Origin of the sequence: Rathayibacter sp. AY1D5 (assembly GCF_002932515.1) — a bacterium.
GTDB lineage: Bacteria > Actinomycetota > Actinomycetes > Actinomycetales > Microbacteriaceae > Rathayibacter.
Genome location: NZ_PSVU01000005.1, coordinates 1 through 55,672 on the forward strand (window position 1 = coordinate 1; position 55,672 = coordinate 55,672).

Sequence of the window (55,672 nt, forward strand, 5' to 3'; positions counted from 1 at the left end):
GTCCTCGGCGGCGTGCTCGGCGCACTCCTCGCCGGTCGGGCCGCGGACGCCGAGGCGGCCGGGGCGACTCTGACGGCGGAGGACCTCGCCCCCGTGGCCGCCGCGGCCGCCGTCCTGCACGCGGAGGCCGGACGGAGCGCCTCCGCCGGCGGCCCGATCGCCGCGCTCGACATCGCGGAGCACCTGCCCGGAGTGGTCGCCGCACTCCTGCGCTGACACGCCCGTCGGACGAGCGCTGAACCGAACCGGGACCGCCGCCGTTGTCCTGGAGGAAGCGACGCCCGCGGCCCGGCTCACCGGCTCCGCACCGCCGCCTCATCGGGTGCTCGAAGCGAGCACCTCTACCGTCGGATCCGCCGCGTCCGCCTTGACCAGGAGAACAGACATGACCGCGAAGACCACGACTCCCGCCCGCTACGCCCTGACCCTCCTCGCCGGCGCCGGCACCCTCGCCGCGCTCGCCGCCTGCTCCAGCACCACCACGACCGGGAGCGACGCCGCCGACGCGGCGATCACCACCGCTCCGAGCACCGCCACCAGCTCCGCCCCCGAGGCCACCGGCGCCGCGTCCTCCGCCGCGAGCGGCAGCAGCTACGCCGACGGCACCTACGAGGCCGAGGGCGCCTACACCTCGCCCGGAGGGAACGAGAAGGTGGGCGTCTCGCTGACCCTCGCCGACGGCGTCGTCACCGACGTGACCGTGACCCCGGAGTCGGAGAACCCCACCGGCCAGCAGTACCAGTCGCGCTTCGCGGGCGGCATCGCGGGCGAGGTCGTCGGCAAGCAGCTCGACGAGCTGAAGGTCTCCAAGGTGTCGGGGTCCTCCCTCACCTCCGGCGGCTTCAACGACGCCGTCGAGACCATCAAGGCCGATGCCACGGCCTGACGCCCCGACGGTCCTCGGCCACGCGTGGCGGTTCGACGCGATCGGCACCGGCTGGCAGATCGACACCGCCGAGCCGCTCGGGCCCTCCCACCGCTCGCGGGTCGAGGCGCGCATCGCGGAGTACGACCGCACCTGGTCGCGGTTCCGTGACGACTCCGCCGTCTCGCAGCTGCGGGCCGGAGGCGAGCACGTCTTCCCCGACGAGGCGGTCGACCTCTTCGCACTGTACGACGTGCTCGACGAGCTGACCGGCGGGGCGGTCACCCCCTTCGTCGGCGGCTCTCTCGAGCAGCTCGGCTACGACTCCGCGTACACCCTCGTCCCGCGCGGACCCGCCGTCCCCGCTCCCTCCTGGGCCGCCGCCCGACGCGGGGCGGCGGGACTGCGGGTCGAGCCCGGGACCGTCGTCGACGTCGGCGCCGCGGGCAAGGGCCAGCTCGTCGACCTCGTCCTCGAGGAGCTCGACGGAGTCGGGCCCGCCGTCGTCGACGCGAGCGGCGACCTCCGGGGCATCGGAGCCGGACCCGTCCGGGTCGGCCTCGAGCACCCGTGGGACCCGAGCAGCGCACTGGGAGTGGCGGTGCCCGGCGACCGCGCGCTCTGCGGCTCGGCGAGCAACCGCCGCGCCTGGGGCAGCGGCCTCCACCACGTCCTCGACGGGCGGACCGGAGCTCCGGTCGAGAGCATCGTCGCCGCCTGGGCGGTGGCCGACACGGCCCTCGTCGCCGACGGGCTCGCGACCGCGCTGTTCGTCTGTCCGTCCGAGGCCCTCGCCGAGCGCTTCGACTTCGAGTTCGTCCGCGTCCGCAGCGACGGCACCCTCCACTACTCGCCTTCCTTCCCCGGAGAGGTCTTCCGATGATCGGCACCTTCGACCGCGCCCTCGGCCGCGTCACCACCTACCGGCTGGTCTGGATGACGCTCGCCGCGCTCCTGCTCGTCGCCGTCGGCTACGCCGCAGCCGGCCTGATCTTCTCGACGCCGCTCGAGATCCTCGGCACGACGCTCGTCGCCGTCGCCTCGACGGCCCTGGTCAGCGCGGTCCTCGCGCGGCTGTTCCGCAGCCGCGCGCACCTGGAGTCCTCGCTCGTCACCGGTCTGCTGATCGCCTGCCTGCTCTTCCCGACGGCCGATCCCCGCGGGCTCGCCGTGATCGCGCTCGTCGGCGCGATCGCCGCCGCGTCCAAGTACGTCCTGGCCTGGCGGGGCCGCCACCTCTTCAACCCGGCCGCGGTCGCCGTACTGATCATCGGCTTCACCGGGCTCAACGCCGGAGCCTGGTGGATCGCCAGTGGCGCGATCTGGCCGTTCGTCGTCGTGGGTTCCCTCCTGATCGTCGCGCGGGTCCGCCGCTGGGCCGTCTTCGCCGTCTTCGTCGTCGTCGCCGGCGGGGTGTCCGTGCAGCAGGCGGTGCAGAACGGCCAGGACCTCGGCGCCGCGGCGGCTCTGGTCCTCACGGCCTACCCCTTCGTCTTCGCCGGCGCCTTCATGCTGACGGAGCCGCTCACGCTCGCGCCGCGCCGCTCGCAGCAGCTGATCATCGCGGTCGTCGCAGCGCTCGTGGCGAGCGTCCCCTTCCACATCGGCGTCGTCTCCGCCACTCCGGAGCTGGGCCTCGTGGTCGGCAACGCCCTCGCGTTCGCCTTCGCGTTCCGCCAGCGTCGGCGGCACACGCTCGAGCTCGCCTCGACCCGCGTGCTGGCGCCGGGCATCGCGGAGTACCGCTTCCGCTCCCGCTCGCCGCTGACCTTCGAGCCGGGCCAGTGGCTCGAGCTCGACCTGCCGCACCGCGCCGACAGCCGGGGCAGCCGGCGCACCTTCTCGGTCTCCTCCGCTCCGTCCGACGGCGAGATCGCGATCGCCCTGCGGATGCCGGAGAAGGCGAGCAGCTTCAAGCGCGCCCTCGCCGCTCTGGAGCCCGGCGACTCGCTTCGGGCGACGAGCGTCGGCGGTGACTTCGTCCTGCCTGCCGATCCCGCCGTGCCGCTGCTGCTGGTGGCGGGCGGTATCGGGATCACCCCGTTCGCCAGTCAGCTCCGCTCGCTCGCGGACGGTCCGCGGCGCGACGTCGTCGTCGTGGTCGCCGCGCCGAGCCTCGCCGAGGTCGCGTACCGCGACCTGCTGCAGGAGTCGGGGGCCCGGGTCGTGCTCTGCTCGAAGGAGGCGCCGACCGACCTGCCCGCACGGTGGTCGCACGTCACAGGCCGACTGACCGCCGAGCTGCTCGCGGACGCGGTGCCGGACGCCGGCCGCCGCGTGGGCTACGTCTCCGGGTCGCCGTCGTTCGTCGACTCGGTCCGCGGCGCCCTGCGCGGTGCCGGGGCGAAGCGGATCCGCACCGACGCGTTCGCCGGCTACTGAGTTCATCGGGTCGTGACGCCGGCTGCTGACGCCCGGCGGCGACCGACGCCGCCGGGGGACCGATGCCCGGCGGGAGCGGCGCTCTCAGGCGGGCTCAGGTGCTGCCAGGGTCCCGTTCAGCGGCCCCTCTACAATGACGCGGTGCCGTCCTCCCCTCCTCGAGCGTCCTCCCGCCCCCTCGCCCGGCTGCGCGAGAACCGCGACTCCGTCGCCGTGCTCTGGGGCGCCTTCGCGCTGGTGCACGTGGTGCTCTCCCTCCTGGCGCTGTTCGCTCCGGGTCTGCCGATGGGCGACGTCAGCATCGTCTACAAGGAGTGGATGAGGACCGCCGTCGAGGGCGGCGGCATCGCCGGGATCGACACGGGCTGGGTCTACCCGATCCTCGCCTGGGGCCCGATCGCCGCCTCCTGGCTCTTCGGCTCGGCGGGCTACGACCTGATGTGGCTCGTCCTCGTCGCGCTCGCCGATGCCGCCGCCTTCGCCCTGCTGCTGCGCGGTCGGTCGGCACCGCGCCTCGCCGCGGCGCGCTGGTGGCTGCTGTTCCTCGTCCTCCTCGGGCCGATCGCGATCGGCCGCATCGACGCCTTCACTGCGCCGCCGGCCATCGCCGGGATGCTCTGGGCGGCGACCCGTCCGGGCGTCGCGGCGCTGCTGCTGACCGTGGCCACCTGGATCAAGGTGTGGCCGGCCGCGATCCTCGCCGCTGCCGTGCTGGTCCTGCGCGGACGGCTGCGGATGATCCTCGTCCCCGCGGTCGCCTCCGTGATCATCGTGCTCGCGGTCGTCCTCGTCGGCGGCGGGGACCAGGTCTTCAGCTTCGTCACCGATCAGACCGATCGGGGCCTCCAGATCGAGGCCGTCGTGAGCACTCCCTGGATGTGGCTGTCGGTCCTCCCGGGATCGGGGAGCTACGTCTACTACGCCGCCGACATCAACACCTTCGAGATGCACGGGCCCGGCACCGAGTTCGCGGCGAGCCTGATGACCCCGCTGCTGGCTCTGGCCATGCTCGGCGTGGCCCTGCTGGGTGCCCGTGCTCTCGCCCGCCGGGCGGACCCCGCCAGGCTGTTCCCGCTGCTCGCGCTGACCTTCGTGGTCGTGTTCATCGACACCAACAAGGTGCTCTCGCCGCAGTACATCGTCTGGCTCGCGCCGCCGGTGATCGCCGGGCTGATCGCGTGCCGCGACGGCGCGTTCGACCGGCCCGCGAAGCTGACCCTCGTCACTGCGGCTCTGACCCAGGTGGTCTACCCGTACCTCTACCTCTTCCTCCTCTGGTCGCACTGGTGGATGGTGCTCGTGCTGACCGTGCGGAACATCCTCCTCGTGGTGCTGCTCGGCTGGCTGCTGCGCGAGCTGTGGAGGATGGGGACGGCGCGGGTCGTCGCACCCGGCGCCACGACTTCCGCGTCGTCGCTGACCGGCGAGACCCGCCTGGCGCCCCAGGGCTCGTAGGCTCGGAGGGCGCGGGGCCGGCACGCGGTGCGCGCAGTCAAGGAGGCTCCCATGCTCGTCGCATTCTCGGTCGCACCGTCCGGGGGCGAGGCGCCCGACGCGTCCGTCCACGACGCCGTCGCCGCCGCCGTCCGCATCGTCCGCGAGAGCGGCCTGCCGTCGCGGACGACCTCGATGTTCACCGAGATCGAGGGGGAGTGGGACGAGGTCTTCGACGTCGTCAAGCGCGCGACTGAGGCCGTCGGAGCGTTCGGGACGCGCGTGTCGCTCGTCCTGAAGGCGGACATCCGCCCCGGCTACTCGGGCGAGATCGACGGCAAGATCGCCCGGCTAAACGACGCGCTGGGGGAGTAGCGGGTCCGCGCCGAGACCTCTCGTGTCCGGGCTTTCTCGAATCGATTCGACATCCGCCCGATCTTGAGTAGCCTTGACCGGTGACGCTCTCGCCCGCTCGGACCCGCCTCGCCCTGCTCGCCCTCGCGATGGGGGGCTTCGGCATCGGCTCGACCGAGTTCGTCGCCATGGGGCTCCTCCCGCAGCTCGCCGCCGACCTCCTCCCCGGGGTCTGGGCCGCGAGCCAGGAGCAGGCCGTCTCGCAGGCCGGGATGCTGATCTCGGCCTACGCACTCGGCGTCGTGGTCGGCGCCCCCACCATCGCCGCCGCAGCGGCGCGCTGGCCGCGCAAGAGGCTCCTCCTGACCCTCCTCGTCGCCTTCACCGTCGGGACGATCGGCTCGGCGCTGCTCCCGAGCTTCCCGCTCGTCCTCGCCGCGCGCTTCGTCGCCGCCCTCCCGCACGGCGCCTACTTCGGCATCGCCTCCCTGGTCGCCGCCGACCTGATGGGTCCCGGCAAGCGCGGCAAGGGAGTCGCGTTCGTGCTCTCCGGGCTCACGATCGCGAACGTCGTCGGCGTGCCCGCGATCACCTGGGTCGGGCAGATCGCCGGCTGGCGCACCGCCTACCTCGTGGTCGCGGTGCTCTTCGCGCTGACCGTCGTGGCCGTCCAGCTTCTGGTGCCCGCGCAGCCCGGGAATCCGGCGGCGACCGTCCGCAACGAGCTGCGGGCGTTCGGGCGCCTGCAGGTCTGGATGACCCTGCTCGTCGGCGCCATCGGCTTCGGCGGACTCTTCGCGATGTACAGCTACATCTCGCCGCTCGCGACCGAGGTGACGGGGCTGCCGCTCGGCGCGGTCCCGTGGATCCTGGTCGTCATCGGCCTCGGGATGACCGTCGGCAACCTCGTCGGCGGGTGGGCCGCCGACCGCGACGTGCGGCGGGCGCTGGTGGTGTTCTTCGCCGGCGTCGGCGTCTCGCTGATCGGGCTCGCGCTGTCGGCCTCGTCGGTCGTCGGGCTGGTGGTGTTCGCGTTCCTCTCGGCGGGCTTCTCGGCGGCCGCGTCGCCCGCGATCCAGACCCGGCTGATGGACGTGGCGCGCGACAGCCAGACGATCGCGGCCGCGCTCAACCACTCCGCCCTCAACATCGGCAACTCGGTGGGTGCCGCGCTCGGCGGCCTGACGATCGCCGCCGGACTGGGCTACCTGTCGCCCATCTGGGTCGGCGTGGGCCTGACCGCGGCCGGAATCGTGCTCGCCCTCGGCAGTATCGCGATCGACCGCGCCCGAGGCACGGTCTACCCGGTCCACCGCGAGCCCGCCCAGCCGGGCACCGGCGGCATCCCGGTCGACGCGCTGTAAGCAGAGCGCGGCCCGGGCCTCTGGAAGACTCTCGGCATGCGCGCCGTGAGCTACTCGTCCTTCTCCGCCCTCCCCGCGATCGTCGAGGTCCCGGAGCCCGTCTGCCCCGTCGACGGCGTCGTCGTCCGCGTCGCGGCGACCGGGGTGTGCCGGAGCGACTGGCACGCGTGGAAGGGGCACGACGACTCGGTCGTCCTGCCGCAGATCCCCGGGCACGAGTTCGCCGGGACGGTGATCGCGACGGGAGCCCAGGTGTCGCTCTTCGCGGTCGGCGACCGGGTCACGGCGCCGTTCGTGTTCGCCTGCGGCGACTGCGAGCAGTGCCGGGAGGGGGCGACGCAGGTGTGCCTCCGGCAGCAGCAGCCGGGATTCACCCTCGACGGGTCGTTCGCCGAGGCGGTGGCCGTGCCGGGTGCGGACCTGAACCTGGTGCGCCTGCCCGACTCCGTCGGCTTCGTCGAGGCGGCCGGTCTCGGCTGCCGCTTCGGGACCGCGTACCACGCCCTGCACGAGCGCGGCCGGGTCGCCCCGGGGGAGTGGGTCGCGGTGCTGGGCTGCGGCGGAGTCGGCCTCTCCGCGGTGATCGTCGCGCTCGCGGCCGGGGCCCGTGTGGTGGCGTCGGACGTCTCCGCCTCGGCGCGGGAGGCCGCAGCCGCGCTCGGGGCGGTGACCGTTCCCGGAGGGGAGGGTGCCGCCGAGGCGATCCGGGCGGCGACCGAAGGAGGTGCGCATCTGGCGGTCGACTCCGTCGGCAGCAGGGTCACCGCGGAGGCGTCGATCGCCGCCCTGCGTCCGCGCGGCCGGCACGTGCAGGTGGGTCTGCTGCTCGGGCCCGACGCCGCACCGGCGATCCCGCTCGGCCGGGTCATCGCCCAGGAGCTGGAGCTGCTGGGCAGCCACGGCATCGCCCGGAGCGGCTACACGGCCCTCCTCGACGACATCGTCGCCGGCCGTCTGCGCCCCGCCGACTCCGTCGGCCGCACCATCGCCTTCGAGGACCTGCCCGGCGCCCTCGCCGCGATGGACGCCCCCGCCGCGACGCCCGGCATGACGGTCGCCGTCCTGGCCCCCTGACGCGGGCCCGCAGGAGCACTCGCAGTCCCGGTCCGGTGGGTCTCGATGCCCAGCGTCCCGCGGCATCTCGACCAGCATCGACCCGTTGTGCGTGTCTGGCGGGTCTCGATACGCCGCGTCCCGCGGCGACTCGACCGGCACGACTCAGGCACGCCCGCCCTGCTCGACTGCAGGAGCAGGTGGCCGCCGCTCGACGAGGTAGAGCCCGCCGACAGTGATCCGCGTGCCAGCGGATCGATGCCGGGCGACGCACCTCGCTCTGCGGAACGCACCACGTCGTGAAGCCGACCGCGCCGTGGTGGGCGGGGACCGCCGCGCCCTCGCGGAGCCCGCCGACAGCGATCCGCGTGCCGGCGGATCGATGCCGGGCGACGCACCTCGCTCTGCGGAACGCACCACGTCGTGAAGCCGACCGCGCCGTGGCGGGCGGGGACCGCCGCGCCCTCGTGGAGCCCGCCGACAGCGATCCGCGTGCCGGCGGATCGATGCCGGGCGACGCACCTCGCTCCGCGGAACGCACCACGTCGTGAAGCCGACCGCGCCGCGGCGGGCGGGGACCGCCGCGCCTTTCGTGGAGCCCGTCGACAGCGATCCGCGTGCCAGCGGATCGATGCCGGGCGACGCACCCCGCTCTGCGGAACGCGCCACGTCGTGAAGCCGACCGCGCCGCGGCGGGCGGGGACCGCCGCGCCCTCGTGGAGCCCGCCGACAGCGATCCGCGTGCCAGCGGATCGATGCCGGGCGACGCACCTCGCTCCGCGGAACGCACCACGTCGTGAAGCCGACCGCGCCGTGGCGGGCAGGGACCGCCACGGAAGAGGACTCAGTCCGTCTCGATGAGGATCCCGTCGTGGATGGCGCGCTTGCGGAGCGCCACCTTCGTGCCGACGTCGATGCCGACGACGCGGTACTTCTCGCGGATCCGCTTGAGGTACGACTTCGCCGTCTCCTCCGAGATGCCCAGCTCGAACGCGACCGACTTCACCGGCTCGCCGCCGCCGTAGAGAGCCATCACGCGGCGCTCCTGCGCGCTGAGCTTCGGCGCTCCGTCGGAGTCGCCGGTGGAGAGCGCCATGTCGAGCTCGTGCGAGATGTAGGAGTGGCCGTCCTTGGCCGCGCGGATCGCCTCGACGATCATGTCCGCGTCCTCGGTCTTCACGAGGTAGCCGAGGGCTCCGGAGGCGAGTGCCTCGCGGACCACGGCGGGCTCGGAGTAGGTGCTCATCAGCACGGTCTTCACCCCGGTGGTCTTGAGGGTCGAGAGCTTCACCGAGATCGGGATGTTGTCCTTGAGGTCGAGGTCGAGGAGCACGACGTCGACGGGGAACTCGGGGTGCGTGAGCAGCTCGGGCCAGGAGGCGACCGCGGCCACCAGCTGGATGTCGGAGGCGGCTCCGCGGATCCACTCCGTGAGCGCTCCGAGGAGCATCTTGTGGTCGTCCACGACCGCGAGAGTGATCTTCGCGTCAGCGGTGGGTGTCATCGGTGTCCTTCGGTCGGCGGTCGTCGGCGGTCTCTCGGCGGCTGCTCACCGGTCGGCGGGATTCTCGACCAGGCAGTCGATCTCGATCCGGAGCTCCCCGTCGCGCGAGGTGTCGCGGAAGACGCCGACCTGAGCGATAGCCTCCCACGTCGCAGGATCGACGCCGCGCAAGGGCGCGCCTGAGGAGCGGAGCGTGATCGGCACGAGCAGTCCTCGGGCGGCCGTCCCGGCTCCGGGATCGCGGGGGCTGCCCGACTCGACGTGGAGGACCACGGCGAGCCCGGTCGCGCTGTCGGCGGTCAGCCAGATCGCCGAGAGGAGCCCGTCGCGCTGCTGGTGCCCGAGGAGCCCGGCGGTGCCGTCCGGGTCGTCGAGCTCGACGAGCGGCGCGAGCAGCTCGGACTCGAGCACGGCGTGGTGCAGCCAGGTCTCGCGCCGCCCCTCGATGAGGTGGAGGCGGAGCTGGGTGGCGAGCGAGGTCGCATGGGCGGCGCGCTGGGCGTCGAGGGGCAGGCGGACCGAGCCGTCGCCCACCTCGGCGAGGAGGCGCTCGGCGGCGAGGTCGAGCCGTGCGAGCTCTTCCGAGGCGAGCATCCCGACCGCATAGCGCGGGCCGAGCGTGGTGCTCTGCACGAGGGCGCGGTCGATCTCGAGCTGGACCATCCGGCGGAATCCGCGCATCATCACGACCACGACGACGGCCGGCGCGATCGTCACCACGAGGGCGCTGATGCGCACCGAGAGCGCGCCCGCGCCGCCCGACTCCATCGAGAGGAACGCGATCACCTCGGCGATCGCGACGAGGGCGCTCACCGCGAGGATCTCGATCCCGCGCCGGTGGACGATCAGCGCGGCGTGCGCGACGGCGCCCGCGACCGCGGCGGTGGGGACGGTGCGGGCCGCGCCGGAGTGGGTCACGGCCACCAGGTCGAGCACGACGGCGGCTCCGAGGGCGACGAGGAAGCAGAGGTAGACCGGGAGCGGCAGGCGGCGTCCGCCGAGGTGGATCGCGAGGACGGTGGATCCGAAGGCCAGGACGACGAGGACCCAGGCGATCGCCGCGGGTGCGAGGTCGCTGTAGCGGGCGGAGGTCGAGAGGAAGATCAGCAGCTCGTAGGCGAGGATCGCGGCGGCGATGCCGTTGAGGCCGCTGCCGAGGTAGTTGGTGCCGAGCCCCTCCTGCTGGCGACGGACCGAGCGGGCGGACCGGGAGGAGCGGCCGTGCGTCGCGGGCACGCGTCCCAGCAGCGGGGCCCGCGACTCCGGTGCGGGGCTCACTTCGGGACCTCCAGCACCACGGTCGTCCCCGATCCGGGGGCGCTGAACAGCCTGGTGCGGCCGCCGACGTCGCCGAGCCGGGCGATCACCGACTCCTTGAAGCCGAGCTTCGTGTCGGGGACGGTCGCGATGTCGAAGCCCGCGCCCGCGTCCGTGACCATCGCGCGGACGGTCGTCTCGTCCTCGGTGATCGTCACGTCGGCCGAGGCGACGCCGGAGTGGCGGCGCACGTTCTCGAGGCACTCCGCCAGGGCGAGGACGAAGGAGTCGAGGGCCGCGCCGGTGAGCGCCACCTGGCCGGAGCCGTGCCAGATCACGTCGAGCCCCATCCGGCCGAAGCGGTTGCGGACGGTCTCGAGGGTGTTGGCCGCGGGGGCGGAGGTGACGCTGGTCAGCTGGTAGGAGCCGGACGCGCTCGGGGTGGGGGTCCCGCCGAGCCGGAGCTGGCGCAGGAGCTGCGCGTCCTGCGCCGCCTGCTGCCGGAGCGCGTCGACCGACACTCCGCGGCCCGAGTGCGCGAGGAGCGTGAGGGTGGCCAGCACCGTGTCGTGCAGGAGCCGCGCGCCCTGCCGGCGCTGCGCCTCCGTCTCGCTGGCGAGGCGCTCCACGCGGTGGGCGTTGCCGATGCTGTCGATCCGCCGCACCACCCGCGGGACCGCTGTGCTGATCCAGAGGGCGAAGCCGCAGAGCGTGCCCCAGGGCAGCAGGCTCTGGACGACCACGGTGGGGATCATGGTGCCGCTCGAGACGAGCACCGACGGGATCAGGCTCGGGAGGAGCACCGGCAGCAGCAGGAGCAGACGGCGCGCGGACGTCGTCACGACCACGGCGATGCTCGCGGTCACGGCGTTCGCGGTGTTGACCAGGACGAACCCGGCGAAGTCGGCGCCCGGAGCGAGCCCCAGCGCGAGGCCCCAGCCCAGCAGCAGGCCGCCGACGGCGACCGCGATCACGCGGCTGCGGCGCCCCGTCCGGGCGAGCTCGACGTGGGCGGCCATCATGCCCAGGAGCAGCGCGACGGCGAACGGCACGGCGGCGGGCTGGAGCGTCCCGGGGATGAGGGCCATGCCGAGCGCCCCCGCTTCCGTGAGCAGGCCGATCCCGCAGGCGGAGTGGCGCAGCAGCCGATCGCGCTCGCGGGCGCTGCGGATCATCGGCACGCTCTGGCCCCCTCCGGTCGTGGCGCGGGGCTGGCCCCCGTCTCACGATAGCCACTGCCCGGGCCGGTCGGCGCGGTTCGGGGCGTCGAACCGCGCCGGGGTCGGGCGGGTCAGGCCGTCGCGGGATGCGCCAGCAGCCGGGCGAGGTGCGCGCCGACCGCGTCGTCCTCGATGAGGAACCCGTCGTGGCCGAACGTCGAGGTGATCACCGCGACCTCTCCGCCGTCGAGAGCGCCGGGAGCGTGCGCCGCGATGATCCGCTGGCCCTCGACCGGGAAGAGCCGGTCGCTGTCGATGCCGAGGACGAGGGTCGGGCTGGTGATCCGGGAGAGGGCGGCCGCCTCGCCGCCCCGGCCGCGGCCGACGTCGTGCGAGTTCATCGCCTCGACCAGCGTGATGTAGCTGTTCGCGTCGAAGCGGCGCGTGAACTTGTTGCCGTGGAAGTCGAGGTACGACTCCACGGCGAAGCGGCCGCCGCCGCCGAGCGGGCTGAGCCCCGACTGCCAGCTGCGCTCGAAGCGGTCGTTGAGCTCGGAGGGGCTGCGGTAGTTGAGCAGTGCCATCCGGCGGGCGAGCGCGAGGCCGTGGTACGGGCCCTGGCCGTCGCCCGCGTCGTAGTAGGAGCCGCCCGCGAAGGCCGCGTCGTTGCGGATCGCCTCGAGCTGCACGAAGTTGAGGGCGATCTGGTCGGCCGTGGCCCGCGGGGGAGCTGCGAGGACCGCGAGGCGCGCGACCCGCTCCGCGTGGTCGATCCCCCACTCCAGCGCCTGCATCCCGCCCATCGAGCCGCCGATGACGGTGTGCCAGCGCTCGACGCCGAGCAGGTCGCTGAACTGCACCTGCGCCCGCACCTGGTCGCGGATGCTCGTGTACGGGAACCGTGCGCCCCACTCGTGGCCGTCCGGGGCGAGGGACGCGGGCCCGGTGGAGCCCTGGCACCCGCCGAGCATGTTCGGGGCGACCACGAAGAAGCGGTCGGTGTCGATCACGAGGCCGGGGCCGACGAGTCCCGACCACCATCCGTCCGTCGCGTGGCCGGGATCGCCGCGGCCGAGCAGGTGGGAGTCGCCGGTCAGCGCGTGCAGGACGAGGACGGCGTTGTCGCGGCGCTCGTTCAGAGCGCCCCAGCTCTCGTAGGCGATGCGGGCGTGGGGGAGGCGGCCGCCCGCCTCGAAGTCGAACGGGCCGAGGTCGACGAAGCGGCGTCCGCCCGGGTGGTCGCCGTCGCGCCAGGCCCCGGTGGCGGGCGGCTTGCCGATGACCGAGAGGAGCTGGCGCTCGGTGACGAACGCCGACGGGACCGTGTCCTCGAGTGTCTGCTGCCAGTCCATAGCGCTGTCCATCGTGTCAGAGCGCCGCGAGGCGGAGCCGTTTGTTACGCCCTGCTCCCGCGCTCCTCCGCCCGCGCGCGGAGCGCCCCGACGTGGTCCCCGAGGACGGGGACCCCGTCAGGGCGCCGAGGGGTCTCAGGCGTTCGCGCGGGAGGCCTCGACGACGGCGCGCGCTGCGCGGAGGGCCTGGTCGAGGTCGGCGCGGAGGTCGTAGACGTTCTCGAGTCCCACCGACAGGCGCACCAGGCCCGGAGTGACGCCGGCGGTCAGCTGCTGCTCGGGCGAGAGCTGCGAGTGCGTGGTCGACGCGGGGTGGATGACGAGCGAGCGGACGTCGCCGATGTTGGCCAGGTGCGAGAACAGCTCCAGCGAGTCGACGAAGGCCCGGCCGGCGTCCACTCCGCCCTTCAGCTCGAACGAGAGCACCGCGCCCACGCCCTTCGGCGCGTAGCGGTTGGCCGCGGCGTACCAGGGCGAGGTGGGCAGGCCCGAGTAGTTCACCGAGGCGATGTCGGAGTGGTTCTCGAGGTACTCCGCGATCTCCTGCGCGTTCTGCACGTGGCGCTCGATCCGGAGCGAGAGGGTCTCGATGCCCTGGATGAGCTGCCAGGCGCTCGCCGGGGCGATCGAGGCGCCGAGGTCGCGCAGCAGCTGCACGCGGGCCTTGATGATGTAGGCGAGGGAGTCGCCGACCGCGTCGGTGTAGACGGCGCCGTGGTAGGACTCGTCCGGCGTGGTGAGGCCGGGGAAGCGCTCGGCGTTCGCGGTCCACGAGAAGCGGCCGCCGTCGACGATCGCTCCGCCGATGACCGTGCCGTGGCCGCCGAGGAACTTCGTCGCCGAGTGCACGATGATGTCCGCGCCGTGCTCGAAGGGGCGGATCAGGTAGGGCGTCGCGATGGTGTTGTCCACGATCAGGGGCACGCCGGCGTCGTGCGCGACATCGGCCACGGTGCGGATGTCGAGGATGTTGATCTTGGGGTTGCCGACGGTCTCGGCGAAGAACAGCTTCGTGTTCGGGCGGACGGCGCGGCGCCACTCCTCGCGGTCGTCCTGGTTCTCGACGAAGGTCGTCTCGATGCCGAGCTTGGCGAGGGTGTACTTGAAGAGGTTGTAGGTGCCGCCGTAGATCGAGGACGACGAGACGATGTGGTCGCCGGCCTCGGCGATGTTCAGCACGGCCGCGGTCTCGGCGGCCTGGCCCGAGGCGAGCAGCAGGGCGCCGGAGCCGCCCTCGAGGGCGGTGAGCCGCTCCTCCACGACGGCCTGCGTGGGGTTCTGGATGCGGGTGTAGATGTTCCCGAACTCGGCCAGCGCGAACAGGTTCTGGGCGTGCTCCGCGTTGTCGAAGACGTAGGAGGTGGTCTGGTAGATCGGCGTCGCGCGGGCCTTGGTCACCGGGTCCGGGGCGGCGCCCGAGTGGATCTGCTTGGTCTCGAACTGCCACTTCTCGGAGTCGGTCATGGTGCTTCCCATCGGATCGTCGGGGTCGGGGACGGGGCCGTTCTCCGTCGCGACGAGCGTACGCGGGGGGCCCGCCGGGCGGCCAGGACCGCCGACACACGGGGTAACGGCCGTCAGCGCCGCTCGGGCTGCCGGTCGCGCTTGGCGCCCGTGGGGTCGGCGCGGTCCGGGCGCCGGGGCCTCTCGTCGGCCGCCGGGGCGAAGAGCCAGGCCGCGCGGGGCTCGACCAGCCGGTGGAAGACGGTGCGGGTCCAGCCCAGTGAGAGCGCGACCGAGACCGCGATGCAGAACACGATCATCAGCACGAGGGCGAGCGTGCTCTCCGTCCGCGAGAGGATCCCGGACTCCCGCAGCGGATAGAGGACGAAGCTGTGGAGGAGGTAGACGTACATCGTCGACTGCCCCCAGGCGGTGAGCGGGGTGCGGCGGCGCGGAACCAGCGCGAAGAGCGCGAGCGAGAGCACGACCGCTCCGGCCATCAGGGCCAGCCGCACCAGCCCGGCCCACCACTGAGTCTCGCCGAGGGCGTCGTAGGGACGGTCGTAGAAGAACCAGTAGCGCAGGTCCGCCGCTCGGAACGCCTCGATGTTGACGGTCATGACGACCGCCGTGACCGCGAAGAGGACGACGGCGAGGATCCGGGCGAGGAGCACCCGCGACGGCGGCTGATCGAGCCAGCGGTCGACGGCGGAGCGGCCGCCGGGGGCGAAGCCGCGCAGGCGCCAGCCGAACACGAAGAACGGCAGGATCCCGATCGCGCGCGCGAGCGAGAAGGTCGAGTCGATGTTGTCGTAGTAGCTGACCCCGACCGCGAGCACCACGCTGATCAGCAGCGGCCAGCGCAGCAGCGCCAGGTAGGGGAGGACGAGGCGGAAGATGCCCAGCGCGAGCAGGAACCACAGCGTCCAGCTCGGCTTCGTCGGGTTGAACTCCTGCTTCCCCTCGACCAGGAACTGCACCAGGGTCCAGATCGTCTCCATGATCAGGTAGGGCAGGAGAATGTCGGTCAGCACCCGCCGCATCGCGCGCCCGCTCGGGGCGCCGCTCTTGGAGAAGTAGCCCGAGATGATCGCGAACGCCGGCATGTGGAAGGCGTAGATCGTCAGGTAGACGATGAGCGAGGTGTCGGAGTTGGCCGTCAGCCTCTGGACGCCGTGCCCGATCACGACGAGGGTCACGCAGACGAAGCGCGCGTTGTCCCAGAGGGGAACGCGGCGCTTCGGGGTGACGGCTGTCCCGGCGGTCGCGGGAACCGGGTCGGCGGTCGGCACGCGGCCAGACTAGCGTTGGGCTGCGACGACGGAGTCGAGGGTGTCCGAGGCTTGACGGAAGGGGACGGGCGTGGATCGACGCGTTGTCGTGACAGGAGCGAGTTCAGGGATCGGGGCGGCCGCGGTCCGCCTGTTCCGCGAGCACGGCTGGGAGGTCGTCGCCGTCGCGCGCCGGCGCGACCGGCTGGAGGCGCTCGCCGCCGAGACCGGCGCCGGGTACTTCGCCGCCGACCTCACCGACGCCGCCCAGGTCGACGCTCTGCGCGACCACCTCGCCTCCTCCGGGCCCGTGCACGCGCTCGTGAACAACGCGGGCGGTGCGCTCGGACTCGACTCGGTCGAGAGGTCCGACCCCGAGGACTGGCGCCGCATGTTCGAGATCAACGTGCTCTCGGTGAAGCTCGTGACCAGCGCGCTGCTCCCGCTGCTGCGCGCCGGGATCCGGGGGAGCGGCACCTCCGCGGACATCGTGACGGTCACCTCGATCGCCGGCCACGTCGCCTACGAGGGCGGAGGCGGGTACAACGCCGCCAAGCACGCCGCGCACGCGCTGGTCGCCGTGCTGCGGCTCGAGCTGGCCGGCGAGCCGATCCGCGTGATCGAGATCGCGCCGGGGATGGTGCACACGGACGAGTTCTCGCTGGTCCGCTTCGGCGGCGACCGGGAGCGCGCCGACGCGGTCTACGCCGAGGTCCCCGACCCGCTCGTCGCGGAGGACGTCGCCGCTGCGATCGTCTCCTCGGTGGAGCTCCCCGCCCACGTCAACCTCGACCTGGTGACCATCAAGCCGGTCGCGCAGGCGGCCCCGCACAAGGTCGCGAAGGGACCCCTGGCCCCGCGCGCCTGACCGATGTGACGCGGAGGCCCGCGACGGCCTAGCCTGTCCCTCATGGTTTCCGACGCCGACGACTCCGCCGCCCTCCTCGCCGCCACGGAGAAGGAGGTGCTCGGCTGGCTCGAGTTCGGCGACGCCGCTCGGCACCTGGCCGACGACGTGGTCGCGTCGGGCTATCGGCCGGAGCTGGTCGTCGCCATCGCGCGCGGCGGTCTGCTCCTCGCGGGCGCCGTGGCCTACGCGCTCGGCATCAAGAGCTGCGGGGCGCTGAACGTCGAGTTCTACACCGGCGTCGAGGCGCGACTGGCAGAGCCCGTGGTGCTGCCGCCGCTGCTCGACGAGGCGTCCGTGCGCGGCAAGCGCATCCTCCTGGTCGACGACGTCTCCGACTCCGGCCACACCCTCGCCCTCTCGGTGAAGCTCATCCGCGCGATGGGTGCCGAGGTGCGCACCGTGACCCTCTACACGAAGCCGCGCACGGTGCTCGAGCCCGATTTCTTCTGGCGCCGCACCCCGCGCTGGATCGTCTTCCCCTGGTCGGCTCTGCCCCCGGTGGACGGAGCCCTCGCCGAGGACGACGAGTGAGCGTCCACCTCATCGGCGGCGGAGGCGGCGTCGAGCACGACCAGCAGCTGTACGGGGCGTTCCTCGCGGAGGCGCGGGCCCACGCGGTCGACGCCGGCCGGATCGAGGGCCCGCGCATCGCGATCGTCGTCGTCCACGACGGGCTCGGCCCGGAGGCCTACGCCGCCTACGCGGCACTGCTCGCGACGGTCGGCCCGCTCGACGCGTTCGCCGTGATGAAGCCGGAGGGCGGCCGGATCGATCCCGCGGTCTTCGACGACGTCGACGGGATCTTCGTCGGCGGAGGGCTGACCCCGGCCTACCGCGACGCGCTCGAGGCCTGCTTCCCGCGGCTGCGCGATCTCGTCTCCTCCGGAGTGCCGTACGCCGGCTACTCGGCGGGAGCCGCCGTCGCGGCCGACCGCGCCCTCGTCGGCGGCCACCGGATCGGCGGCGTCGCCGTCGTCCCGGAGGGCGCGGCGGAGGAGCTCGACGAGGTCACGGTGCTCGAGGGCATCGGTCTCATCGACGTGACGGTCGACGTGCACGCGGCGCAGTGGGGGACCCTCGGCCGCCTGGTCGCGGCCGTCGAGGCGGGCCTGGTCGACGGCGGCGTCGCGCTCGACGAGTCCACCGTGCTGATCGTCGGCACCGGCGCGCTCCGCGTCGGCGGCGCCGGCTCGGTGTGGCGCGTCAGCGGCAGCGACGCCGGAGTCGTCGTCGCGACGCTCGCGGCGGGCTGACCCGGTGGACCTCGCTGAGCTCGCGGCCTCGGGACTGATCGACAGGGGCTGGGCGGAGGCGCTCACCCCCGTCGCCGGGGACATCGCCGCGATGGGCGACTTCCTCCGCGGCGAGGTCGCGGCCGGCCGGCCCTACCTCCCCGCGGGCCGCGACGTGCTCCGCGCCTTCGCCGCACCGCTCGCGGACGTGCGCGTCCTCATCGTCGGACAGGACCCGTACCCGACGCCCGGGCACCCGATCGGGCTGTCCTTCGCGGTCGAGCGCCACGTGCGCCCGCTGCCGAGGAGCCTGCAGAACATCCACCGCGAGCTCCGGGACGACCTCGGCGTCGAGCCGCCCGAGCACGGCGACCTCAGCGGCTGGACCTCGAGCGGCGTGATGCTGCTCAACCGGGTCCTCACCGTCGCCCCCGGCTCTCCCGCCTCGCACCGCGGGAAGGGCTGGGAGGCGGTCACCGAGCACGCGATCCGCACGCTGGCCGCCCGGGACGCGCCTCTCGTCGCGATCCTCTGGGGCCGCGACGCCGCGTCGCTCCGCCCGATGCTGGGGGAGGCCGGAGTGATCGAGAGCGCGCACCCCAGCCCGCTGTCGGCCTCGCGCGGCTTCTTCGGCTCCCGGCCGTTCAGCCGCGCCAACGCCCTCCTGGAGGAGCGCGGCGCGGAGCCGGTCGACTGGAGCGCTCTCGCGTGACCGGGCGCTCGCCCGCGGGGCGGCTACGCTGGCCCGGATCGATGGGCGGAGCCGAAGGGGAGCCGGATGCTTGAGGAAGAGTACGAGAGCCGGCGCGTCCTGCCGCCGCACCTGCGGAAGGCGCCGCCTCCCGAGCCCGGCTTCTCGTTCGAGATCCGCGACGCCCGCGACGCCGACCTGCCGGACATCCGCGAGATCTACAACCACTACGTGCGCAACACGGTGGTGACCTTCGACGAGGACGACTCGACGCTGAAGGAGTGGCGGACGAAGTTCTCCCGCAACCAGAAGCTCGGGCTGCCCTTCATCGTGGCCGTCTCGCCGTCGGGCCAGATCCTCGGCTACGCGATGGTGTCGCCGTGGTCCTCCAAGCGGGCGTACCGCTTCACCGTGGAGAACTCGATCTACCTGCGGGCGGCCTCCACGGGCAAGGGCCTCGGCCGGGCGCTGATGGCCGAGCTCCTCGAGCGCGCGAAGGCCGTGGGGATCCGTCAGATCATGGCCGTCATCGCCGACAAGGGCGCGGAGGCGTCGCTGGCGATGCACGCGCAGTTCGGATTCGTCGAGGTCGGCCGGATGGGCCGCGTCGGCTTCAAGTTCGAGCGCTGGCTCAGCACCGTCCTGCTGCAGAAGACCCTCAAGTAGGGCCGACCCGCCCCTGCGAATGCGCCTCATCGACAGGTGCCGGGGAGCGCGCCGTCCCTACACTGGACGGCATGGAATGGCTCGTCCCGCTCATCGTCGTCGTCGCGCTCGTCGTCATCCTCGGGGTCTACCTCTGGGCGACGTACAACTCGCTGGTCACCCTCAACGTCCGCGTGGACGAGGCGTGGAGCGACATCACCGTCCAGCTGAAGCGCCGCGCGGATCTGATCCCCAACGTGATCGACTCCGTGAAGGGCTACGCCTCGCACGAGCGCCAGGTCTTCGAGTCGGTGACGCAGGCTCGCGCCGAGACGCTGCAGGCCCAGGGCCCGGCGGAGGCGTCGGTCGCCGAGGACCACATGCAGAGCGCGCTGAAGTCGATCTTCGCGGTCGCGGAGGCGTACCCCCAGCTGCAGGCGAGCCAGAACTTCCTCCAGCTGCAGGGCGAGCTGGTCGACACCGAGGACAAGATCCAGTCGGCCCGGCGCTTCTACAACGGTGGCGTGCGCGAGATGAACACCAAGGTGAAGGTCTTCCCGAACACGCTCTTCTCGCGCCGGCTCGGCTTCTCGGAGCGCGAGTTCTTCGAGGTCGGCGATCTCGCCGCGATCTCGGAGCCCCCGCGCGTCCAGTTCTAGGCAGACGCCGTGTACAGCGCGATCGCCCGCAACAAGCGCAACACGGTCCTGATCCTCGTCCTGTTCCTGGTGATCATCGGCGGCCTGGGCGCCCTGGCGGCAGCGGTCTACCGCAGCACGACGATCGTCGTGGTGGTCCTCGTGATCGCCGCCGGGTACGCGTTCTTCCAGTACTTCTTCGCCGCTCGCCAGGCGGTCGCGCTCAGCGGCGGCGTGGCGGTGGAGAAGGCGGACGAGCCGAGGCTGTACCGCATCGTCGAGAACCTCTCGATCGCGACGGGCACGCCGATGCCGAAGGTGTACCTGATCGACGACCCGGCGCCGAACGCGTTCGCGACCGGCCGCGACCCCGAGCACGCCGTCGTCGCCGCGACGACCGGCCTGCTCGCGATCATGGACGACGCCGAGCTGGAGGGCGTGATGGCCCACGAGCTGGGCCACGTCCGCAACTACGACATCCGCGTCTCGATGATCGTCTTCGGTCTCGTCGTCGCGGTGGGCTTCCTCTCGGACGCCTTCCTCCGCCTGGCCTTCTTCGGGCGGGGCGGCAACGGCAACGGCGGGGGCAACCCGGCGCTCCTGATCGTCGGGCTGGTGTCGATGGTCCTCGCGCCGATCGTCGCCTCGGTCGTGCAGCTCTCGATCTCCCGCCAGCGCGAGTACCTCGCCGACGCGACCGGCGCGCTGACGACCCGCCACCCCGACGCCCTCGCCCGCGCCCTGCTCAAGCTCGAGTCCGCGGGCCGGCCGATGCAGCGGCAGAACAGCTCGATGGCGCACCTCTGGATCGCCGACCCGTCGAAGCCGGGAGTGGTCGCGCGCCTCTTCGCGACCCATCCGCCGATCGCGGACCGCGTCGCCCGCCTCTCCGAGATGGGATCGCGCTTCTAGCAGGCTGATCCGGCCGACGCCCCGTCGACGATCGCCGCCCGCCCGGATCCCGCCCCTGGCAGCGGGGCACGCGCCACCGCGCCGGACGGGACGTCATCCGGTCGGAGCCGCCAGCGGACCGCCGTCGACGGTCGTCAGGTACTCGGCGAAGACCGGCGCCGGGTCGATGCCGCTCGCGGCCGCGTCGACCAGCGCCCGCCGGACCAGGGCGAGGACGACGGTGGCCAGGACGGCCGCCCGGTGCGGGGACGTGCGGCCGAGCCCCATCCGCTCCGCGAGGAACGGCGTCAGCGCCTCCTCGCCGTCGTGCAGCGACTGCGCCCAGACCGCGCGCATCGCCGAGGTCTCGGTGAGCAGGGGGATCAGCCGGAGGGTGCGGTCGAGCTGGGGACCGGAGGCCGCCGCGGCGAAGGCGTGACCGAGCGCCGCGTTCAGCGGCTCGGCGGCCGGGCGCTCGAGGAGGGCGCGTCCCATCGCGGCGATCGCGGCGGCGAGCACCGGACGCACGCAGTCCTCCTTCCCGCCGAGGTACCGGTGGAAGGTCCGGAGGGAGACGCCGGCCGCGTGGGCGAGCTCGCCCGTGCCGACTCCGACGACGCTCCCGCGCTCGAGCAGACGGGCGACGCAGCGCTCCGACAGCGCCAGCGCCAGGACGCCGCCGGGCGCGCTCACGTGATCCTCCTCAGTGCTGCGGCGAGGGCGGCCGCGAGGTCGCCGCGACCGACGACCTCGACGGCGTCGAGGCCCTGCCAGGCCGCCGCCTCGACCAGCAGTGCGGCGAGCCGCTCCGGCGTGTCGGCCGGGGCCCCCGGCTCGAGCCAGGCGGCCTGCACGAGGAGGACCCGGCGCTTGCGCTCGCTCTTGAGGTCGACCCGGGCAGCGATCACGTCGTCGAGGAGCACGGGGAGGACGTAGTAGCCGTGGACCCGCTGCTCGGCCGGGGTGTAGATCTCGATCCGGTAGTGGAAGCCGAAGAACAGCTCGGCCCTCGGCCGGTGCCAGACCACGGGGTCGAACGGCGAGAGGAGCGCGTCCGCCCGGAGCGTGCGGGGGCGTCGGGCGTCGACGTGCCGCCAGAGCGGAACGGGCCGCCCGCCCCGCTCCCAGCCGCGCACCTCGACGCGCTCGAGCTCGCCCGCCTCGACCAGCTCGTCGATCGCGACGCGCGTGGGGGACTGGAGCAGCCGGTGGTAGTCGGCCAGGTCGCCGAGGGTGCCGATCCCGTGGGCCCGGGCCGCCCGGCGCACGAGCTCGCGGACGGCGTCGGGGAGGGGCACGTCGGCATCGAGCACCGCGCTCGGGAGGAGCCGCTCGGCGAGACCGTAGGAGCGCTCGAAGCGCGTGCGCCCCGCCGTCACCACCTCGCCCCAGCGGAACAGGACCTCGAGGCCGCGCTTGATGTCGGACCAGCCCCACCAGGGGCCCGTGCGGACGTTGGCCTCGTGCTCGATCTCGGAGGCGCGGAGGGGACCGTCGGCGAGCGCGGCGCGGAGCCAGTCGAGGGTGGCGCGGTTCTCGTGGGCCCAGCCCTCGTGCTCGGGCAGGCGGACCCGGCGGTAGTGCTCCATCCGCCAGCGGTAGAGCGGGAGGTCCTCGCGGCGGACGAGGGCGGCCTCGTGGGCCCAGTACTCGACGTAGGGGCCGTCGGGGGAGAAGGCCGCGGCGTCGAGGAGGGAGCGATCGTATGGGCCGAGCCGCGCGAGCAGCGGCAGGTAGTGGCTCCGCTCGAAGACGTTCACCGAGTCGAGCTGGAGCGGGCGGATCCGGTCCACGGCGGCGCGCACCCGGCGCGCGTCGACCCGGGAGGGACGGGGGACGCCGAACCCCTGCGCCGCCAGGGCGATGCGGCGCGCCAGCGCGGGGGAGAGCTGCTCGGTCATGGTCCGCCCACGCTAGCGAACGCCCCCGACATCGCCGTCCCCGATTCGGCCCCCGGCGTTCGCCCGGCATTCACCGCCGCGCTCCCTCGCCGTCTCGCGGCGCTCCTACCGTGCCCGAGGCCGTCCCACCGGGGCGGCCCACCCGACTCCTGGAGGACCCTTGACCATTCAGCGCCTGTCGCGCGCCGCCGCGGTCGCCGCCGCCGGCACCGCCCTCGTCTTCACACTCTCGGCCTGCTCCGGCGGCGCCACCGCCTCGTCCGACGGCAGCGGCGCGGACGCGGCGTCCGCCACGTCCGCCGCGGACCTCGGTGGGCTGGACGCCCTGGTCGAGGCCGCGAAGGCCGAGGGCGAGCTCAACGTCATCGCCCTGCCCGACACCTGGGCGAACTACGGCGAGCTGATCAGCGGCTTCGAGGACGAGTACGGCATCACCGTGAACTCCGCCGACCCCGACGTCTCCTCCGCGGAGGAGATCAGCACGGCGGAGAACCTCGCCGGGCAGGACACCGCTCCCGACGTGTTCGACCTGGGGCCGGCCGTCGCTCTGGCGAACACGGACATGTTCGCGCCGTACAAGGTCGAGTCCTGGGACGACATCCCCGAGGGGAACAAGGAGGAGTCGGGCCTCTGGGTCAACGACTACACCGGCCTGATGTCGATCGGGTTCGACGCGGCCGCGGTGCCTGCGCCCACGTCGCTCGAGGACCTCCTCGGCGCCGACTACCGCGGCTCGGTCGCGATCAACGGCGACCCGACCCAGGCGGGAGCCGCCGCGGCCGCAGTGCAGCTCGCGGCTCTCCAGTCCGGCGGCTCCGCCGACGACGTCCAGGCGGGGATCGACTTCTTCGAGAAGCTGAACGACGCCGGCAACTTCCTGCCGCTGGACCCGACCGACGCCACCATCGCCTCGGGCGAGACCCCGGTCGTCTTCGACTGGAGCTACAACAACCTCGCCGCCGGGAAGGCGAACGAGGGCGCCCGCGAGTGGACGACGACAGTCCTCCCGGGCTCCGCCGTCGGCAGCTACTACAACCAGGCGGTCAACGCCGACGCTCCGCACCCCGCGGCCGCGCGGCTCTGGCAGGAGTACCTCTACTCCGACGCCGCGCAGAACCTCTACCTCGCCGCCGGCGCCTACCCGGTGCGCCTGGCCGCGATGACCGAGGCCGGCACGGTCGACCAGGACGCGCTCGACGCCGTCGGCGCCGCTCCCTCCGACCTCGTCCAGTTCACGGAGGAGCAGACCGAGGCGGCCTCGTCGCTCCTCGCCGAGAAGTGGGCCGCGGCGATCCAGTGACCACCGCTCCCGCCGAGGCCGTCTCCGGGGCGTCTGCGCCCCGGAGACGGCGCGGCACCCCGGCCGTGCTGGGCGTCGCCCCCTTCGCGCTCTACGTCCTGCTGTTCCTGGCCGTCCCCACGGTCCTCGCCGTGGCGACCGGATTCACGGACGGAGACGGCCGCTTCACCACGGCGAACGTGCTGGCGCTCGGGGATCCCGTCGTGCTGTCCGCCTTCGGCGCGTCGCTCGGGCTCTCGGCCGTCACCGCCGTCGTCGGCGCGGTGCTGGGCGCGGTCGTGTGCCTGGCCCTGCTCGGCTCCGATCCGCGCGGGGCGCTCCGGACCGTCGTCGATGCAGCGGCGAGCGTCCTCGCGCAGTTCGGCGGCGTGATGCTCGCGTTCGCCTTCATCGCGACGATCGGCGTGCAGGGGCTGGTGACCACCCTCCTCGCGGGAGCGGGCGTCGACCTCTACGCCGACGGCGTGTGGCTCTACCAGCTGCCCGGGCTCGTCCTCCCCTACCTCTACTTCCAGGTGCCCCTGATGGTGCTCACGTTCCTGCCCGCGCTCGAGGGCCTGCGTCCGGAGTGGGCCGAGGCGAACGCGGTGCTCGGCGGGGGTCGGCTCGGCTACTGGCTGCACGTGGCACTCCCGGTGCTGGCGCCGTCGTTCCTCGGCTGCGTCCTGCTGCTGTTCGCGAACGCGTTCTCCTCCTTCGCCACCGCGGCGGCGCTCATCAGCCAGGGCGCGCAGATCGTCCCGCTGCAGATCCGCGCCGCGCTGGTCAGCGAGACGGTGCTGGGCCGCGAGAACCTCGCGGGCGCCCTCGCGCTCGGGATGCTCGCGGTGATGGTGGTCCTGATGTCCGGGTACGCGCTGCTGCAGCGCCGGGCCCGGCGGTGGCAGCGATGAGGCCCGCGCGGCTCCTGTCCGGGGCGGTGCTCGTGATCACCGGGCTGGTGTTCGCCGTCCCGATCGTCGCGATGGCGGAGTTCACGCTCCGCGGCGCCGACGGCCACGACCTCTCGCACTGGACGGCGATCCTCGACCCGGAGAACGAGCGCGCCTACCGCTCGCTGTTCCAGGGGATCGGCAACTCGCTGGTCCTCGCCGTCGTCACCGCCCTCATCGTCCTGGTCCTGCTGGTGCCGACGATGCTGCTCGTCGAGATCCGGCTCCCGCGCCTGCGCCGGGCTCTGGAGCTGGTCTGCCTGCTCCCGCTGACCGTGCCCGCCATCGTCCTCGTCGTCGGCCTCGCGCCGGTCTACTCCGTGGTCACCGAGCTCGCCGGCTCCGCGCCGTGGACGCTCGCTCTCGCCTACGGGGTGCTGGTCCTGCCCTACGCCTACCGCGCCGTGGCGGCGGACCTCGCCGGTCTCGACGCCGTGACGCTCTCGGAGGCGGCCCGCTCGCTCGGCGCGGGCCCGCTCGCGGTGCTCGGGAGGGTCCTCCTGCCGAACCTGCGCCGGGGCCTGGTCGCGGCCGCGCTGATCTCCGTCGCAGTCGTCCTCGGCGAGTACACGATCGCCTCGCTCCTCAGCCGCACCACCCTCCAGACCGGCCTGGTGCAGGTGTCGAAGTCCGACGCCTACGTCGCCGTGATCTTCTCGCTGCTCTCCCTCCTCTTCGCCTTCGCCCTCCTGATCGGGATCGGCCGCCTCGCGCGGATCGGCCTGCCGACGGGCCGGGCCCGCTCCTCGAAAGGCTCCTCGTGACCGCTCCCACCCTCCCCGGCGCCCGCGTGCGCTTCGTCGACGTGGAGCGGCACTACGGCTCCGCGCGAGCGCTCGACGGCGTCTCGTTCGACGTGGCCCCGGGCGAGTTCATCGCGCTGCTCGGCCCCTCCGGCTGCGGCAAGACCACAGCCCTGCGCGCCCTCAGCGGTCTCGAGCGGATCGACGCGGGGCGGATCCTCGTAGACGAGGAGGACGTCGCCCACGTCCCCGTCGCGAAGCGCGACATGGGCATGGTCTTCCAGTCGTACTCGCTCTTCCCGCACCTGCGGGCGCGCGAGAACGTCGAGTTCGGGCTGCGCACCCGGGGAGTCGGGGCGCGCGAGCGCCGGGCGGCCGCGGGGGAGGCGTTGGAGGTCGTGGGCCTCGGCGCCCTCGGCGACCGCTACGCGCACGAGCTCTCCGGCGGCCAGCAGCAGCGGGTGGCGCTCGCGCGCGCCCTCGTCACGCGGCCGCGGGTGCTGCTGCTGGACGAGCCCCTGTCGGCCCTGGACGCGAAGGTCCGCGTCCAGCTGCGCGACGAGATCAAGCGCCTGCAGTCCGAGATCGGCATCACCACGTTCTTCGTCACGCACGACCAGGAGGAGGCGCTCGCCGTCGCCGACCGCGTCGCGGTGATGAACGCCGGGCGGATCGAGCAGCTGGGTGCACCGGAGGACCTCTACGCGCGCCCGGCGACCGCCTTCACGGCCCGCTTCGTCGGCCTCTCGACGGTGGTCGCGGGGACGGTCTCGTCGGGATCGGTCCTCGCGCTCGGCGTGCGCCTGCCGCTCGTCGACGCGGCGGCGGCCGACGGGCCCGTGTCGGTGTTCCTCCGCCCCGAGGACCTCGCCGTCGTGGCCGACGGCGCTCCCGACTCCCTGCCCGGAGTCGTCCTCGCCTCGAGCTTCCTGGGGCCGGTGCGGCGCTCGACCGTCCGGCTGTCGACGGGCGAGGAGGTCACCGTCCAGCACGCGTCGGGGCACCGCCTCGAGCCGGGGGAGCAGGTCGGCGTGCTGCCCGCGCGGCGCCCGGTCGCGGTCGGTCCGGCACCGGAGCAGGCGGCGGTCGGCGCCGCCGCATGAGCACTCCCCGGGGATACCGCGCGGGGTATGCACCGGGGCCTAGTCTGGGCAGATGAGACTCGGCAGGTCCCGCCGCACCTCCGGCCCGCGCGCCGTCCAGCCCGCCGCGCCCGTCGCCCCGGCCGCCCCCTCCCGGCCCGCTCCCGTCGCCGATTCGGCGTTCGTGAGCGACGGGATGCGCATCGCCGGCGCCTGGGCCTGGCGCGTCCTCGTCGTGGTCGCGGCGCTCGCGGTGCTGGTGCTGCTCGTCATCGAGCTGCGGCTGATCGTCATCCCGCTCCTGCTCGCGATCGTGATCGCCGCCCTCCTGGTGCCGTTCTCGAGCTTCCTCCAGCGCCACCGCTGGCCCAAGTGGGCCGCCGTCGTCCTGGCGGAGCTGGGGATCGTCGTGGTGATCGGCGGGCTCCTCTTCCTCGTCGTCACCCAGGTCTACTCCGGCTTCGACGACCTCAGCCGGCAGACGGTGCAGTCCTACGACGACTTCAAGGCCTTCCTCCTCGAGTCGCCGCTCCACCTCACCGAGACCGACATCAACCAGTACGCGCAGCAGGCGCTCACGGCCCTGCAGCAGGACTCGGGGATGCTGGTCAGCGGCGCGCTCAGCGTCGGCTCGACCGTCGGCCACCTGCTGACGGGCGTGCTGCTCACCCTCTTCTCGACGCTGTTCATCCTCATCGACGGGCCGAACATCTGGAGCTGGGTCGTCCGCCTCTTCCCGCGCCGCGCCCGCGGAGCCGTCGACGGCGCCGGTCGCGCAGGGTGGGTGACGCTGACCAACTTCGTGAAGGTGCAGATCCTGGTCGCCTTCGTCGACGCGGTCGGCATCGGCCTCGGCTCCTTCCTCCTCGGCGTCCCGCTGGCCATCCCGATCGGCGTGCTCGTCTTCCTCGGCTCCTTCGTGCCGGTCATCGGCGCCGTGGTGACCGGGGCGCTGGCCGTCTTCATCGCGCTGGTCTACAACGGACCGCTGATCGCGCTCTTCCTGCTGATCGTCGTCCTCGCGGTGCAGCAGCTCGAGGGCCACATCCTCCAGCCGCTGATCATGGGGTCGGCGGTCAAGGTCCACCCGCTGGCCGTCGTGCTCGCGGTGGCAGGAGGCTCGATCATCGGCGGCATCGCCGGCGCCTTCTTCGCGGTGCCCGTCGTGGCCACGCTCAACGTCATGGTCAAGTACGTCGCGAGCGGAGCCTGGCGCTCGCCGACCCGAACCCCCGAGAGAGTTGCCGCAGAGCATGCAGACTAGCCGCGTCGTCGGACCCGCCCTCCACGAGTTCGAGGCGGCCCGCGCCGTCCTCGCCCCCGTCATCGCCGCCACCCCCATGGAGACGAGCACCTTCCTCGCGCAGGTCCTCGGCTCGCCCGTGTTCCTCAAGTGCGAGAACCTCCAGCGCACCGGCTCCTACAAGATCCGCGGAGCCGTGTTCCGGATGTCGCGGCTCACCCCGGAGGAGCGGGCCCGCGGAGTCGTGGCGGCCTCGGCCGGCAACCACGCGCAGGGCGTCGCCTACGCGGCGCGGGAGCTGGGGATCAAGGCCACGATCTTCATGCCGATCGGCGTCGCGCTGCCCAAGCTCGCAGCCACCCGCGACTACGGCGCGGACGTGGTGCTGAGCGGCCACATCTTCAACGAGGCGCTCGCGGCGGCGGCGGAGTTCGCCGAGCGCACGGGCGCGGTCTTCGTTCCTCCCTACGACCACCCCGACGTGATCACAGGGCAGGGCACGGTCGGCCTCGAGATCCTCGAGCAGGCCCCCGCCGTCGAGACCATCGTGGTGCCCATCGGCGGGGGCGGCCTCATCGCCGGGGTCGCCTCGGCGGCCAAGCAGAAGGCGGCCGAGGAGGGGCGCACTCTCCGCGTCATCGGCGTGCAGGCGGCCAACGCGGCACCGTATCCGCTCTCGCTCGCGAGCGGTGAGCCGACCGCGATCACGATCTCTCCGACGATCGCCGACGGCATCGCCGTGGCGAAGCCGGGGCAGCTGAACTTCGCGATCGTCCGCGAGATGGTGGACGAGGTCGTCACCGTCGAGGACGACGACATCGCCCGGGCTCTGCTGGTGCTGCTGGAGCGGGCGAAGCTCGTGGTGGAGCCCGCGGGCGCGGTGGGCATCGCGGCGATCCTGACGGGGAAGATCCGCGACGCCGGAGCGACCGCGGTCATCCTGTCGGGCGGCAACATCGATCCGCTGATGATGGAGCGGGTGATCAGCCGGGGCCTGGCCGCGTCGGAGCGCTACCTCAAGATGAGCATCGGGCTGCCGGATCGTCCGGGGCAGCTGTCGCGCATCGCGGAGCTCATCTCGGAGGCGAACGCGAACGTGGTCGAGGTGCTGCACACCCGGCACGGCCGGGGCCTGCAGATCAGCGAGGTCGAGATCGAGATCAGCGTCGAGACCCGCGGCCCCGAGCACGCCGACCGCGTCATCCAGGTCCTCACCGACGCCGGCTACGCCCCCCGCATCTCCCGCAACTGATCGCTCGAGGGCGCCGCGGTGTTCTCCGCAGAGCGGAGGACAAAGCCGGTACCGGCGATCTCGCGCCCTCGCCGTCGCCGCGAAGCCGGCGCGGCGCTCCCGTTCGGAGAGGGCTGATCGTGCGTCGCGGCGTTCTCCGCAAGGCGGAGGAGGAAGCGGTACCGGCGGTGTCGCGCCCGACGCTGTCGCCGCGAAGCCGGCGCCCCGCTCCCCTTCAGAGAGGGCTGATCGTGCGTCGCGGCGTTCTCCGCAAGGCGGAGGAGGAAGCGATACCGGCGGTATCGCGCCCGACGCTGTCGCCGCGAAGCCGGCGCCCCGCTCCCCTTCAGAGAGGGCTGATCGTGCGTCGCGGCGTTCTCCGCAAGGCGGAGGAGGAAGCGATACCGGCGGTGTCGCGCCCGACGCTGTCGCCGCGAAGCCGGCGCCCCCCGGTCTGGAGAGGGCTGATCGTGCGTCGCGGCGTTCTCCGCAAGGCGGAGGAGGAAGCGATACCGGCGGTATCGCGCCCGACGACAACGCCGCGGAGAGCGCCGCGACGTGCGATCAGTGGCCGGACCAGGTCTCGACGTTGGCGACGCGGACCTCGATCTCCCGCCCGTTGGGTGCCGTGAAGCGGGCGGTGTCGCCGACGTTCAGGCCCATGATCGCCGATCCGAGGGGGCTCTGGGGGCTGTAGACGTCGAGGTCGCTCTCGCCCGCCATCTCGCGGTTGCCGAGGAGGAAGCGGGACTCGTCGCCGGCGATCTCGGCGGTGATGATGGTGCCGGCCTCGACGACTCCGTGGCTCTCGGGGGGCGTGCCGATCTCGGCTTCGCGGAGGAGGGAGGTCAGCTGGCGGATGCGGGCCTCGATCTTGCCCTGCTCGTCCTTCGCGGCGTGGTAGCCGCCGTTCTCCTTCAGGTCGCCCTCCTCGCGGGCGACCTCGATGCGCTTGGCGATCTCCTCGCGTCCGTTGGTGGACAGCTCGGTGAGCTCCGCCTCGAGGCGGTCGTACGACTCCTGGGTCATCCAGGTCACCTGTGACTGGTCGGCCATGGTGGGCTCCTGCTCTGCGGGCCGCGCTCGCGGCGCCCGACAGCACCGTGCGGAGGTGTCCGCGTCCGGCGGTGGGGACGGCCGGCGTCAGGCGGCGGTGGGAATGGCGAGGCCCCGACGAGTCCGTCAGGGCTTCGGGCAAGCCTACGGGAGCCAGCAGGAGGAGATCAAACCTGTGTTCGCGAGCTCGATGGTGCGGACGGTCTCCGTGTAGGAGCGGAAGCGCTCCGTCGAGGCGGGGTACTCCACGACCAGCCAGCCGACCACGGCGGACTGCTCGTTGAGGGCCTGGACCGCGCAGGCGACCTCGCGGCCGACGGGCGCGGTGAGGTCGAAGGAGACGGTGACGGTGCGGTCGTCGACGACCTGGTGCGCGGTGTCCTGGACGTCCACTCCGCCGCGTGCTCCGTCGAGTCCGGCCCAGACGACCCAGGCGGCGAAGACGGCGACGAAGGCGAGCGCGACGCCGCCGAAGAGCCAGCGGTTGCCGCGGCGGGTGCGCGTCGTGCGGCCGTAGCGGGTGGCGAGGGGTCCGGCGGCGCGGACCGCGTCCGGATCGAGTGCGGGCGCGGCGGCTCCCTCGACGCTCTCGGACGTGCGGGCGGCCACGGAACTCCCTGGGTGATGCGTCTACTCTGGACGGGTGGCGCGCGTCCTTCGCGGACAGGAGCGCCGATCCCATTAAACCCCGAGGAATCGAGCGATCGTGTCCCAGGCCGTCGAGGTCTCCGTCGATTCGGAGGTGCGGGACACTCCGCGCCTCCTCGCCGTGCACGCCCATCCTGACGACGAGTCGAGCAAGGGCGCGGCGACACTGGCCGCCTACGCCTCGCGGGGCGCCGAGGTCATGGTGGTCTCCTGCACCGGAGGCGAGGCCGGCTCCGTGCTGAACGAGGGCCTCGAGGCCCGCGCGCACGCCGAGCGCGACATCGGCGGCCTCCGCCGCTACGAGATGGCGGCCGCTCGCGAGGCGCTCGGCGTCGAGCACGCCTGGCTCGGCTTCGTCGACTCCGGCATGCCCGAGGACGGGAAGGTCGACGCCGCCTCGTTCGCGGGTCTGCCGCTCGCCACGGCCGCCGCTCCGCTCGTGCGCCTGGTCCGCCGGTTCCGGCCGCACGTGATCATCAGCTACGACGAGAACGGCGGCTACCCGCACCCCGACCACATCCGCGCCCACCAGGTCGCCGTCGAGGCCTACCGCGCGGCGGGCCTCGCCGAGGAGTACCGGGACACGGGCGCTCCGTGGTCGGTCTCGAAGCTGTACTACGACCGCGTCTTCAGCGGCCAGAAGCTGCGGGCGATCGCCGAGCACCTGCGCTCGATCGACCCGGAGGACCCGCGCCTGTCGGTCTTCGAGGAGATGAAGCGCTGGAACGAGGACACCCCGTACCTCGCGACCACGCGGGTCGTGATCTCCGGCTTCCACGATCGGCGCGATGCGGCCCTGCTGGCCCACGCCAGCCAGGTCGCTCCGGACAACGCCTTCTTCTTCCTCCCGCACGAGGCGATCGACGCCGCCTGGCCGACCGACGACTTCCAGCTCGTCGAGAGCCGGGTCGACGCGCCGACGCCCGAGACGGATCTCTTCGCCGGTCTCGACCTGGCCGAGCTCGCCCCGGGCCCGACCGCGGTCGTCCCGCCGATCGCTCCCGACCCCGAGCCCTCGGGGGACGCCCCGGTGTCCCCGGAGCCCGACGGCTCCGGCGTCGTCGTCGCCGACGAGGTGCGCGCGTGATCGCCGGGCTGCTCGAGGGCGCCCAGCGCGCCGTCGTCCTCGCCTCCACGACGGTGCCGACCCCGGGTCCCGAGTTCAACGAGGACACGGTCACGCCGGGCCTCTTCGGCTTCATCACGATGCTCGTGATCGCTCTGGCCGCCGTCCTCCTCGCGCTCGACATGGTCCGGCGCGTGCGGCGCACCACCTACACCGCCCAGGTGAAGGAGCGGCTCGACGCCGAGGAGGCGGAGCGCAACGAGGGCTGAGCCCGGCCCGCAGCGGTGGGCCCGGGCCCCGCTAGGCGTTGTAGGCGGGGTGGAGCGAGACGATCAGCGCCGCCGTCCAGTGGCAGAGGAACGCCACGGCCGTGAGCGCGTGGAAGATCTCGTGGAAGCCGAAGACGCCCGGGACCGGGTTGGGCTTCTTGATCCCGTAGATCACGGCTCCGGCGGAGTAGCAGAGCCCGCCGGCGAGGACGAGCACCATCATCGTCGCGCTGGCCTCGAAGAGCGGACCGAGGTACATCACGGCCGCCCAGCCCAGCAGCAGGTAGAGCGGCACGTAGAGCCAGCGCGGCGCGCCGATCCAGAAGACGCGGAAGCCGATCCCGAGCAGCGCCCCCGCCCAGACCAGGACCAGCAGGAGCGTGCCCTGCGCGGGCGGCAGGGCGAGCACGGCCAGCGGCGTGTAGGTGCCGGCGATCAGCAGGAAGATGTTGGCGTGGTCGATCCGCTTGAGGATCATCTTCGTCCGCGGCTTCCAGTCGAAGCGGTGGTACAGAGCGGAGTTGCCGAAGAGCAGGAGCGACGTGGTCGCGAACACCGCGGCCGCCCACTTCGCCGCGGTCCCCTCCGCGACCACGATCAGCACCACTCCGGCGACGATCGCGAGCGGGAAGAGGCCGGCGTGGATCCAGCCGCGCCAGGTGGGCCGGACCTCCGCCGAGGAGTCGTGCTCGATCGCGTCCTCGACGAGGGGGAGGGCGGGCAGGTCCGGGCGGTCCGCTCCGACGGCGTCTCCGCCGCGGTCGGTGCGGGCGCGGGGATCGGACGGGGGAGGCGTCGGCCGCTGGCTCATGCCGGACAGACTACGACGCCGTCCCGGGCCGACGCCGAGCGCCGCCGGGCTTCGAGGAGCGCCCCGGGTCGACTACCGTGTCACTGTGCCGAAGCCGAGACTGCCTGTGGGAAGGGACCTCCTCTACGGCGTCTACAAGAAGCGCCTCCGCTCGAGCCTTCCTCCCGACTCCCTGCCGAACCACGTCGCGATGATCATCGACGGCAACCGGCGCTGGGCGCGGCAGCGGGCCCTCGAGACCGCCGCGCACGGCCACCGGGCCGGCGCCGCCAAGGTGCACGAGTTCCTGCAGTGGTGCGACGAGCTCGGCGTGCGCCACGTCACCCTCTACCTGCTCTCGCAGGACAACCTCGTCGGCCGCGACAGCAGCGAGCTGACCGAGCTGATCGCGATCATCGCCGACCTCGCCGAGGAGGTCTCGCAGCAGCCCGACTGGCGCGTGCAGCACGTCGGCTCCGACGAGGGCCTCCCGCCCTCGCTCGTGGCCGCGCTCGACACGGCGGAGGCGCGCACCGCCTCTCACACGGGCCTGCACGTCAATCTCGCGGTCGGCTACGGCGGGCGGCACGAGATCGCCCAGGCCGTGCGGAGCATCCTGGAGGAGCACGGCAAGCGCGGCTCCTCCATCGAGGACGTCGCGGGCCTGCTGACCCCGGAGCTCATCGGCGAGCACCTGTACACCAGCGGGCAGCCCGACCCCGATCTGGTCATCCGCACCTCGGGGGAGCAGCGCCTCTCCGACTTCATGCTCTGGCAGAGCGCGCACAGCGAGTTCTACTTCATGGAGGCGCTCGGCCCCGACATCCGCGAGGTCGACTTCCTCCGCGCGCTCCGCGACTACGCCGGACGGCACCGCCGCTTCGGCAGCTGACCTCGCGGCTCCTGCCGCACCACCGACCGGAAGGGCCGGCATGAGCTCGAACGAGGCCACCTCCACCACGACCGAGGACTACCTCGCCGGCTTCGGCGAGGAGACCGGGTACCTCGACTTCGGCCGGGTGGGCCCGCTCTCGGCGACCGTCGCCGCCGAGCAGGAGGCGGCCGTCGAGCTGCTGGTGCGCGCGCGCAGCGGCACCCTCGACGAGCTGTTCCGGCAGGACGAGCGCGTCCGGGAGGCGGCGGCGGCGCTCGTGCGCGTCCCCAGCGACCGCGTCGTCTTCCAGCCCAACACCTCGACCGGCCTCCTGCACGCGCTGTTCGGCGCCTCGGGCGCGGTGCTGCTGTCGGCCGCGGAGTTCCCGAGCCTGCCGTTCGCGGCGGTGCGCTCGGCGCAGGCTCTCGGCTCGGTGGAGCCCCGCTGGCTGCGGACCGAGCAGGGACGGGTGACGCCGGAGGCGGTCCGCGAGCAGCTCACGGACGACGTGACGACCGTCGCGGTGAGCCTGGTCGACTCCCGCACCGGCTACCTCGCGGACGTCGCGGCGATCCGCGACGTGATCGGCGACCGGATGCTCGTCCTCGACGCGATCCAGGGCTTCGGCGTCGTCGACGCGCCCTACGAGCTGGCGGACGTGGTCGTCACCGGCGGCCAGAAGTGGCTCCGCGCCGGCTGGGGGACGGGCTTCCTCGCGCTCAGCGAGCGGGCGCTGTCGCGGCTGACCCCGGTGCTCTCCGGCTGGACGGGATCGGAGCAGGCGGAGCCGTGGGACGAGGTGGCTCCGCCGCGCGGCGACGCCCGCGCCTTCAGCATCAGCAACCCGGACCCGATCGCCCAGGCCCGGCTCGCGTCGGCGCTGGAGGAGGTCGCCGCGGTCGGGCAGTCGACGATCGCCGCGCTCGTGGCGGAGCGGGTCAGCGCGATCGTCGACCTCGCGGACGAGTTCGGGCTGGCGGTCGTGGGCTCCCGCGGCGAGCACGAGCGCGCCGGCATCGTGGTCGTCGAGCCGGAGCCGGAGGAACTGGCCCCGCTGGCGGCCTCCCTCGCCGCGCACGGCGTCACCGCGCGCCTGCGTCCGAGCACCGTCCGCTTCAGCGCGCACGCCGGCACCACCGACGCGACCCTCGCGCTGCTCCGCGCCGCCCTGATCTCGTCGGCCACGAGCATCGACTACTAGGCCGGATTCCGCGCGTTCACACACTGGTTACACATTCGTAGCGGTGAGAAGCACACGGATGTCATTCGCCGGGTTAGGTTCGAGTCATCAGGTACAGCGCCTGGTCGAGACGGTCACAGAAGTACGGCTCGACATCGCGCAGACGCCGAAGGGACGCTGCGCGGTGCACGACACGCACCGATGAGGCCGGCTCGAGGACATGAGCCGGGGGCTCCGGCCCCCGGAGTGTGGAGAGTCGTCGTGACAGTTCCCCAGGGCATGGATCCGCAGACCGGGACGCAGGGCGGCGTCCACCGCCGTGTCCAGCACGGCTCCTCGGATCCGGCCGATCAGCTCCTCCGCACCTACGTCCTGGACACCTCGGTGCTGCTGTCGGATCCCTCCTCGATGTTCCGGTTCGCGGAGCACGCCGTCGTGCTGCCGATCGTCGTCATCAGCGAGCTCGAGGGGAAGCGCAACGATCCCGAGATCGGCTACTTCGCCCGGCAGGCCCTGCGCCGCCTCGACGAGCTGCGCGTGCAGCACGAGCGCCTCGACTTCCCCATCGCCGTCGGCCGGGGCGGCACGCTCCGCGTCGAGCTCAACCACTCGAACATGTCGGTGCTGCCGAGCGGGCTCCAGATGGGCGACAACGACGCGAGGATCCTCGCCGTCGCGCTCAACCTGCAGAGCGAGGGCGCCGCGGTGACCGTCGTGTCCAAGGACATGCCGATGCGCGTGAAGGCCGCCTCCATCGGCCTCGCCGCGGAGGAGTACCTGGCCGAGCAGGCCCCCGAGTCCGGCTGGACCGGCATGGACGACGTGACGCTCGGCGGCGACGCGATGAGCGAGCTCTACGACCGCGAGCGGCTCTTCACGGACGTCGTGGCCGACATCCCGGTCAACACCGGACTCGTCGTCCACTCCGACCGCGGCTCCGCTCTCGCGAGGGTCACCGGCAAGCGGCAGATCACGCTGGTCCGCGGCGACAAGGACGTGTTCGGCCTGCACGGGCGGTCGGCGGAGCAGCGGCTCGCGATCGACCTGCTGCTCGACCCGGAGGTCGGCATCGTCTCGCTCGGCGGCCGGGCCGGCACCGGCAAGTCGGCGCTGGCGCTCTGCGCGGGCCTGGAGGCGGTGCTGGAGAAGCGCCAGCACAAGAAGATCATGGTCTTCCGGCCGCTCTACGCGGTGGGCGGCCAGGACCTCGGCTTCCTGCCCGGCGACGCGGCCGAGAAGATGAACCCCTGGGCGCAGGCGGTCTTCGACACGCTCGGAGCGCTGGTGTCGCAGAACGTGCTCGACGAGGTGATCGAGCGCGGGATGCTCGAGGTGCTGCCGCTCACGCACATCCGCGGGCGCTCGCTGCACGACGCGTTCGTGATCGTCGACGAGGCGCAGTCGCTGGAGCGGAACGTCCTGCTCACGGTGCTCTCGCGGGTCGGGCAGAACTCCCGGGTGGTGCTGACCCACGACGTGGCGCAGCGCGACAACCTCCGGGTCGGCCGGCACGACGGGGTCGCCTCCGTGATCGAGACGCTGAAGGGCCACCCGCTGTTCGCGCACGTCACGCTGACCCGCTCCGAGCGCTCGGCGATCGCCGCTCTGGTCACCGAGATGCTGGAATCGAACGAGCTCGCCTGACGGGCTCGCTGTGCGTCCGGTCCGTGGGATCCGAGGATCCCGGGCCGGGCGCGTCCCTGCACGGCACCGGGGCGTAGCGTGGACGGGTGAGCATCCTCGACGACGCGCTCCTCGAGCGCTTCCGCACCCGCGCGGCCGACTACGACGAGCGCAACGCGTTCTGCGCGGACGACCTGGAGGAGCTGCGCTCGATCGGCTACCTGGCGCTGCTCGTCCCCGAGGAGCTCGGCGGTGCCGGCCTCCTCCTGGAGCAGGCGGCCGCCGAGCAGACGCGCCTCGCGACCGCCGCGCCCGCGACCGCGCTCGCCGTCAACATGCACCTGGTCTGGACCGGGATCGCGCGGCTCCTGCTCGAGCGGGGCGACGACTCCCTCCGCTCGGTCCTCGTCGACGCCGCGGCGGGTCACGTCTTCGCCTTCGGCAACAGCGAGGCGGGCAACGACCTGGTGCTCTCGGATTCGCTGACGCGGGCGGAGCCGCTCGGGGACGGCGGCTACCGCTTCACCGGCACGAAGGTCTTCACCTCCCTCGCGCCCGCCTGGACGCGGCTCGGCGTGTTCGGCCGCGACGACAGCGGGACGGAGCCGCGGCTCGTGCACGGCTTCGTGCACCGTGAGAGCCCGGAGTCTGCGGTCGCCGGGCTCGAGGTCCGCGACGACTGGGACACGCTCGGCATGCGGGCGACCCAGAGCCGCACGACGGTGCTCGACGGCGTCGTCGTCCCGGCCGGGCGGATGATCCGCTCGCTGCCCGTCGGACCGACCGCCGACCCCTTCGTCTTCGCCGTCTTCGCGGCCTTCGAGCTGCTGATCTCCTCGGTCTACCTCGGTGTCGCGCAGCGCGCGCTCGAGCTCGCCGTCGCCTCCGTCCGCCGACGGACCTCCCTCCGGGCGGGAGGGCGGCCACTGGCGGAGGACCCCGAGGTGCGGCACCGGGTGGCTGAGACCGGGATGCTGCTCGACGGGCTCGAGGCGCCCCTGCGCTCGGCGGCGGCCGACGTGGACGCGCTCGTCGACCGGGGCGCGCGCTGGTTCCCGTCGCTGGTGGGGGTGAAGATCCGCACCACGGAGGGAGCGCTCCGCGTGGTCGAGAGCGCCGTCCGGATCGCGGGCGGGTCGGCGTACCAGCGCAGGTCGGAGCTCGGCCGCCTCTACCGCGACGTGCTCGCCGGGCAGTTCCACCCCTCCGACGACGCGTCGGCTCACGGCGCCTGGGCGTCGCTCCTGCTGGGACCGCTGCCTCCGCGCGACTGAGGCCGGGGAGGGACCCGCCGCCGCCCGAGCACGCCGGCGGGCCGCCCTGTGGAGAACTCCGACGCCCCGAGGGCGGTGCCCCCTAGTCTCGGCGGATGCTCCGCGGATCTCTGCTCGACCGGGCCGCCCTGCTCCTCGGCGCCCTGGCGCTCCTCCTGATCGGGGGCCCGCACCTCGGTCGGGCGCCCGGCCTCGTCCCGGTGGCGCTCGCGAGCGTGCCGCTGGTGCTGGCGGACGTGCGCGGGCGCCGGCTCCCGAACGCGGTCACGCTCCCGCTGCTGGCGGTCGGAGCCGTCCTCGCGCCCACGGAGGGGACGCTTGTCGCCGTCCTCGCGACGGTGCTGTGCCTGGGCGTGCTGCGTGCGGCGGGCGGGCTGGGCCTCGGCGACGTGAAGCTCCAGGCGGCCCTCGCACCGCCGCTCGCGGCTCTCGGACCCGAGCAGGTCGTCGCCGCGCCCGCTGTCGGCTTCGCGGTGGCAGGGCTGTGGGTGCTCGTGCTGCGCGTCCGCGGACGGGTCGCGTTCGGACCGTTCCTGCTCGCGGGGTTCTGGCTGGTGCTCTGATGGCCCGCCTCCGCGCCGAGCGCAGGGACGGGCCGTCGGAGGGCCGGGCTCAGCCGGGGTGGGTCATCGACATGACGTCGAGGGCGCTGTCGAGCTGCTCCTCCGTCACCTCGCCGCGCTCGACGAAGCCGAGGTCGACGACCGACTCTCGGACGGTGATCCCCTTGGCGACCGAGTTCTTCGCGACCTTGGCGGCGGCCTCGTAGCCGATCACCTTGTTGAGCGGCGTGACGATCGAGGGGGAGGACTCGGCGAGGGCGCGGGCGTGCTCGACGTCGGCCTCGAGGCCGTCGACGGTCTTGTCGGCGAGCAGCACGGCGGAGTTCGCGAGCAGGCGGATCGACTCCAGCAGCGCCGTCCCCATGACGGGGATCGCGACGTTGAGCTCGAAGGCGCCCGAGGCGCCCGCCCAGGCGATGGTGGCGTCGTTGCCGATCACGCGCGCGCAGACCATGAGGACGGCCTCCGGGATCACCGGGTTCACCTTGCCGGGCATGATCGAGGATCCGGGCTGGAGGTCGGGGATCCGCAGCTCTCCGAGGCCGGTGTTGGGGCCGGAGCCCATCCAGCGGAGGTCGTTGTTGATCTTGGTCAGGCTCACCGCGAGCACGCGCAGCGCTCCGGAGGCCTCGACCAGCGAGTCCCGCGCGCCCTGGGCCTCGAAGTGGTTGCGGGCCTCGGTGACGGGCAGGCCCGTCTCCTCCGCGAGGCGCGCGATGACCTTCTGCGGGAATCCGGCGGGGGTGTTGATCCCGGTGCCGACCGCGGTGCCGCCGAGCGGGACCTCGGCGACGCGGGGGAGCGCCGACTGCACGCGCTCGATGCCGAGGCGGATCTGCGCGGCGTAGCCGCCGAACTCCTGGCCGAGCGTGACCGGGGTGGCGTCCATCAGGTGGGTGCGGCCGGCCTTGACGACCTCGGCCCACTGCTCCGCCTTGACCTCGAGCGACTCGGCGAGCTGCTCGAGCGAGGGGATCAGCGACTCGATGAGCGCGCCGGTGACGGCGACGTGGACCGAGGTGGGGAACACGTCGTTGGAGGACTGCGAGGCGTTGACGTGGTCGTTCGGGTGCACGGTGCGGCCGAGGGCCGTGGTCGCCAGCGAGCCCAGCACCTCGTTCATGTTCATGTTCGAGGACGTGCCCGAGCCGGTCTGGTAGACGTCGATCGGGAAGTGCGCGTCGTAGCCGCCCTCGACGACGAGGTCGGCCGCGTCGGCGATCGCCCTGGCGATGTCGGCGTCGAGCACGCCCAGCTCGGCGTTGGCCAGCGCCGCCGCCTTCTTGATGCGGGCGAGGGCCGCGATCTGGGCAGGCTCGAGGCCCGCACCGGAGATCGGGAAGTTCTCGACCGCCCGCTGGGTCTGCGCGGCGTAGAGGGCGTCGCGGGGGACCCGCACCTCGCCCATCGTGTCGTGCTCGATGCGGAAGTCGCCTGAGTCGTCGGTCGGGGAGTGATCCACCACGCTGTGTTCGTCCTTGTCTGATCGGTTGGTGCTGTGCTGTCCGGAGCCGCTCACGCGGGATCCGATCCCACCGCGCTCGGAGCGGCGGCGGAGGAGGCCGAGCCGGAGTCGCGCTCCAGCTCGGAGACGTAGGGGCTGAGCTCGGGCGGATCGATGCCGAGCACGACATCGGACATCACGGTGCCGTCCGAGAGCCGGTAGTTGGCGCCGACGAGGGCGAGCCGCCCGGTCGCGACAGCGTCGGCGATCAGCGGGGAGCGCTGGAGCAGCTCGGCGACCGTGTCGCGCAGGTGCTCGCGGCCGACGGCCAGCGCGTCGGTCGCCGACGGGTCGACGAGCACGCGGCCGTCCGGCTGAGCACCCACGAGGCGGCGCACCGCGGGGATGATCGGCTCGATCAGGTGCTCGATGTGCGGGGGGAGCCGCTCGGCGCCGGGCGCCTGCGACTGGATCGCTGCCCGGACCGCTCCGCACTCGTCGTGGCCGAGCACGAGCAGCACCTTCACGCCGAGAACGGCGACGCCGTACTCCAGCGAGCCGATGATGGAGTCGGCGATCACCTGGCCGGCGTTGCGGACGACGAAGAGGTCGCCGAGCCCCAGGTCGAAGATGATCTCGGCCGCGAGGCGGGAGTCGCTGCAGCCGAAGAGCGCGGCGAGCGGGGCCTGAGCGGCGGCGAGCTCGGCGCGGCGCTCGACGTCCTGGCGGGGGTGGCGGGGCTCGCCGGCGACGAAGCGCTGGTTGCCGCGGAGCATCTCCTTCCAGACCCACGCCGGCGGGCGGGACTCGCGGGGGACGGTGCTGCTGGTTCCGAGGCTCATCGGGACTCCTCCTGGCCGATCTGCGGGGTGATGGCGTCCACGACCAGGCGGATCTCGTCCGTCGGGGCCGTGCCGTAGACGAGGTAGGTGCTGGAGCCCTCCGTCGTCTCGAGTGCGTAGGGCGTGTTGCCGGTGTCGTCGCCGGAGTCGCGGTGGTCGTAGACGGTCCAGTCGCGGCCGTCGATCGTCTCGACGCCGGTCGCCGCCCGGCGGTCGAGCTGCGTCGCGACCCAGGCCGCGTCCGCGTCGAGCCCCTGGCTCAGGCCGATGTAGCCCGCCTTCGGGGTGATCAGGCCGACGTACCAGTAGTCGGTGCCGTTCTCGCGGCGGAGCTCGGCCGCGTTGGCCTTCCAGCCGTCGGGCAGGGAGGGCACGGCGAGCGTCTGCTCCTCGCCCAGCTGGACCTGTGCGGCGACGCGGGGGACGTCGACCGAGGAGAGCTCCACGGTGTCGCCGCGGGGGACGAGCAGGACGATGAGCGCTACGGCGCCGACGGTCGCGAGCAGCGAGAAGACGAGGTTGTTGACCGTCTTGCGCTGACGGTAGAGCCGGGAGTTCTCGGCCTTGCGTGCGGCCGTTTCGGCCGCCGTCTCCGGGCGCCCGAGCTCGGCGACGACCCGCGCGGGCTTCGCGCGGCTCATCCGGCGGCCGCCCCTCCGGAGCGGGCCGCGTCCAGCCGGGCGCGTGCTCCGATCAGCCACTCCTCGCAGCGGGCGGCGAGGGCCTCGCCGCGCTCCCACAGGGCGAGCGAGCGCTCGAGGGTGGAGCTGCCCTGCTCGAGCTCGGACACGACGCGGACGAGCTCGTCGCGCGCCTGCTCGTAGGAGAATCCCGAGACGTCGGAGTCGGTCGCCGAGGCGTCGGGGGAGTCGGGCATGGGTCTGATCCTATCGATCGGGGCTGAGGGGGACGGGTGGCGCGGCGGGCTCAGGACCGGCCGGCGGGATCGCCGGTGGGCCCCTCGGAGCGGGCGCCGACGGCACCCTCCGCGAGCGTGAGGACGAGTGCGCCGCCGGCCGGTGCGTCGCCGGGCGCCCGGACGACGTGCCCGGCCGCGTTCTGGACGATCGCATAGCCGCGGTCGAGGGTGTGCTGGGGGGAGAGGGCGCGCAGGTGGCCGTGCAGGCGCTCGACCTCGAGGTGCGCGCGCTCGAGGCGGCGGTCCACCAGCTCGGCGCCGCGCGCCACCCAGCGGGTCAGCTCCTCGGAGTGCCGGTCGACCAGGACGTGCGGCTGGGCGAGCACCGGCCGCGAGCGCAGCTGCGAGAGCCGGTCGATCTCGTGCGAGACGAGCCCGCTCACGCGGCCGGTCATCCGCAGCCGGGCCTGCTGCACGCGCAGCAGCTCGTCGGAGACGTCGGGCACGACCCTCTTCGCGGCGTCGGTGGGAGTGGAGGCGCGCAGGTCGGCGACGTCGTCGAGCAGCGGGCGGTCGGCCTCGTGGCCGATCGCGCTGACGACCGGAGTGGAGCAGGCGGCGACGGCGCGCACGAGCGCCTCGTCGCTGAAGCCGAGCAGGTTCTGGAAGTCACCGCCTCCGCGGGCGATCACGATCACGTCGATGCTGTCGTCGGCCTCGAGGGTCCGCAGGGCCGAGAGCACCTCCGGGACCGTCCGGTCGCCCTGCACGGCCGAGTGGACCACCCGGAAGCGCACAGCCGGCCAGCGCAGCTGCGCGTTCCGCAGCACGTCCTTCTCGGCGTCCGAGTCCTTGCCGGTGATGAGGCCCACGCCGTGCGGGAGGAACGGCAGCGGCTTCTTGCGGGAGGCGTCGAACAGCCCCTCCGACGCCAGCTGCCGGCGGAGCCGCTCGAGCTTCTCGAGCAGATCGCCCAGGCCGACGTGGCGCATCTCGAAGACCTGCATCGAGAGCGTGCCGCCCTTGACCCAGTAGTTGGGCTTCACCAGCGCAATGACCCGATCGCCCTGCTTGAGGTCGGCCGGGAGGCGGCTCCGCACCGACGACCAGACGGTGAAGCCGACCGTCGCGTCTCCGGACAGGTCCTTCAGCTTCCCGTAGACGTTGCCGCCGGACGCGCCCCACTGGGTGATCTCGCCCTCGACCCACGCGGTCCCGAGGCGCTCGATCCAGCCCTTGATCTTGCTGGCGAGCAGGCCGACCGGCCAGGGTGCGTCGGCGGTGGGTGGGGCGTCGGTCATCGCTGCCTCTGCTCGGAGGGACGGGGGGAGCGGGAGTGCCCTCCCGCGACGACAACGGTACGGGACGGGTCCGACACCGGGACGGCCCGGGCACAGGATGCACCACGTAGAATCAGGGGGTGAGCCAAGTCCCGATCAGCCTGCCCATGCCGCGCATGCCCCGCGCCACAGGGCGTCTGCGCGACGTCCCCGTCGAGGGCCGCAAGCGCGTCCTCCTCGCCGCGCCCCGCGGCTACTGCGCCGGAGTCGACCGCGCGGTCGTCGCCGTCGAGAAGGCCATCGAGCACTACGGTGCCCCGGTCTACGTGCGCAAGCAGATCGTGCACAACGTGCACGTCGTCTCCACGCTCGAGAGCCAGGGCGCCATCTTCGTCGACGAGGTCGACGAGGTGCCCGAGGGATCGCACATCGTCTTCAGCGCGCACGGCGTCTCACCGGCCGTCGTCCAGGGCGCGGCCGACCGCAGTCTCCAGGCGATCGACGCGACCTGCCCCCTGGTGACGAAGGTGCACCGCGAGGCCGTCCGCTTCGCGCGCGACGACTTCGAGATCCTCCTCATCGGCCACGAGGGCCACGAAGAGGTCGAGGGCACCGCGGGCGAGGCTCCCGATCACGTCACCCTCGTCGGCAGCCCCGACGACGTGCCGAACATCGTCGTGAAGGACCCGGACAAGGTCGTCTGGCTCTCGCAGACGACGCTCTCGGTCGACGAGACGATGGAGACGGTGCGCCGTCTCCGCGAGCGCTTCCCCAACCTGCAGGACCCGCCGAGCGACGACATCTGCTACGCCACGCAGAACCGCCAGGTCGCGATCAAGAAGGTCGCCGCGGGCGCCGAGCTGGTCATCGTCGTCGGCTCCGCGAACTCCTCCAACTCCGTGCGCCTCGTCGAGGTCGCCCTCGAGTACGGCGCGAAGGCCGCCTACCGGGTCGACTACGCGAGCGAGATCAAGCAGGAGTGGCTCGAGGGCATCCGCACCGTCGGCGTCACCAGCGGCGCCTCGGTGCCCGAGGTGCTCGTCCAGGAGGTCCTCGACGACCTCGCCGCCGCCGGGTACGGCGATGTCGAGGAGGTCAAGACGGCGGAGGAGGACCTGATGTTCTCGCTCCCCAAGGAGCTGCGCAAGGACGTCGCCGGCAAGCGCGACGCCCGCGGCGTCGGTGGACGCATCAGCGCGGGAGCGGGCGCCTAGAGCGTTCCGGCCCGGACACGGAAGAGGCCGCCCTCCCTCGGGAGCGGCGGCCTCTTCCGTGTGCGGTGGAACGGGGATCGACGCTAGACGTCGGTGCCGGCGCCGCCCTGCGAGCCCGACATGCGCGTGACGTACTCCGCGAACGTCGGGTCGCCCAGGATGGCGATCGCCGCGACGATCAGGGAGAGCAGCACGGTCGCCGCGATCCCGAGGATCGGGACGAGCACGGCGCGCTTGCCGGCGCGGAGCCGCCGGATCGAGATCCACACCGCGAAGGCGACGATCAGCGACTGCGCGAGCGCCACCACGACGCCGAGGATCCGTGCGAGCTCCGGCGACGCGTAGGTGCCGATGCCCTGGGAGCGGTAGAGCTCCTGGAGGGTCGTCGCGAAGCTCGAGGGATCGAGCAGCGTCGGCACGGCGAAGAACACGCCGAGCGCGAGCAGCACGATCGTGAGCAGGCGGTCGACGGGATGCGCGACGGGCTTCGCGGCCGGAGCGGTCGCGGGCCTCGGATCGGTCTCCGACCCCCTCGGGTCGGGGACGACCACGGCGTCCTCCGGCGGCTGCCACGACCAGCCGGGCGGCGCGTACTCGCCGTACTGCGGCTCCGGACGCCTGTCGCCCGGCTGATCGTGTGCGTTCGTCACGGAGCGGTGCCCTACTTCCCGGAGTTCCCGGCCGAGCCGAGCTGACGGGTCGCCTCGGCGACGCGCGCGGCCATCGCGGTCTCGGCGATCTTGCCCCACGAGCGCGGGTCGTAGACCTTCTTGTTGCCGACCTCGCCGTCGACCTTGAGGAAGCCGTCGTAGTTCTTCAGCACGGTGTCCGCGACGGAGCGGCTGAAGGCGTACTGCGTGTCGGTGTCGATGTTCATCTTGACGACGCCGTTGCGGACCGCCTCGGCGATCTCCTCGTCGGTCGAGCCCGAGCCGCCGTGGAAGACGAGATCGAGGGGGAGCGCGCCGGTGCCGTACTTCGCCTGCAGGCCGTCCTGGATCTCGCGGAGCAGCTCCGGGCGCAGGCGGACGTTGCCCGGCTTGTAGACGCCGTGGACGTTGCCGAAGGTCAGGGCGGCCATGTAGCGGCCCTGCTCGCCGAAGCCGAGGGCCTCGACGGTCGCGATCGCGTCGTCGAGCGTGGTGTAGAGGTGCTCGTTGATGTCGTGCGAGACGCCGTCCTCCTCGCCGCCGACGACGCCGATCTCGACCTCGAGGATGGCGTTGATGTTCTTGACGCGCGGGAGGATCTCCTTCGCGATGGCGAGGTTCTCGTCGAGCGGGATCGCGGAGCCGTCCCACATGTGCGACTGGAACAGCGGCTCGCGACCGGCCTTGACCTCCTCCTCGGAGGCGGCGATCAGCGGGTAGACGAAGCCCTCGAGCGCGTTCTGCGGGCAGTGGTCGGTGTGGAGCGCGACCGTGACCGGGTAGTTCTTGGCGACCTCGGTCGCGAACCTCGCGAAGGCGATCGCGCCTGCCGCGCGGTTCTTCACGGTGTGGCCGGCGAAGTAGTCCGCGCCTCCGGTGGTGACCTGGATGATGCCGTCCGAGCCCGCCTCGGTGAGGCCCTGGAGGACCGCGTTGATCGTCTGCGACGACGAGACGTTGAACGCCGGGTAGGCGAAGCCGCCCGCCTTCGCCTTGTCGAGCATCTCTGCGTACTGGTCCGGGGTAGCGACGGGCATGGCATCTCCTTTGACGGATGAACGAAGGGGGGTCGGGCGAGGCCCGCGTCGCGGACGAGTCTAGCGAGGCGCCCCTCCGCGGTCCCTCCGCCCGTGGAGGGCCCTGGACTAGGCTTCGGGCAGGGATGGGGATCCGCTCCGCGGGTCCTGCGACGACGTGCACGAACTCGACGACGAAGGACTCCGCTCTGTGATCGACAGCGACTCGCTCTACCTCCACCCCGACCGCAACCTCGGCATGGAGCTCGTCCGCGCCACCGAGGCCGCCGCGATCCGCGCCGTGCCCTTCATCGGCAAGGGCGACAAGAACGCCGCCGACGGCGCAGCGGTCGACGCCATGCGCACCTTCCTCGGGACCGTGAACTTCGACGGAGTCGTCGTGATCGGCGAGGGCGAGAAGGACAACGCGCCCATGCTCTTCAACGGCGAGCACGTCGGCAACGGCTCGGGGCCCGCCGCCGACATCGCCGTCGACCCGATCGACGGCACCTCGCTGACCGCGGCCGGGCGCCAGAACGCGCTCTCGATGATCGCCGTCGCCGACCGCGGCGCGATGTTCGACCCCTCCGCCGTGTTCTACATGGAGAAGATCGTCACCGGGCCCGAGGGCGTCGGGATCATCGACATCCAGCGCCCGATCGGCGAGAACATCCGCGCCCTGGCCCGCGCCAAGCGCAAGCCCGTCGAGGAGATGCGCATCGCGGTGCTCGACCGCCCGCGCCACGCTCAGCTGATCGAGGACATCCGTGCGGCCGGAGCCGGCACGCGCCTCCTGCTCGACGGCGACGTCGCGGGCGGCATCAACGCCGCTCGCCACGACTCCCGACTCGACATGTGCGTCGGCACCGGAGGCACGCCCGAGGGCATCATCACCGCCTGCGCCATCCGCGCGCTCGGGGGAGTGATCCAGGGCATCCTCCGCCCGAAGGACGACGACGAGCGCCAGCGCGCCATCGACGCCGGGCACGACCTCGATCGCGTCCTCCACGCCAACGACCTCGTCCGCAGCGACAACACCTACTTCGTCGCGACCGGAGTGACGAACGGCGGGCTCGTGAAGGGCGTGCGCAAGGAGGGCCACGTCATCACGACGGAGTCCATCGTGCTGCGCTCCCGCTCGGGCACCATCCGCCGCGTGACCGCCCAGCACCTCGCGGAGAAGTGGGTCTAGGCCGTCACCGTCTGTCCGAGACGCCGCCCCGCCGCTGAGGCGCCGCCCCGCTGACGGCGCCTCGGCGAGAGCGGTGGCGTCTCGGCGTGTGATGCGCGATAGAACGTCGGCCTCGATCATCACCAGGTGAGCGGGCGGAGCCGCGGCGGGTCTCGATGCGCGTCGCGGGCGCTCCTCCGGCGAGCCGCGGAGGCGGAGTGCCGTCGTGAGCTGCGGTCGTCCGGGTGTCGAGCCGGATGGACGGCGCCGCTCGCGCCCGGCCTGCACGCCCGGTGCTCGCTCAGCGAGAACCCGGGACCCTACGCGGTCCGCTCGGACTCGTCGTCCGCGGCGAGCAGCTCGACGGCGGTGAGGCGGCGCGGCGAGGAGGCGACTCCTCCGACCGGGGCGATGACGCGCGACTCGTCGAGGGAGTCGAACTGGCGCGCGGTGACCAGCACGCGGCTCTCGAGCGAGCCGGCGAAGGCGTTGTAGGAGTCGACCGTCTTCTCGAGCGAGCGGCGCAGGCCCTCGGCGTGGTCGGCGAGGGTGCCGAGACGGGCGTAGAGCGTCTTGCCGAGGTCGAGCAGGCGCTTGGCGTCGTCGGTGAGCACGTCCTGCTGCCAGGTGTAGGCGACGGTCTTCAGCACCGACCACAGGGTCACGGGCGAGGCGAGGGCGACGCGCTTGCGGAACGCGTACTCGAGCAGGCTCGGGTCGGCGTCGAGCGCGCTCGCGAGCAGCGGCTCGCTCGGCACGAACGCGATGACGAACTCGGGGCTCGCCGGGAGACCGGTCCAGTAGGAGCGGGCGGCCAGCGCGTCCACATGGCCGCGGAGGGCGCGGACGTGCGCGCGCAGGAGCCCCGCGCGCCGCGCCTCCTCCTCTCCGCCGGCGCCCGCGGGGATCGCGCTCGCCTCCAGGTACGCGTCGAACGGCACCTTGGCGTCCACCGCGATCGCCTTGCCGCCGGGCAGGCGGACCACCATGTCGGCGCGGCCGCGGCCCGCCTCGCCCTCGAGCCCGAACTGCACGTCGAAGTCGACCCGCTGGGTGAGCCCGGCGGCCTCGACGACGTTCCGCAGCTGCGTCTCGCCCCAGGCGCCGCGGCTCGTGGTGGAGCGGAGCGCGGACGCGAGGGTCTCGGTCGTCGAGCGCAGCTGCTCGCCCGCCGCCCGCTGTCCCTCGAGCTGCTCGGTGATCGCCCCGAACTGGGCGGCGCGCTCGCGCTCGAGCCGGCCGACCGCCTCCTGCATGCCGCGCAGGCTCTCGGCGACGGGGGAGAGGGTCTGCAGGATGCGCGCGTCGTGCCGCTCGCGCTCGGCGACGACGCGCAGCTGCTCCTGGAGCTCGCGGATCTGGTCGCGGGCGGAGCCGAGGTGCTCGCGGTGCTGCTCGACGACGGCCTCGTGCCGCTCCTCCAGGCCCTCAGCGCGGGCGCGGGCCGTCGCGAGGTCGAGGGCGAGGGCGGCGTCGGGCGTGCGGGAGCGGGCGAGGAGGACGGCCACGACTCCCGCGAGGAGCGCACCGACCACCAGGCCGAGGACGAAGGAGAGATCCATGCCGCCGATGACACCACGCACCTCCGACATCGAGCGATCGACGCGCCACGCCCACCGAACGAGGGCCAGGACGCCCTGCGACCGCCTCGTAGACTTCGCGATCATGGGGAATCACCACCGCTCATCGCGCCTGCTCACGGCCGCGCTCGCTCTCGCCGTCGGGCTCGGCACCGCCCTCGTCCCGATCACCTCCGCCTCCGCCGCCGAGGACGCGCCGTCGACCGTCTCGGTCGAGACCGGCGCTCTCGACGCGTCCCTCGACCGCGCCGACCTCGGCGTCCCGGACCAGTCGACGCAGTACAGCGCCGAGGAGACGAAGAGCTTCCGCGCCGGCTTCATCGTCAGCGACGCCCAGTTCTTCGACGGGGACGCGCTGAGCACCGGTCAGGTGCAGTCGCTCCTGAACGAGAAGGGCAGCCCGTGCTCCACCGCAGGCACCGCCCCCTGCCTCAAGAACTTCTCGCAGGCGACGCCGTCCAAGGCGGCGGACGCGATGTGCAGCGCCTACCAGGGCTCCGGCAGCGAGTCGTCGGCCTCGATCTTCACGCGCGTCGGCCTGGCCTGCGGCATCAACCCGCTCGCCCTGGTCGTGCTCGTGCAGAAGGAGCGGAGCCTCGTCACCGACGCGACGCCCAGCCCCGAGGACTACGCCAAGGCGACCGGCTACAACTGCCCGGACACCGCGGCGTGCGACCCCGGCTCGGCGGGCTTCTTCACGCAGGTCTACAGCGCGGCCCGCCAGTTCAAGCGCTACGCCAACCCGCCCGGCTCCGGCTCGAACTTCACCACCTACGCTCCGGGCACGACGCCGAACGTCGCCTACTACCCGAGCACCGCGTGCGGCTCCTCGCCGGTCACCATCCGCAACCAGGCCACGGCCGACCTCTACTACTACACGCCGTACCAGCCCAACGACTACGCGCTCACCGGCTCCGGCAACGCGGCCTGCGCGACCTACGGCAACATCAACTTCTGGTACCTCTTCAGCGACTGGAACCCGAACGGCACCCTGGCCAACGCCGGGATCGCCCCCGCGGGACGCGTCGACGCCCCGCGCATCTCGGGCAGCACCCTGAGCGTGTCCGGCTGGGCCGTCGATCCGACGACGCAGCAGGCCGCGCTGACCACGACGGTCACGGTGACCGGCCCCGACGGCACCCGCACGGTCCGCACGCAGACCGCGAACGGCGACCGCGGTGACATCCCGGGCGAGTACTCCGTCGCCGGCCGCGCCCACGGCTTCGGCGCCACCACGCCCGTCTCGGCACCCGGCACCTACCAGGTCTGCGTCTCCGCCGACTCCGTCGACTGGAACCGCTGGGTCGGCACGGGCGACTCCCGGGGCCCCGGCCGGAAGGATCTCGGCTGCTCGTCCGTGAGCACGTCGGCCGGGATCGACGTCTCGCGCCTGGCCGGCACGGACCGCCAGGGCACCGCCGTCGCGATCTCGAAGGCCGTCTTCCGCACGAACGTCCCGGTCGTCTACATCGCGACCGGCGCCAACTTCCCCGACGCCCTGAGCGCCGCCCCTGCCGCGGCCAAGCAGGGCGGTCCGCTGCTCCTGGTCGACCGGGACTCGATGTCGCAGCCCGTTCGCGACGAGCTCAGCCGGCTCAAGCCGGCGAGGATCGTCGTGGTCGGCTCCGCACTGAGCGTCGGCGACGGCCTGCTGAACCAGCTGAGGTCCTACTCGCCGACGGTGGACCGCATCGGAGGGAAGGACCGCTACGACACGTCCAGGCTCATCATCCAGAGCGCGTTCTCGGGCGGCTCGACGCGGGCCTGGCTCGCCACGGGCGAGAAGTTCCCCGACGCGCTCGGCGCGAGCGCCGCGGCCGGCTCCGTCGACGCGCCCGTCGTCCTCGTGAACGGCACCGGCAGCACGGCCGACGCCGTGACGAAGGGCATCCTCTCGAAGCTCAAGGTGCAGAACCTCACCATCGCGGGCAGCCCCCTGTCGGTGAGCGAGGGGATCAAGAACTCGCTTCCGGTGCCGACGATCACCCGCATCGGCGGAGTCGACCGCTACGACACCTCGGAGCAGCTGAACCGGGCAGCCTTCTCGAGGGCCAAGACCGTGTTCCTGGCGACGGGCGAGAATTTCCCCGACGCCCTCGCCGGAGCCACGGCGGCGGGCTACTCGAACAGCCCGCTGTTCGCCGTGCCGACGAACTGCGTGCCCCGCGCCGTCCTGACCGACATCGCGAAGTCGGGAGCTCAGCGGGTCGTCCTCCTCGGCGGTCCCACCACCCTCTCGGAGGACGTCGCGCGGCTCACCCCCTGCGGCTGATCGCCCGCGACCCCGCCACTAGCGTGGAGGGATGACCCCGACCGCACCGTCCCCGACCGGCCTCCGACGCCGGCGGGGCGGTGCGGTCGTCGTCGTCGCGGCGCTGGTGGCACTCCTGCTGGGAGACTCCGTCGACGGCACGCGCCTCGCAGCGGTGCCGTCCGAGCCGCAGACCGTCCGGCTGTGGACCTTCCTCCAGCCGGGCCCCGTCGCGGCCGACTTCGACCCGGGCGACCTGATCTCCGACGAGGTCTTCTTCGCCGGCGACGCGCTCGGACCGCTCACGGTGCAGGCGTTCCTCGACGCCCGCGTCCCCGACTGCGCGGGCGGGCCGGTGCCGTGCCTGCGCGACTACGCCGAGGACACCGCGGCGATCACGGCCGACGAGCAGTGCGATGCGCGGCCCGCCGGACGCGACGTCCCGGCAGCGGAGATCATCACCTCGGTCGCCGGCGCGTGCGGCGTGAATCCGGCCGTCCTCCTGGTGCTGCTGCAGAAGGAGCAGTCGCTCGTGACCGATCCGGAGCCGAGCGAGCGGCAGTTCCGCAGCGCCACGGGCTACGGCTGCCCGGACACCGCCGACTGCGACACGGACTCCTACGGCTTCGCGGCGCAGGTGTACGGAGCGGCGTGGCAGTTCCAGCGCTACCGGAATCCGGACTCGAGCTTCGACTGGTACCCGGTCGGCGCGGCCAGCGACGTCCGCTACTCCCCGGACGAGTCCTGCGGCACCGCCCCGGTGACGATCGCCAACGCGGCCACGGCGGGTCTCTACTACTACACGCCGTACCAGCCGAATGCGGCGGCGCTCGCGAACCTCTACGGCGAGGGCGACGACTGCTCGGCCTACGGGAACCGGAACTTCTGGCGCATCTTCAGCACCTGGTTCGGCGACCCCCGCGGCTGAGCCGATCGTCTCGAGCCGGCTCGGCATGACGGACGTCAGGCGGCGACGGGGGCCTTCGGGCGCAGGCGCTTCACGGAGACGCCGGCCAGCTCGCCGAGCTCGGCCATGCTCGCGGCGCCGTGCCGCCGGGCCGCGTGCACGACGATCGCGGCGCACGCCTCGGCGTCGGCCGACGCGTCGTGGTGGCGGAAGTCCTCGAAGCCCGCGGCCATGGCGACGACGGGGAGGCGGTAGGAGTCGAGCTCGTACGTCTTGCGGGCGAGCTGCAGCGAGCAGAGGTAGTCGTACTCGGGGTGCTCGAGGGAGGTCGCCGCGCAGGCTGCGCGGATGACGCCCATGTCGAAGCCGGCGTTGTGCGCGACGAACACGTCCTCGCCGGCGAAGGCCGCCAGGTCGGCGAACTGGTCGACCCAGGAGGCGGCGGCGTGCACGTCGTGCTTGCGGATGCCGTGGATCCGCGTGTTCCACTCGAGGAAGTCGTCGTACCCCAACGGCGGGTGGATGAGCCAGCCGGCGCGGTCGACGACGCGGCCGTCGCGGACCTTGACGAGCCCGACGGAGCAGGCGGAGGCCCCGTGCGAGTTGGCGGTCTCGAAGTCGATGGCGGTGAAGTCGATGGGCACGCTCCAGCCTCTCACGCACCTCCGACGCCGCCGGGAGCGTCGCGCGCGCGTCGCCACGAGCGGGCGGGAGCACCCGCCGGCCGCGGGCGGGCGCCTCCCGTTCCTCCGCGCCCCGCCCGCCCGGCCCTTCCGCCGCCACGCCGTAGGATGGATGCCCGTGGCTCTCACTATCGCAATCGTCGGTCTCCCCAACGTCGGCAAGTCGACGCTCTTCAACGCACTGACCAAGAACACGGTGCTCGCGGCGAACTACCCGTTCGCGACGATCGAGCCGAACGTGGGTGTGGTGAACCTGCCCGACTCCCGCCTCGAGGTGCTCGCCGGGATCTTCGGCTCCGAGCGCATCCTCCCGGCGCCCGTCTCCTTCGTCGACATCGCCGGCATCGTGCGCGGCGCGTCCGAGGGCGAGGGCCTGGGCAACAAGTTCCTCGCGAACATCCGCGAGGCCGACGCCATCGCGCAGGTCATCCGCGGCTTCGAGGACTCCGACGTCGTCCACGTCGACGGCAAGGTCGACGCCGCCAGCGACATGGAGACGATCAACACCGAGCTGGTCCTCGCCGATCTCCAGACCCTCGAGAAGGCCGAGGCCCGCTACGAGAAGGAGCTCAAGGGCAGGAAGATCGAGCCGATCGTGGTCGAGACCGCGAAGAAGGCGCGCGAGTTCCTCGACCAGGGCAAGCCGCTGTCGGCCTCCTCGATCGACCTGGAGCCGATCCGCGAGCTGGGCCTGCTGACCGCCAAGCCGTTCATCTACGTCTTCAACGTCGACGAGGCCGTGCTGACCGACGACGCCCGGAAGGCCGAGCTCGCGGCCCTCGTCGCGCCGGCGAAGGCGATCTTCCTTGACGCGAAGATCGAGTCCGAGCTGATCGACCTCGACGAGGCCGACGCCGCCGAGATGCTCGAGTCGACCGGCCAGACGGAGTCGGGCCTCAACCAGCTCGCGACCATCGGCTTCGACACCCTGGGCCTCCAGACGTACCTCACGGCCGGCCCGAAGGAGACGCGCGCCTGGACCATCGGGAAGGGCTGGACCGCGCCCCAGGCCGCCGGTGTCATCCACACCGACTTCCAGAAGGGCTTCATCAAGGCCGAGATCATCTCGTTCGACGACCTCGTCGAGACCGGCTCGATCGCCGAGGCCCGCGCGAAGGGCAAGGCCCGCATCGAGGGCAAGGACTACGTGATGCAGGACGGCGACGTCGTGGAGTTCCGCTTCAACGTGTAGGACGGCCGCGCTCGGCTCGAGGCGCCCGGTTCGCTCGGAACCCCGGATCCGCGAGCCGGGCCCTTCTGCACGGAGGTGCGGGATCGCCGACCCCGGGAGTCCGACACGAGGCCGGTCACGTCCGCGGACGTCCGCTCCGCCCGTCAGTTCAGCACGTCCCCGATCAGCCAGCTCGACAGCCCGACGAGGGTGCAGACGCCGACGACCACCCAGGCGACGGTCCGGCGGACCGAGCGGGAGACCGCCTCCGAGCTGCGGGGAGTGGGACGCAGCGGCGCCGTGTACGAGGGCGGGACGGTGTAGGTCCGGGCCGGCGGGAGGAGTCGGGGGAGAGTGACCGGACGGCCGTCGACCCACTCGGCGGGCAGCTCCGCGGCCTTCGCGGCCTGCAGCGTGAGCTCGACCTTGAGTGGGGATCCGCGGAGGGAAGCGTAGGCGGCGGCGGTGAGGCCGAGGCTCGCGAGGTGGCGGAGGGTCGGGGTGAAATCCGCCGAGAGGGTCGGGGAGAGCTCGCCCACCCGCTCGCCGTCGAGACGGAGCTCGACGAGGTCGCCGGCCGGGTGCAGGGTCACCAGCAGCATGCCGCGGCCGCTCAACGGAACGACCGTCGAGAGGCGGGCGAAGTGCTCGTCCTCGCGCAGGACCGGCAGGCCCCGCGACCAGGGGAGGATCGAGTGGCGCTCGACGGGCGGCTCGTTGAGCGGCACGAGCAGCTCGGGGGCGACCAGGGCGACGCGGAGGACGGCCCGCAGGCCCTCCTCGCCGCGCTCGACCCGGAGGCGCGCGGTCGTGACCGGGACGGCTCCGCTCGCCACGACCCGGTCGAGAGCGGCCCGGTGGGCGGAGGCGTTCGGCAGGTAGCCGAGGACGCGGCCGCCGACCCGGACCGAGACGGCGTCGAGGCCGGTGGGGTGGTCGGGCTCGGGGATCAGGTCGACCTCGAGGGTCCGCTCGTCGATCTCGCCCTGCTCGAGCGTGCGGCCGATCAGATCGGCGATCTCCTCGATCCGCTCGGCCTCGGCGAGGGCGTCGACGCTCGGGGCGCCGTCGGCGTTCGGGAGGCGGTAGACGACGCGCTCCGTGACGGGGGTGACGGGTGCGTCCCGCACCACAGCGGCACTGTCCTGCGCGGAGCGGCGCGCCCCGGTGAACCGCCTGCCGTCCCACCAGCGCATCTCGGCCGCATCGGCCTCGTCGCGGTACCAGCCCGCCGGCGCACCCTCGTCCATCGACCCCCCGTTCCTCCGGCGAACGAGTCTACGAGGAGGGCGGGAGCGTCAGAGACCCGGGTCCGTGGCGGCGGGATCCTCGGGGGCGAGCGCGGCCGCGGGCTCTCCCGAAGCGGGGCCGCTCCACGCACCGGACTCGTGCGCTCGAGGGCCGGCGATCCACTCCAGAGCCTCGCGGACGAGCATCCGGACGTGACGCGCGTGGCCGATGGTGACGGGGGCGGGATCCTCGAGAACCTCGAGCAGGCGGTGTAGCACGGCACGGCTCTGCAGTCGTGTCATGGGCCTCACGGTAGGGGCCCGGTCGCTCGGACGGTAGTGCCGATCCGCGACAGCGCACCCGTCTAGGCTCGCCACATGACTCGTCTCGACGGTGCCGTCGTCCTCGTCCTCGGAGCCTCGGGCGGCCTCGGCCGCCTCCTGGCCGATTCGCTGGAGGCGCGCGGTGCCGTCGCGGTGCGCTCGGGGCGCGACTCCGCGGCGCTCGGCGAGGCACCCCTGGTCGCCGACCTGCGCGGGGAGGACGAGCCCCGGCGCGTGGTCGCCGAGGTGCTCGAGCGGCACGGGCGCCTCGACGGCGTCGTCGTGGCCGCGGGCGTCGTGGCCTTCGGGCCGTCCGCCGAGCTCGATCCGGCCGTTCTGGAGGAGCTCGTCGAGGTGAACGCGCTGGCGCCGATCCGGGTGCTGACCGCCGCGCTGCCGTCGCTCGTCGCGTCGGCGGGCGAGGGGCGCGAGCCGTTCGCGCTGACCATCAGCGGCGTGGTGGCGGAGGCTCCGACCGCGGGCCTCGCCGCGTACTCCGCCTCGAAGGCGGCACTGCACTCCTTCGTGAAGGCCTCGGCCCGCGAGTACAAGCGGGCGGGCGTCCTCCTGCTCGACGCGCGCCCCGGCCACACCGAGACCGAGCTGTCCCGGCACCCTCTCGCGGGAGACGCGCCCCGCTTCGGCGCGGGTCTGGCGCCGCAGGACGTGGTCGACCGGCTGCTCGACGCGGTCGAGGGCGGCGAGACCGACCTGCCTCCTGCGGCGTTCACCGGCTGACGCCGTCCCGAGACGAGGCGGAGCCGGTCGATCCTCGCGGGAATGCACCGGATCGAGCACTGCAGCCTCGGTCGCGTACAGCCGTCGTGGTC

At 72.9% G+C, this 55,672-nt stretch carries 55 protein-coding genes and 1 pseudogene; 34 read left to right on the plus strand and 22 right to left on the minus strand.

Features of this window, described 5'->3' with window-relative positions; genetic code table 11:
- The 8 genes and pseudogenes from C5C82_RS17415 to C5C82_RS02390 form a co-directional block, all read left to right on the plus strand.
- Positions 1–216: pseudogene (locus C5C82_RS17415) on the plus strand (bifunctional ADP-dependent (S)-NAD(P)H-hydrate dehydratase/NAD(P)H-hydrate epimerase); the annotation flags it as partial.
- Between the two features lie 169 nt (positions 217–385).
- Positions 386–886: an FMN-binding protein gene (locus C5C82_RS02360; RefSeq protein ID WP_104354552.1), complete on the plus strand. Its 501-nt coding sequence runs from the start codon at positions 386–388 to the stop codon at positions 884–886.
- Complete coding sequence (locus C5C82_RS02365; RefSeq protein WP_104354553.1) at positions 873–1,748, plus strand: FAD:protein FMN transferase; 876 nt, start codon at positions 873–875, stop codon at positions 1,746–1,748. Before C5C82_RS02360 ends, C5C82_RS02365 begins: the two co-directional genes overlap by 14 nt.
- The gene (locus tag C5C82_RS02370; RefSeq protein WP_104232782.1) at positions 1,745–3,247 is read left to right on the plus strand and encodes an oxidoreductase; all 1,503 of its coding nucleotides are present in this window, start codon (positions 1,745–1,747) and stop codon (positions 3,245–3,247) included. The genes C5C82_RS02365 and C5C82_RS02370 overlap by 4 nt, the downstream gene beginning before the upstream one ends.
- 141 nt (positions 3,248–3,388) lie before the next feature.
- On the plus strand, positions 3,389–4,702 hold the full coding sequence (locus C5C82_RS02375; protein ID WP_104225503.1) for a glycosyltransferase 87 family protein: 1,314 nt from the start codon (positions 3,389–3,391) through the stop codon (positions 4,700–4,702).
- A gap of 51 nt (positions 4,703–4,753) precedes the next feature.
- A complete protein-coding gene (locus tag C5C82_RS02380; RefSeq protein WP_104224449.1) occupies positions 4,754–5,056 on the plus strand; it encodes a thiamine-binding protein in 303 nt (100 codons plus the stop codon).
- Positions 5,057–5,184: 128 nt separating this feature from the next.
- A complete protein-coding gene (locus tag C5C82_RS02385; protein WP_104354574.1) occupies positions 5,185–6,399 on the plus strand; it encodes an MFS transporter in 1,215 nt (404 codons plus the stop codon).
- A gap of 36 nt (positions 6,400–6,435) precedes the next feature.
- Positions 6,436–7,473 (plus strand): alcohol dehydrogenase catalytic domain-containing protein, encoded by a 1,038-nt coding sequence (locus C5C82_RS02390; protein WP_104354554.1) that lies wholly within the window; start codon positions 6,436–6,438, stop codon positions 7,471–7,473.
- 823 nt (positions 7,474–8,296) lie between these two features.
- On the opposite strand, the gene C5C82_RS02395 is transcribed toward C5C82_RS02390, so the two are convergent.
- The 6 genes from C5C82_RS02395 to C5C82_RS02420 form a co-directional block, all read right to left on the minus strand.
- The gene (locus C5C82_RS02395; protein ID WP_104224447.1) at positions 8,297–8,956 is read right to left on the minus strand and encodes a response regulator; all 660 of its coding nucleotides are present in this window, start codon (positions 8,954–8,956) and stop codon (positions 8,297–8,299) included.
- Between the two features lie 45 nt (positions 8,957–9,001).
- Positions 9,002–10,234, minus strand: a complete 1,233-nt coding sequence (locus tag C5C82_RS02400; RefSeq protein WP_104354555.1) for a hypothetical protein — start codon at positions 10,232–10,234, stop codon at positions 9,002–9,004.
- Positions 10,231–11,388, minus strand: a complete 1,158-nt coding sequence (locus tag C5C82_RS02405; protein ID WP_104266794.1) for a sensor histidine kinase — start codon at positions 11,386–11,388, stop codon at positions 10,231–10,233. The genes C5C82_RS02400 and C5C82_RS02405 overlap by 4 nt, the downstream gene beginning before the upstream one ends.
- A gap of 116 nt (positions 11,389–11,504) precedes the next feature.
- Entirely contained in the window at positions 11,505–12,725 is a 1,221-nt protein-coding gene (locus C5C82_RS02410; RefSeq protein ID WP_104224444.1) for a homoserine O-acetyltransferase, read from the minus strand.
- A 135-nt stretch (positions 12,726–12,860) separates the two neighbouring features.
- A complete protein-coding gene (locus C5C82_RS02415; protein WP_104354556.1) occupies positions 12,861–14,189 on the minus strand; it encodes a bifunctional o-acetylhomoserine/o-acetylserine sulfhydrylase in 1,329 nt (442 codons plus the stop codon).
- Between the two features lie 113 nt (positions 14,190–14,302).
- Positions 14,303–15,460 (minus strand): acyltransferase family protein, encoded by a 1,158-nt coding sequence (locus C5C82_RS02420; protein ID WP_104354557.1) that lies wholly within the window; start codon positions 15,458–15,460, stop codon positions 14,303–14,305.
- Positions 15,461–15,530: 70 nt separating this feature from the next.
- Here C5C82_RS02420 and C5C82_RS02425 point away from each other — a divergent pair, with 70 nt between their 5' ends.
- The 7 genes from C5C82_RS02425 to C5C82_RS02455 all read left to right on the plus strand — a co-directional run bounded on the left by C5C82_RS02425 (position 15,531) and on the right by C5C82_RS02455 (position 20,467).
- Positions 15,531–16,307 carry an SDR family NAD(P)-dependent oxidoreductase gene (locus C5C82_RS02425; RefSeq protein ID WP_258062822.1) on the plus strand — a complete coding sequence of 259 codons (777 nt, stop codon included), beginning with the start codon at positions 15,531–15,533 and terminating at the stop codon, positions 16,305–16,307.
- A 42-nt stretch (positions 16,308–16,349) separates the two neighbouring features.
- Positions 16,350–16,880, plus strand: coding sequence for a phosphoribosyltransferase (locus C5C82_RS02430; RefSeq protein ID WP_104224441.1), 531 nt, complete (start codon positions 16,350–16,352; stop codon positions 16,878–16,880).
- Positions 16,877–17,602: a peptidase S51 gene (locus tag C5C82_RS17235; protein WP_146085947.1), complete on the plus strand. Its 726-nt coding sequence runs from the start codon at positions 16,877–16,879 to the stop codon at positions 17,600–17,602. Before C5C82_RS02430 ends, C5C82_RS17235 begins: the two co-directional genes overlap by 4 nt.
- A 4-nt stretch (positions 17,603–17,606) precedes the next feature.
- Entirely contained in the window at positions 17,607–18,293 is a 687-nt protein-coding gene (locus tag C5C82_RS02440) for a uracil-DNA glycosylase (RefSeq protein ID WP_104225510.1), read from the plus strand.
- A gap of 66 nt (positions 18,294–18,359) precedes the next feature.
- Positions 18,360–18,938 carry a GNAT family N-acetyltransferase gene (locus tag C5C82_RS02445; RefSeq protein ID WP_104224438.1) on the plus strand — a complete coding sequence of 193 codons (579 nt, stop codon included), beginning with the start codon at positions 18,360–18,362 and terminating at the stop codon, positions 18,936–18,938.
- Between the two features lie 71 nt (positions 18,939–19,009).
- Positions 19,010–19,576 carry a LemA family protein gene (locus C5C82_RS02450; RefSeq protein ID WP_104225511.1) on the plus strand — a complete coding sequence of 189 codons (567 nt, stop codon included), beginning with the start codon at positions 19,010–19,012 and terminating at the stop codon, positions 19,574–19,576.
- 9 nt (positions 19,577–19,585) lie between these two features.
- Entirely contained in the window at positions 19,586–20,467 is an 882-nt protein-coding gene (locus C5C82_RS02455) for a M48 family metalloprotease (protein WP_104260158.1), read from the plus strand.
- Positions 20,468–20,560: 93 nt separating this feature from the next.
- Here C5C82_RS02455 and C5C82_RS02460 read toward each other — a convergent pair whose 3' ends face one another.
- Positions 20,561–21,139, minus strand: a complete 579-nt coding sequence (locus tag C5C82_RS02460) for a TetR/AcrR family transcriptional regulator (RefSeq protein ID WP_104224435.1) — start codon at positions 21,137–21,139, stop codon at positions 20,561–20,563.
- Entirely contained in the window at positions 21,136–22,347 is a 1,212-nt protein-coding gene (locus C5C82_RS02465) for a winged helix-turn-helix domain-containing protein (protein WP_104354558.1), read from the minus strand. Before C5C82_RS02465 ends, C5C82_RS02460 begins: the two co-directional genes overlap by 4 nt.
- Before the next feature lie 160 nt (positions 22,348–22,507).
- Between C5C82_RS02465 and C5C82_RS02470 the strand changes: the two genes are divergently transcribed.
- Genes C5C82_RS02470 through ilvA form a run of 6 tightly spaced genes read left to right on the plus strand, consistent with a single transcriptional unit; the run spans position 22,508 to position 28,899 of the window.
- Positions 22,508–23,647: an ABC transporter substrate-binding protein gene (locus tag C5C82_RS02470; RefSeq protein ID WP_104354559.1), complete on the plus strand. Its 1,140-nt coding sequence runs from the start codon at positions 22,508–22,510 to the stop codon at positions 23,645–23,647.
- The gene (locus tag C5C82_RS02475) at positions 23,644–24,540 is read left to right on the plus strand and encodes an ABC transporter permease subunit (RefSeq protein ID WP_104314458.1); all 897 of its coding nucleotides are present in this window, start codon (positions 23,644–23,646) and stop codon (positions 24,538–24,540) included. Before C5C82_RS02470 ends, C5C82_RS02475 begins: the two co-directional genes overlap by 4 nt.
- Positions 24,537–25,343 carry an ABC transporter permease gene (locus tag C5C82_RS02480; RefSeq protein ID WP_104354560.1) on the plus strand — a complete coding sequence of 269 codons (807 nt, stop codon included), beginning with the start codon at positions 24,537–24,539 and terminating at the stop codon, positions 25,341–25,343. The genes C5C82_RS02475 and C5C82_RS02480 overlap by 4 nt, the downstream gene beginning before the upstream one ends.
- The gene (locus C5C82_RS02485) at positions 25,340–26,425 is read left to right on the plus strand and encodes an ABC transporter ATP-binding protein (protein ID WP_104354561.1); all 1,086 of its coding nucleotides are present in this window, start codon (positions 25,340–25,342) and stop codon (positions 26,423–26,425) included. The genes C5C82_RS02480 and C5C82_RS02485 overlap by 4 nt, the downstream gene beginning before the upstream one ends.
- Positions 26,426–26,477: 52 nt before the next feature.
- Complete coding sequence (locus C5C82_RS02490; protein WP_104225517.1) at positions 26,478–27,668, plus strand: AI-2E family transporter; 1,191 nt, start codon at positions 26,478–26,480, stop codon at positions 27,666–27,668.
- A complete protein-coding gene (ilvA, locus tag C5C82_RS02495) occupies positions 27,658–28,899 on the plus strand; it encodes a threonine ammonia-lyase (RefSeq protein ID WP_104224429.1) in 1,242 nt (413 codons plus the stop codon). Before C5C82_RS02490 ends, ilvA begins: the two co-directional genes overlap by 11 nt.
- Before the next feature lie 543 nt (positions 28,900–29,442).
- Here the strand turns inward: ilvA and greA are convergent.
- Positions 29,443–29,934: a transcription elongation factor GreA gene (gene greA, locus C5C82_RS02500; RefSeq protein WP_104225519.1), complete on the minus strand. Its 492-nt coding sequence runs from the start codon at positions 29,932–29,934 to the stop codon at positions 29,443–29,445.
- A gap of 144 nt (positions 29,935–30,078) precedes the next feature.
- A complete protein-coding gene (locus C5C82_RS02505; RefSeq protein WP_104354562.1) occupies positions 30,079–30,543 on the minus strand; it encodes a DUF4307 domain-containing protein in 465 nt (154 codons plus the stop codon).
- Between the two features lie 97 nt (positions 30,544–30,640).
- Between C5C82_RS02505 and mca the strand changes: the two genes are divergently transcribed.
- Together mca and C5C82_RS02515 are read left to right on the plus strand one after the other, a co-directional pair.
- Positions 30,641–31,669 (plus strand): mycothiol conjugate amidase Mca, encoded by a 1,029-nt coding sequence (mca, locus tag C5C82_RS02510; protein WP_258063623.1) that lies wholly within the window; start codon positions 30,641–30,643, stop codon positions 31,667–31,669.
- Positions 31,666–31,917, plus strand: coding sequence for a hypothetical protein (locus C5C82_RS02515; protein WP_258063166.1), 252 nt, complete (start codon positions 31,666–31,668; stop codon positions 31,915–31,917). Before mca ends, C5C82_RS02515 begins: the two co-directional genes overlap by 4 nt.
- Before the next feature lie 31 nt (positions 31,918–31,948).
- Here the strand turns inward: C5C82_RS02515 and C5C82_RS02520 are convergent, their stop codons facing one another.
- Complete coding sequence (locus tag C5C82_RS02520) at positions 31,949–32,728, minus strand: hemolysin III family protein (RefSeq protein WP_104354563.1); 780 nt, start codon at positions 32,726–32,728, stop codon at positions 31,949–31,951.
- Positions 32,729–32,834: 106 nt separating this feature from the next.
- Here C5C82_RS02520 and C5C82_RS02525 point away from each other — a divergent pair, with 106 nt between their 5' ends.
- The 5 genes from C5C82_RS02525 to C5C82_RS02545 all read left to right on the plus strand — a co-directional run bounded on the left by C5C82_RS02525 (position 32,835) and on the right by C5C82_RS02545 (position 38,221).
- Positions 32,835–33,599 (plus strand): isoprenyl transferase, encoded by a 765-nt coding sequence (locus tag C5C82_RS02525; protein WP_279630826.1) that lies wholly within the window; start codon positions 32,835–32,837, stop codon positions 33,597–33,599.
- Between the two features lie 40 nt (positions 33,600–33,639).
- On the plus strand, positions 33,640–34,782 hold the full coding sequence (locus tag C5C82_RS02530; protein ID WP_104232765.1) for an aminotransferase class V-fold PLP-dependent enzyme: 1,143 nt from the start codon (positions 33,640–33,642) through the stop codon (positions 34,780–34,782).
- 258 nt (positions 34,783–35,040) lie between these two features.
- On the plus strand, positions 35,041–36,405 hold the full coding sequence (locus C5C82_RS02535) for a PhoH family protein (RefSeq protein ID WP_104224423.1): 1,365 nt from the start codon (positions 35,041–35,043) through the stop codon (positions 36,403–36,405).
- 86 nt (positions 36,406–36,491) lie between these two features.
- Positions 36,492–37,658, plus strand: a complete 1,167-nt coding sequence (locus tag C5C82_RS02540; RefSeq protein WP_104354564.1) for an acyl-CoA dehydrogenase family protein — start codon at positions 36,492–36,494, stop codon at positions 37,656–37,658.
- Positions 37,659–37,753: 95 nt separating this feature from the next.
- The gene (locus tag C5C82_RS02545; RefSeq protein ID WP_104354565.1) at positions 37,754–38,221 is read left to right on the plus strand and encodes a prepilin peptidase; all 468 of its coding nucleotides are present in this window, start codon (positions 37,754–37,756) and stop codon (positions 38,219–38,221) included.
- A 49-nt stretch (positions 38,222–38,270) separates the two neighbouring features.
- Here C5C82_RS02545 and C5C82_RS02550 read toward each other — a convergent pair whose 3' ends face one another.
- The 5 genes from C5C82_RS02550 to xseA are packed head-to-tail and all read right to left on the minus strand — an operon-like array spanning position 38,271 to position 42,667.
- On the minus strand, positions 38,271–39,686 hold the full coding sequence (locus C5C82_RS02550) for an aspartate ammonia-lyase (protein WP_104232762.1): 1,416 nt from the start codon (positions 39,684–39,686) through the stop codon (positions 38,271–38,273).
- Between the two features lie 50 nt (positions 39,687–39,736).
- The gene (locus tag C5C82_RS02555; RefSeq protein WP_208543312.1) at positions 39,737–40,507 is read right to left on the minus strand and encodes a carbonic anhydrase; all 771 of its coding nucleotides are present in this window, start codon (positions 40,505–40,507) and stop codon (positions 39,737–39,739) included.
- Positions 40,504–41,148, minus strand: coding sequence for a DUF4245 domain-containing protein (locus tag C5C82_RS02560; RefSeq protein ID WP_104232761.1), 645 nt, complete (start codon positions 41,146–41,148; stop codon positions 40,504–40,506). Before C5C82_RS02560 ends, C5C82_RS02555 begins: the two co-directional genes overlap by 4 nt.
- A complete protein-coding gene (locus tag C5C82_RS02565) occupies positions 41,145–41,384 on the minus strand; it encodes an exodeoxyribonuclease VII small subunit (RefSeq protein ID WP_104354566.1) in 240 nt (79 codons plus the stop codon). The genes C5C82_RS02560 and C5C82_RS02565 overlap by 4 nt, the downstream gene beginning before the upstream one ends.
- 50 nt (positions 41,385–41,434) lie before the next feature.
- Positions 41,435–42,667, minus strand: a complete 1,233-nt coding sequence (xseA, locus tag C5C82_RS02570; RefSeq protein WP_104224417.1) for an exodeoxyribonuclease VII large subunit — start codon at positions 42,665–42,667, stop codon at positions 41,435–41,437.
- Positions 42,668–42,813: 146 nt separating this feature from the next.
- Here xseA and C5C82_RS02575 point away from each other — a divergent pair, with 146 nt between their 5' ends.
- Positions 42,814–43,860, plus strand: coding sequence for a 4-hydroxy-3-methylbut-2-enyl diphosphate reductase (locus tag C5C82_RS02575; RefSeq protein WP_104232760.1), 1,047 nt, complete (start codon positions 42,814–42,816; stop codon positions 43,858–43,860).
- A gap of 83 nt (positions 43,861–43,943) precedes the next feature.
- On the opposite strand, the gene C5C82_RS02580 is transcribed toward C5C82_RS02575, so the two are convergent.
- A complete protein-coding gene (locus C5C82_RS02580) occupies positions 43,944–44,510 on the minus strand; it encodes a DUF6264 family protein (RefSeq protein WP_104224415.1) in 567 nt (188 codons plus the stop codon).
- 11 nt (positions 44,511–44,521) lie between these two features.
- Entirely contained in the window at positions 44,522–45,547 is a 1,026-nt protein-coding gene (gene fbaA, locus C5C82_RS02585; RefSeq protein WP_104224414.1) for a class II fructose-bisphosphate aldolase, read from the minus strand.
- A 238-nt stretch (positions 45,548–45,785) separates the two neighbouring features.
- Here fbaA and glpX point away from each other — a divergent pair, with 238 nt between their 5' ends.
- The gene (glpX, locus tag C5C82_RS02590; protein ID WP_097165697.1) at positions 45,786–46,718 is read left to right on the plus strand and encodes a class II fructose-bisphosphatase; all 933 of its coding nucleotides are present in this window, start codon (positions 45,786–45,788) and stop codon (positions 46,716–46,718) included.
- A gap of 299 nt (positions 46,719–47,017) precedes the next feature.
- On the opposite strand, the gene C5C82_RS02595 is transcribed toward glpX, so the two are convergent.
- Positions 47,018–48,259 carry a DNA recombination protein RmuC gene (locus tag C5C82_RS02595; protein ID WP_219812562.1) on the minus strand — a complete coding sequence of 414 codons (1,242 nt, stop codon included), beginning with the start codon at positions 48,257–48,259 and terminating at the stop codon, positions 47,018–47,020.
- Positions 48,260–48,362: 103 nt separating this feature from the next.
- Between C5C82_RS02595 and C5C82_RS02600 the strand changes: the two genes are divergently transcribed.
- Complete coding sequence (locus C5C82_RS02600) at positions 48,363–50,549, plus strand: cell wall-binding repeat-containing protein (RefSeq protein WP_104291550.1); 2,187 nt, start codon at positions 48,363–48,365, stop codon at positions 50,547–50,549.
- A gap of 31 nt (positions 50,550–50,580) precedes the next feature.
- On the plus strand, positions 50,581–51,456 hold the full coding sequence (locus C5C82_RS02605) for a hemagglutinin (protein WP_104294975.1): 876 nt from the start codon (positions 50,581–50,583) through the stop codon (positions 51,454–51,456).
- Between the two features lie 35 nt (positions 51,457–51,491).
- On the opposite strand, the gene C5C82_RS02610 is transcribed toward C5C82_RS02605, so the two are convergent.
- Positions 51,492–52,079 carry an exonuclease domain-containing protein gene (locus C5C82_RS02610; protein ID WP_104354567.1) on the minus strand — a complete coding sequence of 196 codons (588 nt, stop codon included), beginning with the start codon at positions 52,077–52,079 and terminating at the stop codon, positions 51,492–51,494.
- 157 nt (positions 52,080–52,236) lie between these two features.
- Between C5C82_RS02610 and ychF the strand changes: the two genes are divergently transcribed.
- Positions 52,237–53,310 (plus strand): redox-regulated ATPase YchF, encoded by a 1,074-nt coding sequence (gene ychF, locus C5C82_RS02615; RefSeq protein ID WP_104222958.1) that lies wholly within the window; start codon positions 52,237–52,239, stop codon positions 53,308–53,310.
- A gap of 143 nt (positions 53,311–53,453) precedes the next feature.
- Here the strand turns inward: ychF and C5C82_RS02620 are convergent, their stop codons facing one another.
- On the minus strand, positions 53,454–54,539 hold the full coding sequence (locus C5C82_RS02620; protein WP_104294976.1) for a DUF2510 domain-containing protein: 1,086 nt from the start codon (positions 54,537–54,539) through the stop codon (positions 53,454–53,456).
- Positions 54,540–54,587: 48 nt separating this feature from the next.
- Complete coding sequence (locus C5C82_RS02625; RefSeq protein ID WP_104222960.1) at positions 54,588–54,821, minus strand: hypothetical protein; 234 nt, start codon at positions 54,819–54,821, stop codon at positions 54,588–54,590.
- 75 nt (positions 54,822–54,896) lie between these two features.
- Here C5C82_RS02625 and C5C82_RS02630 point away from each other — a divergent pair, with 75 nt between their 5' ends.
- Positions 54,897–55,580: an SDR family oxidoreductase gene (locus tag C5C82_RS02630; protein ID WP_104222961.1), complete on the plus strand. Its 684-nt coding sequence runs from the start codon at positions 54,897–54,899 to the stop codon at positions 55,578–55,580.
- The last annotated feature ends 92 nt before the right edge of the window (positions 55,581–55,672 follow it).

Excerpts from the sequence above, each read along its gene's own strand:
- C5C82_RS02360 (WP_104354552.1), top strand. The coding sequence starts at position 386 with ATGACCGCGAAGACCACGACTCCCGCCCGCTACGCCCTGACCCTCCTC.
- C5C82_RS02365 (WP_104354553.1), top strand. The coding sequence starts at position 873 with ATGCCACGGCCTGACGCCCCGACGGTCCTCGGCCACGCGTGGCGGTTC.
- C5C82_RS02370 (WP_104232782.1), top strand. The coding sequence starts at position 1,745 with ATGATCGGCACCTTCGACCGCGCCCTCGGCCGCGTCACCACCTACCGG.
- C5C82_RS02380 (WP_104224449.1), top strand. The coding sequence starts at position 4,754 with ATGCTCGTCGCATTCTCGGTCGCACCGTCCGGGGGCGAGGCGCCCGAC.
- C5C82_RS02385 (WP_104354574.1), top strand. The coding sequence starts at position 5,185 with ATGGGGGGCTTCGGCATCGGCTCGACCGAGTTCGTCGCCATGGGGCTC.
- C5C82_RS02390 (WP_104354554.1), top strand. The coding sequence starts at position 6,436 with ATGCGCGCCGTGAGCTACTCGTCCTTCTCCGCCCTCCCCGCGATCGTC.
- C5C82_RS02395 (WP_104224447.1), bottom strand. The coding sequence starts at position 8,956 with ATGACACCCACCGCTGACGCGAAGATCACTCTCGCGGTCGTGGACGAC.
- C5C82_RS02405 (WP_104266794.1), bottom strand. The coding sequence starts at position 11,388 with ATGATCCGCAGCGCCCGCGAGCGCGATCGGCTGCTGCGCCACTCCGCC.
- C5C82_RS02410 (WP_104224444.1), bottom strand. The coding sequence starts at position 12,725 with ATGGACTGGCAGCAGACACTCGAGGACACGGTCCCGTCGGCGTTCGTC.
- C5C82_RS02415 (WP_104354556.1), bottom strand. The coding sequence starts at position 14,189 with ATGACCGACTCCGAGAAGTGGCAGTTCGAGACCAAGCAGATCCACTCG.
- C5C82_RS02430 (WP_104224441.1), top strand. The coding sequence starts at position 16,350 with ATGGTTTCCGACGCCGACGACTCCGCCGCCCTCCTCGCCGCCACGGAG.
- C5C82_RS02445 (WP_104224438.1), top strand. The coding sequence starts at position 18,360 with ATGCTTGAGGAAGAGTACGAGAGCCGGCGCGTCCTGCCGCCGCACCTG.
- C5C82_RS02450 (WP_104225511.1), top strand. The coding sequence starts at position 19,010 with ATGGAATGGCTCGTCCCGCTCATCGTCGTCGTCGCGCTCGTCGTCATC.
- C5C82_RS02465 (WP_104354558.1), bottom strand. The coding sequence starts at position 22,347 with ATGACCGAGCAGCTCTCCCCCGCGCTGGCGCGCCGCATCGCCCTGGCG.
- C5C82_RS02480 (WP_104354560.1), top strand. The coding sequence starts at position 24,537 with ATGAGGCCCGCGCGGCTCCTGTCCGGGGCGGTGCTCGTGATCACCGGG.
- C5C82_RS02490 (WP_104225517.1), top strand. The coding sequence starts at position 26,478 with ATGAGACTCGGCAGGTCCCGCCGCACCTCCGGCCCGCGCGCCGTCCAG.
- ilvA (WP_104224429.1), top strand. The coding sequence starts at position 27,658 with ATGCAGACTAGCCGCGTCGTCGGACCCGCCCTCCACGAGTTCGAGGCG.
- greA (WP_104225519.1), bottom strand. The coding sequence starts at position 29,934 with ATGGCCGACCAGTCACAGGTGACCTGGATGACCCAGGAGTCGTACGAC.
- C5C82_RS02520 (WP_104354563.1), bottom strand. The coding sequence starts at position 32,728 with ATGAGCCAGCGGCCGACGCCTCCCCCGTCCGATCCCCGCGCCCGCACC.
- C5C82_RS02530 (WP_104232765.1), top strand. The coding sequence starts at position 33,640 with ATGAGCTCGAACGAGGCCACCTCCACCACGACCGAGGACTACCTCGCC.
- C5C82_RS02535 (WP_104224423.1), top strand. The coding sequence starts at position 35,041 with ATGGATCCGCAGACCGGGACGCAGGGCGGCGTCCACCGCCGTGTCCAG.
- C5C82_RS02545 (WP_104354565.1), top strand. The coding sequence starts at position 37,754 with ATGCTCCGCGGATCTCTGCTCGACCGGGCCGCCCTGCTCCTCGGCGCC.
- C5C82_RS02555 (WP_208543312.1), bottom strand. The coding sequence starts at position 40,507 with ATGAGCCTCGGAACCAGCAGCACCGTCCCCCGCGAGTCCCGCCCGCCG.
- C5C82_RS02560 (WP_104232761.1), bottom strand. The coding sequence starts at position 41,148 with ATGAGCCGCGCGAAGCCCGCGCGGGTCGTCGCCGAGCTCGGGCGCCCG.
- C5C82_RS02565 (WP_104354566.1), bottom strand. The coding sequence starts at position 41,384 with ATGCCCGACTCCCCCGACGCCTCGGCGACCGACTCCGACGTCTCGGGA.
- xseA (WP_104224417.1), bottom strand. The coding sequence starts at position 42,667 with ATGACCGACGCCCCACCCACCGCCGACGCACCCTGGCCGGTCGGCCTG.
- C5C82_RS02575 (WP_104232760.1), top strand. The coding sequence starts at position 42,814 with ATGCCGCGCATGCCCCGCGCCACAGGGCGTCTGCGCGACGTCCCCGTC.
- fbaA (WP_104224414.1), bottom strand. The coding sequence starts at position 45,547 with ATGCCCGTCGCTACCCCGGACCAGTACGCAGAGATGCTCGACAAGGCG.
- glpX (WP_097165697.1), top strand. The coding sequence starts at position 45,786 with ATGGAGCTCGTCCGCGCCACCGAGGCCGCCGCGATCCGCGCCGTGCCC.
- C5C82_RS02595 (WP_219812562.1), bottom strand. The coding sequence starts at position 48,259 with ATGGATCTCTCCTTCGTCCTCGGCCTGGTGGTCGGTGCGCTCCTCGCG.
- C5C82_RS02600 (WP_104291550.1), top strand. The coding sequence starts at position 48,363 with ATGGGGAATCACCACCGCTCATCGCGCCTGCTCACGGCCGCGCTCGCT.
- C5C82_RS02605 (WP_104294975.1), top strand. The coding sequence starts at position 50,581 with ATGACCCCGACCGCACCGTCCCCGACCGGCCTCCGACGCCGGCGGGGC.
- C5C82_RS02620 (WP_104294976.1), bottom strand. The coding sequence starts at position 54,539 with ATGGACGAGGGTGCGCCGGCGGGCTGGTACCGCGACGAGGCCGATGCG.
- C5C82_RS02625 (WP_104222960.1), bottom strand. The coding sequence starts at position 54,821 with ATGACACGACTGCAGAGCCGTGCCGTGCTACACCGCCTGCTCGAGGTT.
- C5C82_RS02630 (WP_104222961.1), top strand. The coding sequence starts at position 54,897 with ATGACTCGTCTCGACGGTGCCGTCGTCCTCGTCCTCGGAGCCTCGGGC.